The 55,244-nt window shown below is 65.3% G+C and carries 57 protein-coding genes, 1 tRNA gene and 1 pseudogene (2 of these 59 only partly in view); 29 read left to right on the forward strand and 30 right to left on the reverse strand.

The annotated features are described in order from the left end of the window. The 4 genes from nosZ to LH400_RS04915 all read right to left on the reverse strand — a co-directional run. On the reverse strand, positions 1-1,237 hold the 5' portion of the coding sequence (gene nosZ / locus LH400_RS04900) for a TAT-dependent nitrous-oxide reductase (protein WP_229151555.1). 659 nt of this gene lie to the left of the window's left edge; the window shows 1,237 of its 1,896 coding nt (coding positions 1-1,237); the start codon lies at positions 1,235-1,237; the stop codon falls past the left edge of the window. 27 nt (positions 1,238-1,264) lie between these two features. Next, entirely contained in the window at positions 1,265-3,532 is a 2,268-nt protein-coding gene (locus LH400_RS04905) for a NosR/NirI family protein (protein ID WP_229151556.1), read from the reverse strand. Positions 3,533-3,591: 59 nt separating this feature from the next. Continuing rightward, entirely contained in the window at positions 3,592-3,771 is a 180-nt protein-coding gene (locus LH400_RS04910) for a twin-arginine translocase TatA/TatE family subunit (RefSeq protein ID WP_229151557.1), read from the reverse strand. A gap of 115 nt (positions 3,772-3,886) precedes the next feature. Further along, positions 3,887-5,065, reverse strand: a complete 1,179-nt coding sequence (locus LH400_RS04915; protein ID WP_229151558.1) for an NnrS family protein — start codon at positions 5,063-5,065, stop codon at positions 3,887-3,889. Between the two features lie 143 nt (positions 5,066-5,208). Between LH400_RS04915 and LH400_RS04920 the strand changes: the two genes are divergently transcribed. Beyond that, positions 5,209-5,433 carry a DUF1858 domain-containing protein gene (locus LH400_RS04920; protein ID WP_229151559.1) on the forward strand — a complete coding sequence of 75 codons (225 nt, stop codon included), beginning with the start codon at positions 5,209-5,211 and terminating at the stop codon, positions 5,431-5,433. A 19-nt stretch (positions 5,434-5,452) separates the two neighbouring features. After that, positions 5,453-5,743, forward strand: a complete 291-nt coding sequence (locus tag LH400_RS04925) for a DUF6522 family protein (RefSeq protein WP_229151560.1) — start codon at positions 5,453-5,455, stop codon at positions 5,741-5,743. Between the two features lie 3 nt (positions 5,744-5,746). Here LH400_RS04925 and LH400_RS04930 read toward each other — a convergent pair whose 3' ends face one another. After that, positions 5,747-6,457 carry a Crp/Fnr family transcriptional regulator gene (locus LH400_RS04930; RefSeq protein ID WP_229151561.1) on the reverse strand — a complete coding sequence of 237 codons (711 nt, stop codon included), beginning with the start codon at positions 6,455-6,457 and terminating at the stop codon, positions 5,747-5,749. Positions 6,458-6,685: 228 nt separating this feature from the next. Between LH400_RS04930 and LH400_RS04935 the strand changes: the two genes are divergently transcribed. From LH400_RS04935 to LH400_RS26270, 13 genes and pseudogenes are all read left to right on the forward strand, one after another. Further along, entirely contained in the window at positions 6,686-6,928 is a 243-nt protein-coding gene (locus tag LH400_RS04935; protein ID WP_229151562.1) for a DUF2249 domain-containing protein, read from the forward strand. A gap of 3 nt (positions 6,929-6,931) precedes the next feature. Then, on the forward strand, positions 6,932-7,294 hold the full coding sequence (locus tag LH400_RS04940; protein ID WP_229151563.1) for a metal-sulfur cluster assembly factor: 363 nt from the start codon (positions 6,932-6,934) through the stop codon (positions 7,292-7,294). Continuing rightward, positions 7,291-8,457 (forward strand): DUF8744 domain-containing protein, encoded by a 1,167-nt coding sequence (locus LH400_RS04945; protein ID WP_229151564.1) that lies wholly within the window; start codon positions 7,291-7,293, stop codon positions 8,455-8,457. The genes LH400_RS04940 and LH400_RS04945 overlap by 4 nt, the downstream gene beginning before the upstream one ends. Continuing rightward, complete coding sequence (locus LH400_RS04950) at positions 8,454-9,638, forward strand: NnrS family protein (RefSeq protein WP_229151565.1); 1,185 nt, start codon at positions 8,454-8,456, stop codon at positions 9,636-9,638. Before LH400_RS04945 ends, LH400_RS04950 begins: the two co-directional genes overlap by 4 nt. A 275-nt stretch (positions 9,639-9,913) precedes the next feature. Then, entirely contained in the window at positions 9,914-11,575 is a 1,662-nt protein-coding gene (gene ccoN / locus LH400_RS04955) for a cytochrome-c oxidase, cbb3-type subunit I (protein ID WP_229151618.1), read from the forward strand. Positions 11,576-11,579: 4 nt separating this feature from the next. Next, positions 11,580-12,368 carry a cytochrome-c oxidase, cbb3-type subunit II gene (gene ccoO / locus LH400_RS04960; RefSeq protein WP_229151566.1) on the forward strand — a complete coding sequence of 263 codons (789 nt, stop codon included), beginning with the start codon at positions 11,580-11,582 and terminating at the stop codon, positions 12,366-12,368. A 2-nt stretch (positions 12,369-12,370) separates the two neighbouring features. Continuing rightward, entirely contained in the window at positions 12,371-12,535 is a 165-nt protein-coding gene (locus LH400_RS04965; protein WP_229151567.1) for a cbb3-type cytochrome c oxidase subunit 3, read from the forward strand. Further along, the gene (gene ccoP, locus LH400_RS04970) at positions 12,532-13,413 is read left to right on the forward strand and encodes a cytochrome-c oxidase, cbb3-type subunit III (RefSeq protein WP_229151568.1); all 882 of its coding nucleotides are present in this window, start codon (positions 12,532-12,534) and stop codon (positions 13,411-13,413) included. Before LH400_RS04965 ends, ccoP begins: the two co-directional genes overlap by 4 nt. Before the next feature lie 19 nt (positions 13,414-13,432). Then, a complete protein-coding gene (locus tag LH400_RS04975; protein ID WP_229151621.1) occupies positions 13,433-13,618 on the forward strand; it encodes a hypothetical protein in 186 nt (61 codons plus the stop codon). 41 nt (positions 13,619-13,659) lie between these two features. Beyond that, the gene (locus LH400_RS04980) at positions 13,660-14,553 is read left to right on the forward strand and encodes a DUF2189 domain-containing protein (protein ID WP_229151569.1); all 894 of its coding nucleotides are present in this window, start codon (positions 13,660-13,662) and stop codon (positions 14,551-14,553) included. Positions 14,554-14,568: 15 nt separating this feature from the next. Further along, positions 14,569-14,835 (forward strand): hypothetical protein, encoded by a 267-nt coding sequence (locus tag LH400_RS04985; RefSeq protein WP_229151570.1) that lies wholly within the window; start codon positions 14,569-14,571, stop codon positions 14,833-14,835. Beyond that, a pseudogene (gene ccoS, locus LH400_RS04990) lies at positions 14,832-14,981 on the forward strand (cbb3-type cytochrome oxidase assembly protein CcoS); the annotation flags it as partial. The gene LH400_RS04985 and the pseudogene ccoS, both read left to right, overlap by 4 nt. Before the next feature lie 303 nt (positions 14,982-15,284). Then, entirely contained in the window at positions 15,285-15,491 is a 207-nt protein-coding gene (locus LH400_RS26270; protein ID WP_370638335.1) for a GntR family transcriptional regulator, read from the forward strand. On the opposite strand, the gene LH400_RS04995 is transcribed toward LH400_RS26270, so the two are convergent. Next, positions 15,437-15,901, reverse strand: coding sequence for a MarR family winged helix-turn-helix transcriptional regulator (locus tag LH400_RS04995; protein ID WP_229151571.1), 465 nt, complete (start codon positions 15,899-15,901; stop codon positions 15,437-15,439). The genes LH400_RS26270 and LH400_RS04995 overlap by 55 nt on opposite strands. A 94-nt stretch (positions 15,902-15,995) precedes the next feature. Between LH400_RS04995 and LH400_RS05000 the strand changes: the two genes are divergently transcribed. Further along, positions 15,996-16,469, forward strand: coding sequence for a hypothetical protein (locus tag LH400_RS05000; RefSeq protein ID WP_229151572.1), 474 nt, complete (start codon positions 15,996-15,998; stop codon positions 16,467-16,469). A 1-nt stretch (position 16,470) separates the two neighbouring features. Beyond that, the gene (locus LH400_RS05005) at positions 16,471-16,839 is read left to right on the forward strand and encodes an antibiotic biosynthesis monooxygenase family protein (RefSeq protein ID WP_229151573.1); all 369 of its coding nucleotides are present in this window, start codon (positions 16,471-16,473) and stop codon (positions 16,837-16,839) included. Between the two features lie 38 nt (positions 16,840-16,877). On the opposite strand, the gene LH400_RS05010 is transcribed toward LH400_RS05005, so the two are convergent. From LH400_RS05010 to LH400_RS05050, 9 genes are all read right to left on the reverse strand, one after another. Beyond that, a complete protein-coding gene (locus LH400_RS05010) occupies positions 16,878-18,032 on the reverse strand; it encodes an AAA family ATPase (RefSeq protein ID WP_229151574.1) in 1,155 nt (384 codons plus the stop codon). A 430-nt stretch (positions 18,033-18,462) separates the two neighbouring features. Then, the gene (locus LH400_RS05015) at positions 18,463-19,785 is read right to left on the reverse strand and encodes an NAD(P)/FAD-dependent oxidoreductase (protein WP_229151575.1); all 1,323 of its coding nucleotides are present in this window, start codon (positions 19,783-19,785) and stop codon (positions 18,463-18,465) included. Between the two features lie 15 nt (positions 19,786-19,800). Beyond that, positions 19,801-20,688, reverse strand: a complete 888-nt coding sequence (locus LH400_RS05020) for an ABC transporter permease (protein WP_229151576.1) — start codon at positions 20,686-20,688, stop codon at positions 19,801-19,803. Positions 20,689-20,699: 11 nt separating this feature from the next. Further along, entirely contained in the window at positions 20,700-21,650 is a 951-nt protein-coding gene (locus LH400_RS05025) for an ABC transporter permease (protein ID WP_229151577.1), read from the reverse strand. 136 nt (positions 21,651-21,786) lie between these two features. Next, entirely contained in the window at positions 21,787-23,457 is a 1,671-nt protein-coding gene (locus LH400_RS05030; protein ID WP_229151578.1) for a peptide ABC transporter substrate-binding protein, read from the reverse strand. 41 nt (positions 23,458-23,498) lie between these two features. Next, complete coding sequence (locus tag LH400_RS05035) at positions 23,499-24,830, reverse strand: NAD(P)/FAD-dependent oxidoreductase (RefSeq protein WP_229151579.1); 1,332 nt, start codon at positions 24,828-24,830, stop codon at positions 23,499-23,501. 1 nt (position 24,831) lies between these two features. Continuing rightward, a complete protein-coding gene (locus tag LH400_RS05040; protein WP_229151580.1) occupies positions 24,832-25,548 on the reverse strand; it encodes an SDR family NAD(P)-dependent oxidoreductase in 717 nt (238 codons plus the stop codon). Next, positions 25,532-26,035: a MarR family winged helix-turn-helix transcriptional regulator gene (locus LH400_RS05045; protein WP_229151581.1), complete on the reverse strand. Its 504-nt coding sequence runs from the start codon at positions 26,033-26,035 to the stop codon at positions 25,532-25,534. The genes LH400_RS05040 and LH400_RS05045 overlap by 17 nt, the downstream gene beginning before the upstream one ends. Positions 26,036-26,304: 269 nt before the next feature. Next, a complete protein-coding gene (locus LH400_RS05050; RefSeq protein ID WP_229151582.1) occupies positions 26,305-27,936 on the reverse strand; it encodes an ABC transporter ATP-binding protein in 1,632 nt (543 codons plus the stop codon). Positions 27,937-28,492: 556 nt separating this feature from the next. Here LH400_RS05050 and LH400_RS05055 point away from each other — a divergent pair. From LH400_RS05055 to LH400_RS05070, 4 genes are all read left to right on the forward strand, one after another. Further along, on the forward strand, positions 28,493-28,843 hold the full coding sequence (locus LH400_RS05055; RefSeq protein ID WP_229151583.1) for an ArsR/SmtB family transcription factor: 351 nt from the start codon (positions 28,493-28,495) through the stop codon (positions 28,841-28,843). After that, on the forward strand, positions 28,840-29,367 hold the full coding sequence (locus tag LH400_RS05060; protein ID WP_229151584.1) for an arsenate reductase ArsC: 528 nt from the start codon (positions 28,840-28,842) through the stop codon (positions 29,365-29,367). Before LH400_RS05055 ends, LH400_RS05060 begins: the two co-directional genes overlap by 4 nt. Before the next feature lie 10 nt (positions 29,368-29,377). Continuing rightward, complete coding sequence (gene arsC, locus LH400_RS05065; protein WP_229151585.1) at positions 29,378-29,791, forward strand: arsenate reductase (glutaredoxin); 414 nt, start codon at positions 29,378-29,380, stop codon at positions 29,789-29,791. 265 nt (positions 29,792-30,056) lie between these two features. Beyond that, a complete protein-coding gene (locus LH400_RS05070; protein ID WP_229151586.1) occupies positions 30,057-31,364 on the forward strand; it encodes an arsenic transporter in 1,308 nt (435 codons plus the stop codon). 201 nt (positions 31,365-31,565) lie between these two features. Here the strand turns inward: LH400_RS05070 and LH400_RS05075 are convergent, their stop codons facing one another. Continuing rightward, positions 31,566-32,555 carry an AI-2E family transporter gene (locus tag LH400_RS05075; protein WP_229151587.1) on the reverse strand — a complete coding sequence of 330 codons (990 nt, stop codon included), beginning with the start codon at positions 32,553-32,555 and terminating at the stop codon, positions 31,566-31,568. Between the two features lie 487 nt (positions 32,556-33,042). Between LH400_RS05075 and LH400_RS05080 the strand changes: the two genes are divergently transcribed. Then, on the forward strand, positions 33,043-34,866 hold the full coding sequence (locus LH400_RS05080) for a methyl-accepting chemotaxis protein (protein ID WP_229151588.1): 1,824 nt from the start codon (positions 33,043-33,045) through the stop codon (positions 34,864-34,866). 429 nt (positions 34,867-35,295) lie between these two features. On the opposite strand, the gene LH400_RS05085 is transcribed toward LH400_RS05080, so the two are convergent. Together LH400_RS05085 and LH400_RS05090 are read right to left on the reverse strand one after the other, a co-directional pair. Continuing rightward, on the reverse strand, positions 35,296-35,634 hold the full coding sequence (locus LH400_RS05085; RefSeq protein ID WP_229151589.1) for a YciI family protein: 339 nt from the start codon (positions 35,632-35,634) through the stop codon (positions 35,296-35,298). A 39-nt stretch (positions 35,635-35,673) separates the two neighbouring features. After that, positions 35,674-37,101 (reverse strand): diguanylate cyclase domain-containing protein, encoded by a 1,428-nt coding sequence (locus tag LH400_RS05090; RefSeq protein WP_229151590.1) that lies wholly within the window; start codon positions 37,099-37,101, stop codon positions 35,674-35,676. A 184-nt stretch (positions 37,102-37,285) separates the two neighbouring features. Between LH400_RS05090 and LH400_RS05095 the strand changes: the two genes are divergently transcribed. Then, on the forward strand, positions 37,286-37,453 hold the full coding sequence (locus tag LH400_RS05095) for a hypothetical protein (RefSeq protein ID WP_229151591.1): 168 nt from the start codon (positions 37,286-37,288) through the stop codon (positions 37,451-37,453). Here the strand turns inward: LH400_RS05095 and LH400_RS05100 are convergent. From LH400_RS05100 to LH400_RS05110, 3 genes are all read right to left on the reverse strand, one after another. Continuing rightward, positions 37,448-37,524: transfer RNA gene (locus tag LH400_RS05100), tRNA-Arg, on the reverse strand. The two genes, LH400_RS05095 and LH400_RS05100, sit on opposite strands and share 6 nt — an antisense overlap. Positions 37,525-37,687: 163 nt before the next feature. After that, on the reverse strand, positions 37,688-38,569 hold the full coding sequence (locus tag LH400_RS05105; RefSeq protein WP_229151592.1) for a C40 family peptidase: 882 nt from the start codon (positions 38,567-38,569) through the stop codon (positions 37,688-37,690). 86 nt (positions 38,570-38,655) lie between these two features. After that, positions 38,656-40,059, reverse strand: a complete 1,404-nt coding sequence (locus LH400_RS05110; RefSeq protein ID WP_229151593.1) for a leucyl aminopeptidase family protein — start codon at positions 40,057-40,059, stop codon at positions 38,656-38,658. Between the two features lie 167 nt (positions 40,060-40,226). Between LH400_RS05110 and LH400_RS05115 the strand changes: the two genes are divergently transcribed. Further along, on the forward strand, positions 40,227-41,012 hold the full coding sequence (locus tag LH400_RS05115; protein WP_229151594.1) for a tetratricopeptide repeat protein: 786 nt from the start codon (positions 40,227-40,229) through the stop codon (positions 41,010-41,012). 809 nt (positions 41,013-41,821) lie between these two features. On the opposite strand, the gene LH400_RS05120 is transcribed toward LH400_RS05115, so the two are convergent. From LH400_RS05120 to LH400_RS05160, 9 genes are all read right to left on the reverse strand, one after another. Then, positions 41,822-42,814 (reverse strand): type II secretion system F family protein, encoded by a 993-nt coding sequence (locus LH400_RS05120; protein ID WP_370638333.1) that lies wholly within the window; start codon positions 42,812-42,814, stop codon positions 41,822-41,824. 81 nt (positions 42,815-42,895) lie between these two features. Next, on the reverse strand, positions 42,896-43,903 hold the full coding sequence (locus LH400_RS05125) for a type II secretion system F family protein (protein ID WP_229151595.1): 1,008 nt from the start codon (positions 43,901-43,903) through the stop codon (positions 42,896-42,898). Beyond that, the gene (locus LH400_RS05130; protein WP_229151596.1) at positions 43,903-45,387 is read right to left on the reverse strand and encodes a TadA family conjugal transfer-associated ATPase; all 1,485 of its coding nucleotides are present in this window, start codon (positions 45,385-45,387) and stop codon (positions 43,903-43,905) included. Before LH400_RS05130 ends, LH400_RS05125 begins: the two co-directional genes overlap by 1 nt. A gap of 37 nt (positions 45,388-45,424) precedes the next feature. Next, positions 45,425-46,690, reverse strand: a complete 1,266-nt coding sequence (locus LH400_RS05135) for a CpaE/TadZ family protein (protein ID WP_229151597.1) — start codon at positions 46,688-46,690, stop codon at positions 45,425-45,427. Between the two features lie 2 nt (positions 46,691-46,692). Then, on the reverse strand, positions 46,693-47,430 hold the full coding sequence (locus tag LH400_RS05140) for a CpaD family pilus assembly protein (RefSeq protein WP_229151598.1): 738 nt from the start codon (positions 47,428-47,430) through the stop codon (positions 46,693-46,695). Positions 47,431-47,450: 20 nt separating this feature from the next. Then, positions 47,451-49,058: a type II and III secretion system protein family protein gene (locus LH400_RS05145; RefSeq protein ID WP_229151599.1), complete on the reverse strand. Its 1,608-nt coding sequence runs from the start codon at positions 49,056-49,058 to the stop codon at positions 47,451-47,453. Between the two features lie 11 nt (positions 49,059-49,069). Next, positions 49,070-49,894 carry a Flp pilus assembly protein CpaB gene (gene cpaB, locus LH400_RS05150; protein WP_229151600.1) on the reverse strand — a complete coding sequence of 275 codons (825 nt, stop codon included), beginning with the start codon at positions 49,892-49,894 and terminating at the stop codon, positions 49,070-49,072. A 150-nt stretch (positions 49,895-50,044) separates the two neighbouring features. Continuing rightward, entirely contained in the window at positions 50,045-50,569 is a 525-nt protein-coding gene (locus LH400_RS05155) for an A24 family peptidase (RefSeq protein ID WP_229151601.1), read from the reverse strand. 227 nt (positions 50,570-50,796) lie between these two features. Then, a complete protein-coding gene (locus LH400_RS05160) occupies positions 50,797-50,967 on the reverse strand; it encodes a Flp family type IVb pilin (RefSeq protein WP_229151602.1) in 171 nt (56 codons plus the stop codon). 239 nt (positions 50,968-51,206) lie between these two features. On the opposite strand from LH400_RS05160, the gene LH400_RS05165 reads away from it, so the two are divergent. From LH400_RS05165 to LH400_RS05185, 5 genes are all read left to right on the forward strand, one after another. Then, entirely contained in the window at positions 51,207-51,674 is a 468-nt protein-coding gene (locus LH400_RS05165) for a pilus assembly protein N-terminal domain-containing protein (RefSeq protein ID WP_229151603.1), read from the forward strand. Between the two features lie 270 nt (positions 51,675-51,944). Then, positions 51,945-52,499: a TadE/TadG family type IV pilus assembly protein gene (locus LH400_RS05170; RefSeq protein ID WP_229151604.1), complete on the forward strand. Its 555-nt coding sequence runs from the start codon at positions 51,945-51,947 to the stop codon at positions 52,497-52,499. Continuing rightward, positions 52,499-53,074: a TadE/TadG family type IV pilus assembly protein gene (locus LH400_RS05175; protein WP_229151605.1), complete on the forward strand. Its 576-nt coding sequence runs from the start codon at positions 52,499-52,501 to the stop codon at positions 53,072-53,074. Before LH400_RS05170 ends, LH400_RS05175 begins: the two co-directional genes overlap by 1 nt. 41 nt (positions 53,075-53,115) lie before the next feature. Then, entirely contained in the window at positions 53,116-54,309 is a 1,194-nt protein-coding gene (locus LH400_RS05180; RefSeq protein WP_229151606.1) for a phosphopentomutase, read from the forward strand. Positions 54,310-54,365: 56 nt separating this feature from the next. Then, a protein-coding gene (locus LH400_RS05185; protein ID WP_229151620.1) for an adenosine deaminase crosses the window boundary here: on the forward strand, positions 54,366-55,244 show its 5' portion. The gene runs 111 nt beyond the window's last position; 879 of the gene's 990 nt are visible here — the first part of the coding sequence; the start codon lies at positions 54,366-54,368; its stop codon lies off the right edge, out of view.

Here is a 55,244-nt window from a genome sequence, read left to right on the forward strand (position 1 = left end):
GGATCGGATCGACGTCCTCGCCCTTGAACTTCTGGACGGCCTTGTCGATGTTCCACATCGCCACCTGGCTGTCGAGGAACAGCGTGGTGAAGGCGTTGCCCTTGCCGTCGAAGGCGGTGTGGAGCGGCCCGAGGCCCAGTTCCGGCTCGGCGACCACGGCCGAACGCGGCTCGGCGCCGTCGAACACGGCGTCGAGCAGATCGACGTCGATCACCGTCACCGTCGGCGACAGTTTGCCGTTGATGCAAAGGTGCTTCTTGTCCGGCGCCATGTTGCAGCCATGCGGGCTGTTGGAGACCGGGATGTAGGCCGTGTAAGGCGAGCCGTGACGGCCGTCGATCACCTTGACGCCCTGGTATTCCTTGTAGTCGCCTTTCTCCACCGCCTCTTCGATGCGCTTGATGTTGAAGATGACGACCCAGTCCTGCTCCTTGGCGGTCATCTCGGCGAGCGTCACGCCCTCTTCCGAATTGTAGCAGGTCGAGAAGGCGTATTTGCCCGCGTAGTCGGCATCGCAATTGTCGAGATTGCCATCGACGATCACCTGCCAGGCGATTTCCATCGTGTCGCCGTCGATAGCGGTGAAGATGGAGACGTATTTCGTCGGATCGTCGAGGATGATGCCGTCATTGGGCAGCGGGATCCGGTGCTCGCCATTGGCGAAGACGTAGCCGGTGCGCGGCCATTTCTGCGGGCGCAGACCGTGGATGTCCGACGTGTTCGGGATCTCGATGATCTTGTCGGTCTTCATGACGTCGAGGCGAATGCGCGCGACGCGGGTGTTCGCCTTGTCGTTGGCGAACAGGTAGCGCCCGTCATAGGTGCCCTCGGTGAAGGACATGTGCGGATGGTGCAGGTCGCCATTGTGGTAGGTCTGCATGCCGCGCTTGCCGAGGAATTCCTTCGTCTCCGGCAAGAGGCCTTCCGTCAGGATCTTCAGGCTCTCGTTGGTGGACCCCCAACCGGTGGCCGAACAGCGGTTGAACACCGGAATGCGAACCAGTTCGCGCATCGACGGCATGCCGATGACCCTGATCTCTCCCGACTGACCGGACGACCAGAAGCCGTAATATTCGTCGAGCTCGCCCGGCTTGACCTCGAAACTGCCCGCTTCCTGAGCGGCAGCGGGCCCGATCAGGCTCCTGCCGCCGGCCAGCACCGCCCCGGCGAGCACCGCTCCGCCGGCTGTGCCGCTGAACAGCGTGCGCCGTGAGATTTTCATCTTCTCGTCCGACATGTTCGTCTTCCCTCTCTTGCTTGAATCTCAGGATGCTGGAGCCGGCGCGTCTCGGGCCGGCGTTTGGACGGCCGGCTTCGCCGGTCCGGACGGCTTGATGCCGATCTGCTTCTCGAAGCGCTCGCGCTTCTTGATACGGGCGACGACCACCGGGCACCGCTTGGTGTGCTGGTAGAGCACCTGGCAGTGGAGGCAGGAGATGCACTCGTTGGGATTGATCTCGCCGGTGGGATGGATGGCCTGGACCGGGCATTCATGCGCGCAGGTCTGGCAGGGATTGCCGCATTCCTTGTAGCGCTTGAGCCAGCGGAACATGTGGAGGCGGGCCGGGATCGCGAGGCCGGCGCCGAGCGGGCAGACGTAGCGGCAGTAGAAGCGCTCGATGAACAGGCCCGGAGCGAGGCACGCCAGCGCGAACAGGACGTAGGGCCACGAGCGATCGAACTTGAGGATGATCGCGGTCTTGAACGGCTCGACCTCGGCATAGTGCTCGGCGGCGGACAACGAGTAGAGCGACAGGCCGAACAGGCCGAGAAAGATGATGTACTTCACCGGCCACAGGCGTTCATGCAGCCCCCAGGGCAGCGTGACCTGAGGCACCTTCAGGGCGCGGGCGATCTTGTTGGTCAGCTCCTGCAGGGCGCCGAACGGACACAGCCAGCCGCAATAGGCGCCGCGCGCCCAGAACAGAAGGGCTGCCGCCACCGCGAACCACAGGAGGAAGATCAGCGGGTCCATCAGGAACGTCTCCCAACGGAAGTCGGAAAACACCGCCGAGGCGAAGGCCAGCACATTGACCACGGAGAGCTGGGCGTTGGCGTACCAGCCGATGAAGACCAGCGTGAAGGCAAGGAAGACGGTGCGGATGATGCCGAACACCCGCTCGTTTCGGGTGGCGAGCGACTGGAAGAAGAACAACCCCGTCAGAAAGGCGAGCGCGCCGCCGAGGATGACGATCTCGGTCCGCTTGGCCTGCCAGATCCGCGTCCACAGCGCATTGCGGATATCCGCCGCGTCTTCCGGGACCATCGTCTCGGCCGGAGTGTCGCTGCTGGCGGCGGCGGTATCGGCTTGCGGCTGCGGTGCGACCGTCTTCAGGTAGCGCTCGGGCAGATCGTAGCCGACATCGTAGGTCAGGAACACTTTCTCGATCGCCCCGACCGCGCGCTGCACCAGCAGCTGGAGACGCCAGGGCTTTGCCGGATCGAACCCGGTCCCGGCCGGCACGATGAACAGATCCGCCTCCTCGAAGCCGGGGGCACCATCGGCCGCGATCCGCACCACCCGGCGGTGCTCGCGGTCGCGGAAGCGATGCGAGACGTCGTCCTGAATCATCTGGATGCGGTCGAAGATGCCGCCGCGCACATAGCCCGATCCCTTGAAGGACCAGCGGCCATTGCCGGCGATCAGGATCGCCTCGTCGCCCTCCTCCAGCAGATCTTGGAGATTGTCGTAGGCCGCATCTCCAAGGAGGCTCCGGCCGATGGAGGGCTGGCTGGCGAGGCCGACCCACAAATCGATGTAAGGGGCCGTCTCCGGCCCGGCCTCGGCGCGCTTTTCGGTGCGCTCGTCGCCGAGGGCAGCGAAATCCTGGTTGATGGCCGCGACGTCGACCACGAAGTGCCGCAGCGAGCCGTCACCGGCGAGGGTCTGCCAGTCCTGCACCGCGTCGACGCTGCGATCGACGGCCTGCTGCGGCCCCGCCGGACCGGTCTCCGGCTCGAAACTCCCGAGCGAAAGCGCCTTGGCCACCTTGATGGCGGCGCGCCGGATCGAATCGTCGATCACCATGATGGTGACGGTGGCGCCCGAGACGATATCGAGATCGTGGCCGGTGTCCTCGCCCGCCGCTTCCTTGTTGAGGTCGAGGCCGGCGTATCGTGCCGTGACCGCCTTGATCTTCGCCTCGGGAATCCCGACCAGGACGATCGGCTCGGAGTGTTTCACGAGCCGCACACCGGTCACGACCGCCTTGTCGGAGATTCCGACAAGGACATGGATGGGCTTGCCGGAATAGCCGGTCGTGGGCACGAAATCGGAGGTGAGAAACACCCAGCCGATCGTCTTGCCGCCCGAAAGCGCGGGCACAACCGGGACATCCTCGCGGATTTCACCGTAGGCGTCGGCGCCGGGCACGAGATCGGCGGCAACGACCGTCTCGAGATATTCGCCGACGAGCGGTCCGCCCGACACGGCCTGCGCCGGAACCGGCGACAAGAGCATCAGGAGCAGGAACGCGAGCGCATGGAGGCTCCATCCGGGCGCGCGTTTCGCGCCGGTGTCGTGGCGTTGCATGATTTCTTCCTTGGTTGCCCGAAACGCTTGAGCGAGCCGCGTCCAGCGGCCGTATCGTCTCAAAGCCGAGGCGAAAGGTCGTTGTCGAGGGCGGCGGGTTCGTCCTCGTTCAGCCCCGTCTTGAAGGCCTTGATGCCCTTGGCGACATCGCCCATGAGCTCCGGAATCTTGCCGCGCCCGAACAGCAGCATCACAACCGCCAGGACAATGAGCCAATGCCAGATGCTGAAACTACCCATGATCGGATTCCTCTGTGCATCGTGCTTTCGTTTTCCGGAAACGGCCTCCGGTCTTCGTGTCGTTGCTGTAGGTCGGGAGACCGGGGCCGACTTTGCGGTTGCGCAAACTCGGCACTCATTTCACGCCGAGGGGCGGCCGCAGATGGGCTAGCGGCAGAAATGCGAAGGCGAGGAGCCAGAGCACCGCGCTGATGCCGAGAAGCGGCACGTAAAACTCCGCGACCAGAGGCGCTGCCACACGCGCCAGAGCTGCCAGATTCGCGGCGATCAGGGCCAGGCGTATCGGCTGCGGCGCGGCGCGGCGTCCCTGCCCTCGCGTCGCCGACAGGCGCCCCATGACGGCGAGCGTCATCGTGCCGATGGCGCCCGCAGTCAGGGCATGGAGGGCGCTGTCGGGCGGAACCAGAAGAAACGGCCGGGCGGCCAGCCCCGCGAGCAGCGTCCCCGCCGCGAGCCATCCATAGCCCAGATGAAGCGCCGCAAGGCCCATTTCGCGGAGCAGCCATCCCCGCCAACGCAGCAGGCGAACGACATGGAGTACGCCCGCCCCCATCATCGTCGCAGCCGTCACCGGATGAGCCGGTGCGACGACAAAGGACACCAGTCCGGCGGAGGCGACAAACAGAACGGCGATGTCGAATCGGCCATAGGGTTCCGGCACCCGCTCGGCACGCGCACCGGACAGGGCATTTCGGGTGAAGCTCGGCACCAACCTGCCTCCGACTGCCGCGATCAGCAGCGCACCCACGCTGATCCCCGTGCGGGCGAGAATGGCTGCGGCTTCGGCGTCGCCGGCCGAAAGACGATGGGCGATCGAAGCGAGAGCCAGGAGCGGAAACAGCATCAGGCCATGGCGCGACTGCTGCGCCGACTTGACCCGCGCCTCGCGGGCAAGAACCAGGAACAGCGTCAGCGGAAAGATCGCATCGACGATCGTCCCCGGCCAGAACGGCAGGACGAGCGGCAGGACGCGCCCTGCGAGCCAGAGCGCGAACAGCGCGGCGAGGCGATAGCCGGAAGCCGGCAGCTTGCCCGACCAGTTCGGCGTCGCCGACAGGAGATAACCGGCAATGACGGCGGGCAGAAATCCGAACACCATCTCGTGGGCATGCCATGTGAGCGGCGACAGATGAGCGACCTCGCCAACTCCGGAAACGAACATCCACGCCCAGAGCGGCACGGCGGCGGCGGCATGAAGACAGGCGCCGAGAAAGAACGGACGAAAAGAGGCGGCGAACAGCCATCCCGCCTCCGTCCTCATCCGGGATGCGACCAGCCTCGGGGACGCGGACATGAGACAGACACCCTCTGTTGTGCTGATCATGCGCAATAGAGGCACGAATGCTCGTCAACGTTGTTCCCGAGCAAAGAAGACCGCGATGACCGGCGCTACACTCCTTTGATCAGGCCACCTGAATTCATGAACCGATGACAGCCGTGCCGCATCTTTCCGCCATCCGACCCGACCTCGCCGTCGACGACCTTCTCAGACGCCACAAGGCCGCGATTCCGGTCTTCATTCGACGGCGGATGCTCTGCGTCGGGTGCCCCTTCGCCCCGATCCACACGATCGCCGACGCCTGTCTCGAGCATGGGGTCGAGCTGGAGTCGTTGCTGGCGGAGCTGGCGGACGTCCTGTCCGTCGATGGATCCCTGGCCTGATGAGGACGGAAAATTGGACATGACGCAAATCACGCCCACACCAGACGGCTTCGACATAGAAGCGGCGCTCGTCGCCGAAGGCTTCGAGCTCCCTGTCGGGGATGTTCAATTGCTGATGCGGGAAGGGAAGATCACCAGCCGGCTGGATCAGGGCGGAGGCGAGGATGCCGGGACGTTTCGGCTCGTCTTCTTCCATCGTGGCACTCGCCTGACCCTGATCGTCGACGAGAGCGGCCAGGTGCTGCGCCGCTCCTCGATCGCGTTTGCGGGAGAGGAGTTGCCCGCCGCGCTGCACCGTCCGGCACCGTGAATTTCAGTCCTGTTCGGCCTGGCCATCCGCGAGGGCGACAAGGCCGTGCGGATTGCACACGACGATCTTCTTGCGGGAGCTGGAAACCAGCCCCCGACCTTCCCAGGCGCTCAACAGACGGCTGACGGTATGCAGCGTTGCGCCGGTCATCTCCGCGATATCGAGACGCGTGATGGGGAAGTCGATCAGAATGCCCTCCTCCGTCTTTCGCCCCGCCTGGTGAACGAGGCGCAGCAGCGCGTGAGCCACTCGCCGCTCGACCCCTTCCGTCCCAAGCTCGCGGATACGCGTATGGGCTTCCTGAAGGCGCTCGCCGACCGTCGCCAGTGCATTGACGGCCAGAGCCGGGCAGCGCGCGACGAGAAAATCCCACTGGCTCATGGGCCAGACCATCGTCAGGCTTTCGACCACGGCCGTCGCCGTGCCGGGATAGTCGCTGCGGCGGATCGCCTTGGCGATGCCGTAGATATCGCCCGGATGAACGTGTCGAACGAGGATCTGCTGGCCGTCCGGAGCGGTCTGGGTCACTTTCAACCGGCCATGCAGGAGTGCGAAGAACTCGGCGGCCGGATCGCCCTGATTGAAGACGGACATACCGGTCGCCAGTCGGCGCGTGTGGGCCGATTGCAGAACCGCGTCCAGGTCCTCGTCCGCCATCGTGGCGAAGATGTCGAGCTCCTTCAGCACGGACCTGTCTATCCGCTGGGCTGTCATCCTTCGTCTCCATCGGCGCTCTCGTGATTCTCGTGCGCGCCTGCAAGCCGGCACCTCTACTCAACGATCCGCCTCGCCACAACGATCCAGGAAAGGTGGAGCGGCAAGGCCGGCCGGAACGGCCTTGCCGCTCCACCCAGAAGGTTGTGCGGCGAGTTTGCGCCCGGACAACGATGCACGCAGGCCAAGCTGGCAAAACCGGAACCTCGTCAAACAGGATTCCTGCCGATGACCACCATGTCAGACGTCCGCGCGGTACTCGACCTACGCAGCTTGCCATGCACCACCCGCCGCGCGACCATATTCGGGATGTTCGACGCTCTCGAATCCGGACAGGCGTTCGAGATCGTCAACGATCACGATCCGGCGCCGCTGCGCGGCCACTTCGACGCACGCGCCGACGGTTCCTACGACTGGACCTATGTCGAAGCCGGCCCGCGCGAATGGCGCGTCAGGATCACGCGGGGCTGAACGATGGACGTTGTTGAAAACACCGTCCGCCGCGCCCTGCGGACGGTGGACGACCCGGAACTCGGGGTGAATGTCGTCGATCTCGGGCTCGTTCGTTCGGTCGCGATCGACGAGGATCGGGTGGACATCGTGATGATGATGACGACACCGACCTGCCCGATCGGCTCGTTGATCGCCGAAACGGCGAAGGTTGCCGTGGAAAGTCGCATCGGTGGTAACTGGCGGGTGAGCGTTTCCCTCGATCGCTCGGCGGAGTGGAGTCCGGCGCTGGCCTCTCCCGAGGTCCGGGCCCATTTCGAGCCTCACCCGTCAGCGGTGGCAGGCGCATTGAAGGCCGCCTTTTCCCGCCTGTTCAAGCTGGCATGACCCCGTCTCGCATCTTGCGCCCGGCCGCGGCCGGCCTTGCCGCCGCTTCGCTCGTCATGGGCCTGACGGGCGGGCTTGCGCGTCTCGGCATTTCGCCCTCCCCCGCCTCGGCGATGGAGTTTCACGGCGCGCTGATGATCGCCGGCTTCTTCGGAACCCTGATCGGCCTGGAGCGCGCCGTCGCCGATGGTCGGAGCGCGGCATTGATGGTGCCGCTCCTTTCATTGGCAGGCGTGGTGAGCCTCGTCACCGGTTTCGAGCAGGCGGCGGCGGCCGGCTTCCTCCTCGCCGGGCTGGGCCTTACGCTACTCACGGGTCTCGCCTGCTGGCGGCAGCCGACGCTGTTTGCCGCCGTCATGACGATGGGCGCGGCCTTTTTCGTATGGGCGAACGCGCTGTGGCTCAGCGGCCGGACCATCACGGACGTCACCTATATCTGGCTCGGTTTTCTCATCCTGACGATCGCCGGCGAACGGATCGAATTGTCCAGGCTGATGGCGACCTCGGATCTGGCGAAACTCGTCATCACCGGCATCATCGCTCTCTTCACCATGGCGCTGGCCGGCGGCGAACCCTGGAGCGGCTCATGGCTCTTCGGCGCGTCACTCGCCGCTCTGGCGACCTGGCTGCTCGTTCACGACATCGCCCGCAAGACCGTCCGCACCAGGGGCCTGGCGCGCTATTCGGCCTTCTGCCTCCTCGCGGGATATGTCTGGCTCCTGGTCGCGGCGCTCGGTGTCGTCGCCGCGCCACCGGGCGTCGCCGCCTTCGGTCACGACGCGGCGGTGCACGCGATCGGCCTCGGCTTTGTCCTGTCCATGGTCTTCGCGCACGCGCCGATCATCCTTCCGGCGGTCGCCGGAGCGACGGTTCGTTACACGCCGCTGCTCTATCTGCCGACGGCCCTTATCCAGGCAGCCGTGGCGCTACGAGTGGGCGCCGACCTTTCGGGCCGCTTCGACATCCTGCCGGTTGCGGCCTGGGCGACGATCGTCGCCATTCTCCTCTACGGCGCACTCCTGGCCATGACGGCGCTGGTCGGCAAAACCGACGAGGGCCCCGACGCCGGCGCGGCCGGTGAAGCAAAACCCGGTTCCGCCCGGATCGGCCAGCCGGCTCGGGGCGCACAATCCAACGCAAGCCCCGAAAGGGGAATCAGATGACCGCGACGGCACGCTCCTTGTCCCGCCATCCCCACTGGCTTTCGGTCAGCTTTCGGCCCTTCTTCTTCCTCGGCGCCCTGGCGATGGCGGCTTCGGTGCTGGTCTGGCTTTTCGTCCTGTCGGGTGCCGAACTGCCCAGCGCGTTCATCCCGCGCGACTGGCACGTTCACACGATGCTCTTTGGCGCGATACCCGCCATCATCGCCGGCTTTTCCTTGACGGCGGTGAGCAACTGGACGGGCCGCCCGCCCGTCTCGGGCGGGCTCCTGCTCGCTCTCGTGATCTTGTGGCTGGCGGGTCGCCTCGCCACGTCGGTCTCGACCATTATCGGGTTCTGGCCGGCCGCCGCTGTCGATCTTCTGTTCCTGCCCGGTCTCGCCCTGGTGTTCGGCCGCGAGGTGATCGCCGCCGGCAACTGGCGCAACCTGCGCGTCCTCGTCCTGATCGTGCTGATCGCGCTCGCCGATTTCGGCTTTCAGATGGAAGTTGCCAGCACGGGGCTTGCGGAGACGAGCGTGCGGGCCGGCATCGCATTCGTGCTCGCCCTCGTCATGCTGATCGGCGGACGCATCGTCCCCGCCTTCACCCGCAACTGGCTCAAGGCGCGCGAGGCAACCCGGCTTCCGGCCCCGTTCAGCACTCTCGATACGGTCGCCTTGACCGTCTCGTTGGCCGCGCTGGGCGTGTGGACGGCGCTGCCGGACCATCTCTCGGCCGCGGCTCTGCTCTTTGCGGCGGCCGGCCTGAACACGGCGCGGCTGACGCGTTGGTGCGGTCTTGCGACACGCTCGGAGCCGTTGCTCTTCGTTCTTCACGTCGCCTTCGCCACGGTGCCTCTTGGCTTTGCCGCCGTCACAGCCGGGATCGTCGCCCCGGCGCTCGTCGAGCCGGCCGCGGCGCTGCATGTCTGGACGGCGGGCACATTCGGCCTGATGACGCTGGCGGTGATGATCCGCGCCGCTCGCGGCCACTCGGGACGGCCGTTGACGGCCGGTACCTTCGAGACGACCCTGTTCGTGCTGGTGCTAGTTGGCACCTTCGCCCGAATGGCCGCCCCTTATGCCGGTGGCGCCTATCTCATCCTTCTCGATGTGGCGGGACTTGCCTGGGCGGCGGCCTTCCTCGGCTTTGCTGCCGGTTATGCCGGACTTCTTCTCACGAGACGGGGAAGCGCGTCGTAGTCCCCGGAAAAAACGCGAGAAACATAGGCGGCAACTAAGTTTCGGTGCTGAAGACGGCAGCCAACGAATGGTGTCGTTCCGGCCCAAGGAGCGAAACCGATCTTGTTGAAAAGTAAGCGCCATGAATTCACTGCTTTAGGCGATCCAGCGGGGAATCGCGATTTTATCATTCCGAACACCTGCACTAGAAAGATGAGGCGGCGATTCGTGGCGGCGACAGATGACCATCCGCGGCGAGTGCTCCGCAGGGTAGCCAAATCAATGGAGACCAGATGATGGTTTCACAACTCACACGCGGCGAACGGGAAGTGGGCATCTTGATCGCAGCAGCGGTTGCGCTGTGCGGACTGGCGCTCGCGATAGCGGGACGCAACGATCCCCTCGGCGTCCACGGTGCCTTCGTGCTCGTCGGGAGCGTCGCGCTGATCGTCCTCCTGCTGTCCCGCCTCGATAGCCCGGAGCCAGATGTCAGCCGGCGTCCGTCGGAGTACTACGACGACCCGATCAAGGTCGGTGTCGCATTGTCGATGCTTTGGGCCGTCTTTGGCATGTTCGTCGGCGTCTGGGTCGCCGCGGAACTGGCCTGGCCATTTCTCAACTTCGAGACGGCATGGCTCAGCTTCGGTCGCCTCCGGCCTGCCCATACGACCGGCGTCATCTTCGGTTTCGGCGGCAATGCCCTGATCGCCACATCCTTCCATGTCGTGCAGCGGACATCGCGGGCGCGGCTTGCTGGCCAGGTGAGCCCCTGGTTCGTGCTCCTCGGCTACAACCTCTTCTGCTTTCTTGCCGTCACCGGCTACCTGATGGGTCTGACGCAGTCGAAGGAGTATGCCGAACCGGAATGGTACGCCGACCTGTGGCTGGTCGTCGTCTGGGTGACGTACTTCGTCCTCTTTCTGCGGACGATCGCCCGGCGGAAGGAACCGCACATCTACGTCGCCAACTGGTACTTCATGGCGTTCATCGTGGTCGTGGCGATCCTGCACATCGTCAATAACCTCGCGATACCGGTGTCCCTTGGTCACGCCTGGAGCTATCCGATCTGGTCGGGCGTCCAGGACGCGATGGTGCAGTGGTGGTATGGCCACAACGCCGTGGCCTTCTTCCTGACCGCCGGCTTTCTCGGCATGTTGTACTACTATCTGCCGAAGCGGGCCGAACGGCCGATCTTCTCCTACCGCCTGTCGATCCTCAGCTTCTGGGGCATCACCTTCTTCTACATGTGGGCGGGCTCTCACCACCTGCACTACACGGCCCTGCCCCACTGGGTGCAGACCCTCGGAATGACGTTTTCCGTCATGCTGCTGGTCCCCTCGTGGGCCTCGGCCGGCAACGCGATCCTGACCCTCAACGGCGCGTGGCACAAGGTCCGCGACGACGCGACGCTGCGCTTCATGTTCGTTGCGGCCGTATTCTACGGGCTATCGACGTTCGAAGGATCCTTCCTCGCCATCCGTCCCGTAAACTCGCTCTCGCATTACACGGACTGGACCGTCGGACATGTGCATGCCGGGGCGCTTGGCTGGGTTGCACTCATCACGTTCGGCTCGATCTACACGCTGGTGCCGTCGCTCTGGAAGCGGGAAAGGATGTATTCGGCGGCGCTGGTCGAGGTCCATTTCTGGCTCGCGCTGATCGGCACGCTGATCTACGTCTTCGCGATGTGGAACTCCGGGATCGTCCAGGGGCTGATGTGGCGCACCTATACGGAAAGCGGCACCCTCGCCTACTCCTTCCTCGACTCCCTTGTCGCCATGTATCCCTACTACATTGCCCGGACGATCGGAGGACTTCTGTTTCTGCTCGGCGCCATCGTCGGCTGTTACAACATCTGGATGACGGTCCGCGCCAGCCCCGCAGCCGCCGAGACGGCGCTCAAGGACCTGCCGGACGCCCGCTGGGCCGAAGGCACGGCGACCACCCCGGCGGAGTGAAGTCATGGCCGAACTGTTTCACCGAAAGATCGAGCGAACCGCCATCGGATTCGTTCTCGCGATCATCGCGGCCGCGAGCGTCGGCGGGATCATCGAGATCGCTCCTCTGTTCACGATCGACGAGACCGTCGAGGAAGCTCCCGACATGCGGCCATATACGCCACTCGAGCTGGCGGGCCGCAACGTCTACATGCGGGAGGGATGCTATGCGTGCCACTCGCAGATGATCCGCACACTGCGGGACGACGTCGATCGCTACGGTCCTTACTCCCTCGCAGTGGAGTCGCGTTATGACCATCCGATGTTGTGGGGCTCGAAGCGAACCGGGCCTGACCTGGCGCGCATCGGCGGCAAGTATTCCGACATCTGGCACGTCGCGCACCTGACGAATCCCCGCGACGTCGTGCCTCAGTCGAACATGCCGGGCTATCCGTGGCTCGCCCGCACCTCCCTGCGAACCGAGGATCTTGGCCTTCATCTCGCGGCCCAGCAGCGGATCGGTGTTCCCTACACCGATGAGATGATCGCCAACGCGGCCCGGGACGCGCTGGGACAAGCCTTGCCCGACAGCGACTACGCCGCCGGCGTGAAGGAACGGTATGGGGATAAGGCGCAGATCAGTGCCTTCGACGGGGTGACGACGGAACTGACCGAGATGGACGCTCTTGTTGCCTACCTTCAGGTTCTGGGAACCCTGACGGATGCCGCGTACCAAAACACGGCCGCGCCGGAAGAAGCACCGGACGCCGAGGACCTCGCAGCGGGATCCGCCACTTCGTCCGGAAGGCGATGAACATGGACATAGACCACGCCACGGTCGTCGCCTTCTCGAAGAGCTGGGGGTTGTTCTATCTGATCGCCCTGAGCATCGGCGTCCTGATCTACACCTTCCGGCCCTCGAACAAGAAGCGGTTCGACCGGGCCAAGAAGACGATCCTGGACAAGGAGGACAGGCCATGACCGCCAGAGAACGCGACGCCGTCAGCGGCCGCGAGACCACCGGTCACGAATGGAACGGGATCAAGGAGCTCGATACGCCCGTCCCCAAGGGCATCCTCATCTTCCTCATCGTGACTCACGTATTCGCCATCCTCTGGTGGTTCCTGATGCCGGCCTGGCCGCTGGGGTGGACCTACACCAAGGGCCTCCTGGGAACGAACCAACACGAGCGGGTCGAACAGCAACTCGCCCAGGCGGCCGTCGCAAGGTCGGCATGGGAAGAGAAGATCGCTTCGCTGAGCTTCGACGAGATTCAAGCGAACGAACAACTGATGGACATCGTCAGACAGACTGGACACAAGCTCTTCGGCGACAATTGCGCAGCCTGCCACCGGGCGGATGCAACGGGGGGCAGCAACTACCCCGATCTGACGGATGATGACTGGATCTGGGGGGGCGAACCGGAAACCATCGCGGAAACGCTGCGCGTCGGCATCAACTCGCCCCATGGCGAAAGCCGGATGGGTCAGATGCCAGCCTTCGGACGCGACCAGATGCTCGAGCGCAAGCAGGTGGTCAACGTGGCGAACTACGTCTATTCGCTCAGCCATCCCGAATATTCCACTGCCGCGAACATCGACCGGATCGAGGCAGGACACGAAGTCTTCGTGACGACTTGTGCGCCTTGCCATGGTGAAGACGCGCGAGGCTCCCAGGAAATCGGGGCACCCAACCTCACGGACACGGCATGGATATACGGCGGAGATCTTGCGACGATCATCAGCAGCGTCCACGGCGGTCGCCAGGGCCATATGCCCACCTGGGAAGAGCGGCTGACGCCCGTCGATATCAAGATCTTGGCGCTCTACGTGCATTCATTGAGCGTCGCACGGCCGTAACCCAGAACCGGACGATCAGATGCGCAGATCTTTCGCAATCCGGCCGCTCGTCATTCTTCTCGTCCTGGCGGGCATGCTGATCTTCGCCGGAGCCAATGCGCACCTGTTCTATGTTGCATTGACTTCGCAACCCGACTGCGTGGCGCATCTGAAGGAGCCCGGCAGCAAACCCGGCCAATTCCGCGCAGCAAAATCTGCCTGCTGACGGCCGCCATGTCCGGACATCATCACGCCGAGGAGGAAGACATGAACGAAAACGACGAGAGATACGGTCTCCTCACCGAAACCTCGGATGTGAGAGAAACCCTCTCGCCAGAACTGCAGCGCCATCTGCCGCCTGCCACGGCTCTGAACTGGCTGCGTGCAGGCTGGCGGGATCTCATGGCGCAGCCGGGCCCCAGCCTGGCCTATGGTCTCGCGGTATTCCTCGTTTCCGTCCTGGTCGTTTCGGGCTTGTTTTCCTACGGCTGGGGGCAGATTCTCTTTCCGGCGCTCGCAGGCTTCCTGGTCGTCGGCCCAGTCCTGGCGGTCGGCCTCTACCAGAAGAGCCGTGCGATCCGGACCGAGACTCCGGTTTCTCTCAACGACATGCTCGCCGTTCGCGCCCGTTCCGGGACTGGCCAGATCTTCTTCGTCGGGGTTCTTCTCTGCCTGGTGATGCTCCTTTGGGTGCGCGCCGCCGTGCTGATCTACGCCCTGTTCTTCGGTTATCGCCCGTTTCCGGGCTTCGACCACATGACCGCGGTCCTCCTGACGACCGGGACGGGCTGGGGAATGCTCTTGACGGGAACGATCGTCGGCGGCCTGTTCGCCTCATTCTCCTTTGCCACCGGCGCCTTCTCGATTCCCATGCTGCTGAACGAGCGGACAGACGCCGTCACGGCCATGAGCCGCAGCATGGCGCTCGTCTGGAACAACGTGCCCGTCATGCTGGCCTGGGGCGCAATCGTGCTCGGATTGTCAGCCATCGCCCTCCTGACAGGGCTCCTGGGCCTGATCGTGGTGTTCCCGCTGCTCGGCCATGCCACGTGGCACGCCTACGAAGCGATCTGCCGACCGGACCTTTCGAGAAGCGATGCTCCATTGCCTGCAGCGTCCGGCGAGCACTTTACGGGCCCGGCCGAGCTTGCGCGGGACTAAGCCGGTGAGCACGCCATGAGCTGCTGCGCCCAGAACGCCTGTGTCTTTCCGGACGAAGGTCCGCACCTGGGAAGCAGGGCGGAACAGGAAATCCTGCTCGCGCGCCGAATTGTTTCGGACGGCGTGCGGCAAGTGACGCTTTCGGCCCTCGCCATGTCCGGATCGTCCCTGCTGGTGATGGCGAACTCCCTCCGGCCGGGGCGCTACAGGTTCCGCAGTGAGTTCGTCGAAGGGGAGCGGCAGGTGCGCCGCTCGGGGCGCACGGTCCAGGCCATATCGTGAGCAGCCTGATCTATCTCGTCCCGATCGCCCTCGGCATGGGGCTTGTCGGACTCTGCGCCTTTCTCTGGTCGCTCAGGAACGGCCAATACGGGGATCTCGACGGCGCGGCCGAACGCATCCTCATCGACGAGGACAAGCCGATCACTCCTGCCAAGCGCGATCCCGCTTCACCGCGCCGGCCGTCGCGCGCCCGGCCCGATCAGTCGAGTGAAGCCAATGCCACCTCAAGGTCAGAACACCAGGCCGGCAACGGCCGTAAGGACGAAGACCAACGCAATCAGGCTGGGTACGATCACTGCGGCGCCAAAAACCATCGCCAGGATCGAGACCAAATCAGTCGGAAGCTGTGATTTCGAAATCATGACTGAAACATAATCGCGCGCTGCCGTGCGGCAAGAGGCCGGAAGCTGGTTGGTACCGAAGGCCATCGCGGGCTGGTTGCCGACCGGATCGCGGAGCGGCACGGGGTAGTTTTTGATGAGACGGTTCAGGTGATCCGGCCAACCATGTTGGATGGATCCGTGGCCGAACTGCTCGACGCCGAGCTGGGCTCGCCAGCGCTCGAAATCATCAGGCGCTACAGCTCCGCAGGAACGAGCGTTTACGGTGCGTCGCCCTCTTCCAGCTTGAGCCTCAGAGCGGAGATGACCCTATAGGTCGCCTCGACGTCTTCGGTCTGGAGGCCTTCGGATAGGGCATTCACCCACGGCGCTTGCAGCCGCATGGCGTCGTCGTAAGCCTTCATTCCTTTGTTGGTCAGAACGACGAGCTGCGCCCTCCGATGATGAGGGTTTGGCTGGAATTCGACGAGCCCATCCCTCTCCAAGTCGTTGACGATGCGCTGAATGTTCTGCCGGTTCGCGCCCATGTCACGGGCAATCCATGCCACAGGCTGCGGACGCTCCGCCGCTACGATTGTGCCGAGAATTTGCCATCGGGCGCTTGTCAGTCCGAGGCTCGCAACAAGCCTGTCACCTGCCGTAAGCAGACGGCTGTTCAGCCTCAACAGGCCGAAAATCGTCTCACTCAAGGCTGTTCCGGCTGGTGATCGCTTCATCATTTCCATATGGGTTTTAGCAGCGTCATTGACAACATCATGTCAATACCGCTAAGCCTTGCGCTGGATTGACATCATAGCACCATATTGAACCGAGGCAGCCATGATCAAGATCGTGCATCCAGTCGCGGGAGGGGTTGCCGTCCTGACCATCGCAGTCTTTTGGCTGGCCACCGCCCTCAGCGAACTGTTCGCCTCGGCGGAGACGGTTGCTGCCGTTAAAACCGCGATCCCATGGGGCTTCCTGCTGCTCATCCCGGCGCTTGCGGCCACTGGTGGCAGCGGCTTCAATTTGTCGAGGGGGCGACGGCCCCAACTGATCATCACGAAGATCAGGCGCATGGCGGTCAGCGCAGCCAACGGTCTCCTGGTCCTCGTGCCCTCGGCGCTGTTCCTCGCCTCCAGGGCGCAAGCCGGAGAGTTCGACGCTGCTTTCTATGCGGTGCAGGCGCTCGAACTGTTCGCCGGTGCCGTCAACATCACGCTGCTTGGCCTCAACATGCGCGACGGCTTCAAGATGAAGGGCCGTTTCCGACGCCCCGCCAAAACGCACCCGACCACCAGCAGAGGAGTCTGAGATGGCGAAATTCGCAGAAATGGACCCGACCGTATCGCTGGCGTCCCAACTGGCAGATGAGGGCGGTCCTGTGATCCTGATCAACACGTTCGTGGTGCCCCCAGAAGACGCCGACAGGCTGCTTGAGGCTTGGACGAACGACGCCTTCGTGATGAAGCGGCAGCCGGGATTCATCTCGACTCAGCTTCATAGGGGGATCGCAGGGAGCGGCATGTTCCTGAACTACGCGGTGTGGCAGTCTACCGCCCACTTCCGGGCGGCATTCAGCAATCGCGAATTTCAGGCGCAGCTCGGGGCTTATCCGGATAGCGCAACAGCCAGCCCGCACCTATTCCGCAAGGTGGAAGTACCCGGTATCTGCGTGGCCTGACGCCACGGATGCATAATCAAGTCTATCGACGGGCACCGTTACCGTCTGGGCCACACCCAAGTCGGCGTATCCAGATCGGGGGAAAAGGTTTCGCCGAAATTCTTCGCCAAGCGGATCTCGTTCACCGCGCCTTTGCGTTCGATCGCACGGATCAGCGTGTCGCTGTGGCTTACGAGGACAATCTGCCTTTCAGGGGACGCCGTCACCACGAGGCGGGCCAGCGCGGGCATAAGCGACTGGTGAAGGCTTGCCTCCGGCTCGTTCAGAACCATCAGTTCGGGCGGGCGTGGCGACAGAAGCGCCGCCACGAGCAGCAGGAAGCGTAGCGTTCCGTCAGACAGTTCGGCCGCCCCCAGTGGCCGCAGGAGGCCCGGCTGGTGGAACTGGATGCCGCCATGATGACCATCGGCCTCGGTGGTGAGGCTGGAGCCCGGGAAGGCGTGCTCGATCGCCGCATCAAGCGCATCGCAGTCACCAATCGCTCGGATCGTCGCGATCGCCGCGGCGAGATCCGCCCCGTCGCCTGCCAGCACTGGCGTATAGGTCATCACTTGGCGACGGCGTGCAGGTGCTGCGGGATCGGTACGCAGCGAATCATAGAAGCGCCAGTCGCGCATTCGCTCGCGCATGGCCAGCAGCTCGGCGCCGTCCACCGGATCGGCACAGTGAGTCACCATCGAGTCGAATGGCGAAAGGTCGTGCGTGACCTCGCGCCACGAGTGACTGCGGGCAGTTCGCAGCCGCACGAACGGCCCGCGACGCTCGGCGAACATCGCCGCAGGACGAAGCGTCTCTCCGGTCCACATCGCCTCGACTTTGATTGCAGGGTCGAGGGGGAAAGGGTTCCCGGGGCTGGGCATCCCGAGGTCGATCGCGTAGCCGAAATCATCGCTCCCGAAACCGAGCCTGAGGGCGACCGGCCGCTTGCGCACCGTCCCCTGAACAGGATGAACGCCTGCCCGCACCATTCGGCCTATCACCTCCGGTCCCGCCCAAAGCGTCGAGGGCAAACCTCCTTCTGAAGCAAGCGAACCGACGAGCCGACCCTGCGCGGTCTCGGCCAACAGATGAAGAGCGCGGTAGAGACTGGTCTTTCCGCTGCCATTCGCGCCGGTAATGATCGTCAGCCGCCCCAGCGGCACGATGAGGTCGCGCAACGAGCGGTAGCCCGATATGGCCAGTGTCGTAATCAACCGAGGCTCCTTCTCCCCCTCCGTCTGCCTCGAGATCGAGAGCATATCGCCTTGGCAACAATGGGGTTGAGGCGGCACGATTTCGCTCGGCCCGATCCTCTCGGATCACGTCGCGGGCATGCCGCGCGAGACCTCGCGGACAGGATGGATGACCCCGAGCCTTCAGATACGAGGGCGCCATGCAAAGGAGGCGCCGGTTCGGCGCCAGACGCCGCATCGGCAGCGTGGTGTCGGCGAGCGGCCCGGCGAGCATGAGCACGTCCCGACAGTTCGATCGGATGCCGCCCGTCGGATCGTCGAGGAGCGTCAGGCACAACTCCACTGCCGGCTGGAGCATCGGGCGACAAATCTGCATCGCTCGATGCTCTCGATCTCCTTGGTAACGCGCCGGGTGGCCGAGACACCGGTTTCCACTTTTTCGCCCGGCGCTTCAGGCATGCGGCGGGAGCGGCGCGCCCGAAGCCTTTGCTGACAGCCAGTCCCGGACCCGGTGGTAGCGCAGCGAAAGCTGCGGTCCGAACGCCATGTAGAAGGGAGCTGAGCGCCGCGGCTCCAGCCGAAGCGCCAGATCCTCCACCGGCACGTCCATCGCCCATTCCGACAGGATCCCGCCGAGCATCGAGCCGGTTGGCACGCCGCGCCCGGACAGGCCCGTCAGGCCGACCACACCCGGCGCGAGATCATAGAGGCGCGGTACCGTGCGGTATTGCATGTCGAGTTCGCCGAACCAGAGATACTCCCAGCGGATCTCCTCGCGAATGTCCGGATGCAGCCATTTCAGCCGGTCGGTCATCACCTGCCGGGTGTAGGCGAGGTCGGCGCCGCGCCGCCCCATCGGAAACATCGAGGCGACGATGCGCCCCGCGCGATCATATTTGTAGACATAGATGTCGCCCCGCCCGTCGTGCATCGTGGTATTGCTGGGCAGGACCTTGCGGCGCGTCTCTTCCGAAAGCGGCTGCGTCGCGGCCACGAAGACGCGCATGATCTTGAAGGTGCGCTCGAGACCCGGCCAGCCCTCGACCGTATAGGCGCCGGTGGCGAAGATCACCTTGTCGGCCGTCACCGAGCCCTTCGCGGTCGTCACCCGCCATTGTCCGCCCTGCCGCTCGACCGATTTCGCGGGCGATGAGGTGTAGAGCCGGCCCCCTTCAGCCATGACGGCGCGCGCGAGACCGCGGGCATAGCCGAGCGGGTTGAGATGCCCGCCCTCCTCATGCAGCCAGCCGCCCATCAGGCGCGGAGAGCCTGTGATCGCCTCCGCTTCGCCGCGGTCAAGCAGGCGGGTCCTCGCACCGACCGCATTGTATTCCGCGACCTTGTGTTCGAGCGCGCGGATCGATCCGGGCTGCAGAGCGCCCATGACATAGCCGTTCTGCTGCCATTCGCAGGTGATCTGATAGGTGCGGATCATCTCCGCGACCTTGTCGTTGGCGCGCGTCTGGCGGCGGATCAGCCGCGCGGCCCACGGTTCTCCCAGCATCCTGCGCAACTGGGCGAGGTCGTAGTGGGTAAAGGTGGGCGTGCAGTGCCCGGCATTGCGGCCGGAGCCGCCGAAGCCGGCCTCCTGGGCTTCGACAACGACGACGGACACGCCCTTTCGCGCCAGTTCGAGGGCGGTGGTGAGACCGGTATATCCCGCTCCGACCACGCAGACGTCCGCCTTGACCGTCTCGTCCAGGGCGCGCGTCGGCGGCGCCGGCTCGGCGGTGGCGAACCAGAGGGAGTCTTCGAAGGGCGAGAAGCGGTTCATCGTGCGGCCCTTCGCTCAGGTGATGTCGCTGCGCGCGTCGAGCGCGTCGCGCAGGCCGTCGCCGACGAAGTTGAAGCCGGTGACCGCCAGCGTGATCGCGACGCCGGGCACGATGGCGAGCCAGGGCGCCGAGGCAAGATATTGCTGCGCACCGTTGAGCATGTTGCCCCAGCTCGGCAGCGGCGGCTGGATGCCATAGCCGAGAAAGCTGACATAGGCTTCGAGCAGGATCGCGCGCGCCACGGTGAGCGTCGCGGCCACGATGATCGGGCCGATCGCGTTCGGCAAGAGCTCGCGGAACATGATCTGGGAGTTCGGCAGGCCGAGCGTGCGGGCCGCGAGGATGAAGTCGCGATCGCGCAGCGACTTGATCTCGGCCTCGACGATCCGCGCGATCTCCATCCAGCTCGTCGCGGCGATGATGACGGTGATCATGATCGGGCTCGGCTTGATGAAGGCGGCGAGCGCCAGGAGCAGGAAGATACTCGGAAAGGACAGCATGGCGTCGACGAAACGCATCAGTACGACGCCGATCTTGCCGCCGTAATAGCCGGCGACGATGCCGATCAGGCTGCCGAAGACGGTGCTGATCACCATGGCCGCGAAGCCGACGAGAAGCGAGATGCGGCCGGCCATGAACAGTCGCGCGGCGAGGTCGCGCCCGAGCGGATCGGTGCCGAAGATGTGGTAGCCGGTGAAGGGCGGCGAGAACCGCGCCCGCAGGTCGATGAAGAGATCGTCGAAGGGCAGGAGATAGGGCCCCAAGACGCAGGCGAGGATCAGGATCACGATGATCGCCAGTCCGAACAGAGCCATGCGGTGGCGCAGAAAGCGCCGGACGGCGCGGCGGTGCCACCAGCGCTGGGCGGCGACCGTCCCGGAGTTGAAGGTCACGTCGGACATTCCCTGCCTCCTCAGCCAAGCCGGATGCGCGGATCGATGAAGGCAACCGCCAGGTCGGCGAGGAGATTGCCGATCAGGACGAGGATCGCCGACAGCATCAAGAGCCCCATCACGACCGGGTAGTCGCTGTATCCGAGGCTATCGAGGAACAGTCGGCCCATGCCCGGCCAGGTGAAGACCGTCTCGGTGACGAGAGCGCCGCCGAGGATCGTCGGCAGCTGCAGCCCGAGCAGCGTGATCATCGGCACGAGCGAATTGCGCAGGATATGACGCGACAGGATGGCCGACCCCTTCAGCCCCTTCGCCTTCGCCGTGCGGATGAAGTCCTGGTTCATCACGTCGAGGACCGCCGTCCGCATGTAGCGGCTCCAGACCGCGACATTGACGAGGGCCAGCACCAGGCTCGGCATGATCAGATGCACGGCATAGTCGAGGAAGGACCCGTCGCCGATCGTGTACATGTTGCCGGCGGGCAGCCAGCCGAGCTTGAGCGAGAACAGGTAGATCGCGATGAGGCCGAACCAGAAGGTCGGGATCGAGAGCGCAATCATCGCTCCGACGGTGGCGGCGTAGTCGAAGAACGAGTAGCGCCGCAGGGCCCCCAAAACGCCGATCCAGGTTCCGAGCAGGATGGAGATGAGCGTCGAGGTACCCATCAGCAGCAGCGTGGCGAGAAGATGACTCCAGATCACGGCCAGGACGGGTTGGTTGTCCCGGTAGGACCGGCCCCAATCGCCTGCGAGGAGGCGGGTGAACCACTCCCAGTACTGGACCGGGAGCGGGCGATCGAGGCCCATCTGATGCGCGATCCGCGCCAGCTGCGCCTGCGTCATGCCGGGCGTCAGCGCGAATTGCGAGAGCGGGCCGCCGGGGGCGAGGTTGAGCACGGCGAAACCGATCACCGACACGATGAGAAGTAGGACGATGCTCTGCCAGAGCCGTCCGAGCAGAAAGCGCAGCATTCGCCCCTTCCCTTCCGTTCAGGATCTCGAACTGGCGAGGTCGCCGGCCGCGTTTCGCCGGCGATCCTCCTTCGCTGCGTGCGTTAGCCGCCGTGACGACCGCGGTCCGTTCGGCCGCGCGGGCGCGGACGCCGGTTCACTTGTCCCAATACCAGGTGGCGACGTCCCAGCTGTCGATGCGGACGTTCGTGTTGGGGACGACGCCCTCGAGCCCCGTCTTGTGGCCGCGCACCGTCGCGTACTGGAACAGCGGCAGGAACGGCAGGTCGTCGCGGACGACTTCCTGCAGTTCGGAATAGGCCGCCTTGCGCTCGTCCGGCTTGAAGGTCGTGCCGCCCTTCTTCAGGAGTTGGCCGACCTCCTCGTTCTTGTACTGCCAGGTGTTCTGCCCGGCGCCGCCCTGGGCGGGTATCGAATCCGGCCCCAGATAGTCCGACACATCCGGATCGGACCCGGTCAGGAAGTTGATGCCGACGACGACGGAGTCGAATTTCGACATCATCCAGTATTCGCCCCACATTACCGCCGGCGGCAGGTTCGAGATCGTCATTTCGACGCCGATCTCCTTGAAGGACTGCTGGATGAACTGCTGTGCCTGCTCGCGGATATGGTTTCCTGCGGTGGTGGAGTTGGTGAAGGCGAGCTTCACGCCATCCTTCTCGCGGATGCCGTCGCTGCCCGGCTTCCAGCCTGCCTCGTCGAGCAGGCTCTTCGCCTTCTCCGGATCGTATTCGTGCTGCGGAAGGTCCTTGTTGTAGTAGTAGGACTGCTGCGGCATGAAGGTTTCGGTCGGCGACGGCAGGCCGTAATACAGCGCGTCGATGATCGTCTTCTTGTCGAGCCCGTAGTAGAGGGCCTGGCGAACCGCCAGCTCCTTGAACTGCGGCCGCTCCATGTTGAAGGAGAGGGACTCCACCGTCGACGCGGGAACGACGGCAACCGTCTTGCCAGGCAGGTCCTTGGCCTCGTCGTAGTGGTCCGGGGTGATCCACTGCAGCCCGATCACGTCGATGTCGCCGGTCTTGAACTGGGTGTAGAGGACGGTGAGATCGGGGATGTACTTGTAGATCAGGCGTTCGAGATACGGTCCCTCGCCGAAATAGTCCTTGTTCGCATCGAGAGTGATGTGGTCGCCGGCCATCCGCTCGACCCATTTGAACGGGCCGGTGCCGACCGGGGCGTTGTTGAAGGGGGCGTTGTTCGGGTCGGTGCCCTCGAAGGCGTGCTTGGGCACGATGAAGGTCGTGGCCAGGATCGAGGGATAGGGCGCGTAAGGGCTCTTCAGATCGAAGGTCAGCTCCGTCGGGGAGACGACGGTCAGGTTTTCGACGAGTTCATGTCCCGCGCGGCGCCAGCTCTTGAAGTCCGGGTCGACCAGGAGTTCCAGCGTGAACTTCACGTCCTCGGCGGTGAAAGGCTTGCCATCGTGCCATTTGACGCCGTCGCGCAGATGGATCTTCCAGTGCAGGCCGTCCTCGGAGATGCCGCCATTGTCGACGCTCGGGACCTCCCGCGCGAGCGACGGCTGGAACTCGCCCTTCTCGTCGACGATGAAGAGCGGATCGAAAATGGAGAAGTGGATGCCCTCGTCGACCTCGATGTGCGGCATGTGCGGATTGGAGACGGTCGGCTCCTGCGAGAAGCCGACGATGACCTGGCCGGTCGGCTTTTCGGGCGGTGCGGCCAGGGCCGAAGCCCCCTTGCCGACCAGGGCGGGCATGACGAGACCCGCGGCCGACGCACCCATCAGCGTCAGCACCCGGCGCCGCGACGGGCGGATCAAAGAAGGGAAGAGATGGTCTGCCATGTCTGATATCCTTCTGTTTGGTCGATGGTCTGCACTTGGTTCTAAAAGCCGCTGATCGGGGCCACCCTCGATCCGTCGGTGAAGCGGGAGAAGCGGAACTCGGCGGGGTCGACGACCGGCGTGCGGTTCATCACGATATCGGCCATCAGCCGCCCGGCGCCGGGACCGATGCCGAAGCCGTGGCCGGAAAACCCGGTCGCGACGTGAAAGCCCGGAATCTCGTCGATCGCGGAGATCACCGGGATCGCGTCCGGCGTCACATCGATGCGACCGCCCCAATGCTGTGCGATCTCCGCATTCTTGAAGGCCGGGAAGGCGCGCGTCATCTCGCCGAGAGCACGCTCGGTCATTCGCCGGTCCGGCTTGGGGTCGAGAACGCGGCAGTATTCGAAGGGGCTCGCCGCGTCGAGCTTCCACTTTCGCGGCGTGCGGGCCTCCTCCAGGAAGCGCCAGGAGAGCCGGAAATTCAGCGAGTTCCAGTCCTCGCGAAGGGCTGGCAGGAAACGGCGCGCGTAGCGGAAGGAGTTCGGAACGATGTCGACGACGTTCTCGTGGCCGCAGGCGATCGTGTAGCCACCGTCCTGGCGCTTGCGGCACGCGAAGTCCTTCGCCCAGATGGCCTGTTCGGGTCCGCCTTCGAGCGGCTTGGTCCGCAGCACCGAGGCGAGCACCGTCAGCTGCGGCAGGTCGAGGCCGTAGAGGCCGCAGAACAGGTTCGACCAGGCGCCGCCGGCCAGAACCACCGAGGAACAGGCGATCGATCCGCGCTCGGTGACGACACCGGAGATCCGGCCGCCCGTCGTCTCGATGCCGCGCACGGCGCATTCGGTCAGGATCGACGCGCCTCTGTCGCGGGCCGCCTCCGCTATGGCAGGCGCAGCCCTCTGCGGCTCGGCACGGCCGTCGGCGGGCGTGTAGAGCGCGCCCTTCACCTCCAGGTTCGCTTCCGGGAACATCGCCTTGAACTCGCCCGGATCGAGCATCCGGGACGCGATCTGCCAGGGCTCCAGATGCCGCTGCCAATTGGTGTAGTTCTCGACGTCCTTGTCGGTCGGACAGGTGAAGACGATGCCGGAACGGGCGTAGCCGGTCGGGCGGCCGATGCGCCGGTCGAGGTCGCGCCAGATGCGCAGGGCCTCCGCCATCAGCGGCACTTCACGTGGATCGCGGCGCGAGATCCGCACCCAGCCCCAGTTCCGGCTCGACTGCTCCTGGGCGATGCCACCCTTTTCGCAGAGCGCCACGCTTACCCCACGTTCGGCAAGCTCCAGCGCCGTCGAGACGCCGACGATCCCGCCGCCGATGACGACGACATCGACGGCTTCGGGAAGATCGAGATCGCCATGGACGGGCGTGACGAACGGGCCGGGCATGTCAGTACTGCTCCTCAAGCTGGCAGTTCACGGCGAATTCGGCGACGCTCGCCGTATTCGACAGGCCGATCAGCATGGCGATGGCATCGGCGAGTTCGGCGGGGTCGGTCATGGCCTCGGGCTCGCGATCGGTGATGGATCGGGCCATCTGCGTGTCGACGAAGCCGGGGCAGATCGCGGTGGCGCGGATGCCCCTGTCATAGCCCGACTGGCGGATGCCATGCGCCAGCGCGACGGCAGCGAACTTGGTCATGGCATAGAGGCCGGATTTCGCCGACTTCACGCGCTTTCCCGACAGGGATGCGATGATGATCACGCGCCCTCGCCCGCCGGCCGCCAGCGGCTCGAACGCCGCCTTGACCAGCCGGCGCGGCGCCTTGACGTTCACCGCGAACATCCGGTCGAGGTCCTCGTCTTCCGCCTCGATGACCGTCTTCGGGATCATCACCCCGGCATTGGCGACGACCGCGTCGATCCGACCGAAGCGCGCCATCGCTTCCGCCACCCACGCGTCCTCCGCGGACGTCGTCGCGTCATAGGCGAAGAGATGAGTGCGCTCCGGATCTGCGAAGTCCGGCATCTCCGGCCGGCGCATGCCGAGCGAAAGCGCCCATCCGTCCTGCGACAGGCGGCGCGACACGGCCTCGCCGATGCCGCGATTGGCGCCCGAGATCAGTGCCACCGGCCTTGTCTCCACGTCGCTACCCCCGCCCCTCATTGCTCTTGACGATGCGCCAGTAGATGCCGCGCAGGAGGTCGATCACCTGCGCATATTCCTCGTCCGAGATGTCGTGGAAGAAATCCCGCGACTGCCGCACGATCTCCCGGACATCGTCCGACAGCTTTTCGCCCTTGTCGGTCAGGAACAGCGCCTGAACCCGGCCGTCGCTTTCATCCGCCTCGCGGCGGATCAGGCCGTGGCGCTCCATGTCGTCGAACACGCGCGCCATGGCCGAGCGATCCTTCATCGCCGCCGCCGCGACGAGGGACGGCCGGATCCCCGGATGGCGCCCGATCAGAAACAGCGCCGTCACCTTTCCGGTGCCGCGGGCGACATCCAGCCCCTCGAGCCGAGCATCGAGGTCCCGGGTCACCGCGAGGTTGAGGCTGCGGATGAAGAAACTCAGCGTCTCGTCGAGAATGCCGAGGTCCACGTCTTCGACGCGCGTCACCGTGGATCTGGACTGGCTGCGATCAACCGTCATCGCCGGCTCCCCAAAAGAGGTGGCGTCTCGCCTGGCGGGAGTCTGCACCGTTCCTCACGCTGCACCCCCTCTTCACGAAGGACTTTCGGAAAAGTGATGGACGATGTCAACTACTTTTGCCGAAGAATTCCTCTCTCACGAAGGCTGCAAAGAAGTTAGGCATCTTCGCGCAAAAGAGGGTGCATCCAGCAGCTGGCAGCCGCCGGATCGGTGGGGTGGGTAAGAAAAGCACACACGCCACGGCGGGGCCGTGTCGTGTGCGGAAACTGTCAGGCCGCCAGTTCCCAGCGGCGACCCGGGATCGCGGCCACGAGCTTGCGCGTATAGTCGTGGCGGGGGGCCTGAAAGACCTGCGCCGGCGGCCCTGCTTCCACGACGCGGCCGTTCTGCATCACGATGATCTCGTCGCAGATGCGGCTGGCGATCCGCAGGTCATGCGTGATGAAGATCATCGCCAATTTCATCTCGTCCCGGATCTCGCCGAGGAGATCGAGGATCTGGGCCTGGACCGAGACGTCCAGAGCCGAGACCGCCTCGTCCGCGATGATGAGTTCGGGATCGAACATCAGCGCCCGCGCGATTCCGACGCGCTGACGCTGGCCGCCGGAGAATTCGTGCGGGTAGCGGTCGAAGGCCGAGGGATCCAGTCCGACCCTCGACAGGAGGCGAAGTGCCCGCGTCTTGGCCTCTGCCGAGGAGACGCCATGAGCCTTCGGGCCGCAGGTCAGGATCCGGCCGACGGTGTGTCGCGGATTCAGCGAGGCGAACGGATCCTGGAAGATCATCTGGATCAGCGGGCGATGATGTCGGAACTCCGCCTCCGACAAGCCTGCGACGTCCCGGCCGTTGAAGGAGATCGACCCGCCATCCGTGGCGAGGATCTTCATCAGGAGACGGCCGAGCGTCGACTTGCCCGATCCTGACTCGCCGACGATGCCGACGGTCTGGCCCTTGCGCACGAGGAGGCTGACATCGTCGACCGCCCTGACGATACGTGGCGCCTTGAACAGCGAGCCTGGGAGGTGGAATGTCTTCTTCAGCCCCTGCGCATCGAGAACGACGGGCGCCTGATCCGCAACCGCCACCTCCACCTCGTTCATGCGCGGGACCGCCGCGATCAGACGCTGGGTGTAAGGATGAGCCGGATGGCCGAGAACGCTTGCGGCCCGCCCCTCTTCGACCAGCAGCCCCTTCTCCATGACGATCACCCGGTCGGCGATCTCGGCGACGACGCCGAAGTCGTGGGTGATGAACATCACGCCCATGCCTTCCCTGCGCTGGATGTCCCGGATGAGGTCGAGGATCTGAGCCTGCGTCGTCACATCCAGAGCCGTCGTGGGCTCGTCGGCGATCAGCACCGCCGGTTCGAGCGCGAGCGCCATCGCGATCATCACGCGCTGGCGCTGCCCGCCCGAAAGCCGGAACGGGTACTGCTTGCTTATCACCTCGGGGGTGGGCAGGCCGACCTTCTCCAGAAGCTCGATGACGCGTGCCCTGCGGTCCAATTTCACGTGCTGGCGGTGGGCATCGATCACCTCCGCGACCTGATCACCGATCGTCATCAGCGGATTGAGCGCAGACAGCGGGTCCTGGAAGACGATCGAGACGATCCGGCCCCGCAAGCCGCGCAGTTCCGATGGCGAGGCCGTGAGCAGATCTTGCCCGCGCAGCCGGATCGAGCCGCTCTCGACCGTCAGCGCGTCCGGCAGGAGACCCATGATCGCGTTGGCGGTGACCGATTTGCCCGAACCGGATTCACCCACGATGCACAAGATCTCGCCAGCAGCGAGATCGAAGGAGACGTCCTTCACGGCAAAGCCGCGATCCATGCCCGAAGGCAGCGACACGGTCAGGCCGGCGACCTGCAGCAAGGATTCGGGGCCATCAAGCGTGTCGGGCATGTCGCATTCCTCAGAATTCGCTTCGGACCACATTCAGGCTCGCAAGTTGGACGAGCAATGTCCATGCCATCCGGCCACGACGCCGCCGGCAGGGCCCTCCGCCCGAATTCGATCTCGACAGCGAGAGGCGTAAGGGCCCACGCTGACGGCAATGCATGTCCTTCGCCATTCCCAATGCCGGCCCTTGTCTCGAGTTTTCATCGAGAGGCCCTACAGCCAGGGCTGAGCCAAGGGGCTGTTCCTGCAACACGCCTTCACGGTAGCCGATGGCCGTGTCGAAGTCGGCGGCGCGCCGGGCTGGGGCGTGACAGTCAACTCGGCCCTCCGCGACAAGGCGGCTCACGAAGCCAGTCTTCGCACATCATACGCCGTCCGGGGCCGATGCGGGTGGAAGGTTGTCGGGCGCCGGCCCATCGCCAAGCGGCGATCATCGCGCTCGCCGGCATCCGAAAACCTGCACCCTCGTGGACTTTCGACACGGCTGAAGCTGTCAGCCCAGAGCGGACATGCGCGCCAAACACTTGAACATTACAAACATGTATGCAATGTTGCAGGAATGAACGACGACTCGGCCGTTGCCGCCCTTTCCGCCCTCGCTCACGCCGATCGCCTTGCGGCCTTCCGGATGCTCGTCCGTGCCGGGCCGAACGGCATGCCGTCCGGTGAGATCGCCGAGGCGCTTGCCATCGCGCCAACGCGGATGAGCTTCCACCTTGCGACCTTGGAACGTGCGAAGCTGCTGCACTCCTGGCGTGACGGGCGGCGCATCCTCTATGCGGCGAGCTACGACGACATGCGCCAGCTCCTCGCCTTCCTCACCGAAGACTGCTGTTCCGGCAATCCCGAGATCTGCGGGAACCTGCATGACACCTTCACCTCCACCTGCGCCCCGAAGACCTGCCTATGAGTATTCAGCCCTTCAGCGTCCTGTTTCTCTGCACGGGCAACTCCGCCCGTTCGATCCTTGCCGAAAGCATCCTGCGCAAGGATGGTGCCGGGCGCTTCAACGCCTTCTCCGCCGGAAGCCGGCCGAAAGGCGAGGTGAACCCGATGGCGCTGGAGGTGCTGGCCGAGTTCGGCTACCCGACGGACGGGATGCGGTCGAAGTCCTGGGACGAGTTCGCCGCGCCCGACGCCCCCGTCATGGACTTCGTCTTCACGGTCTGCGACCAGGCTGCGGGTGAGGCCTGCCCCATCTGGCCGGGTCAACCGATCTCAGCCCATTGGGGCATTGAGGATCCAAGTCACGAGGTCCGTGACGACATCTGGAAGCGGGCCGCCTTCACGCAGGCATTCCGCTACATGAAGAACCGCATTTCTGCCTTCATCGCCTTGCCCGTCGAAAGCCTGGAGCGGATCCGTCTGGCCGCCAAGGTGAAGGAAATCGGCCATCTCGAGGGCGCCTCCTTCCGCACGCCCGACCGCGCCTGAGGCATTCGCCATGACCGTCACGATATACCACAACCCCGCCTGTGGAACGTCGCGCAACACGCTGGAGATGATCCGCCGGTCGGGCGAAGAGCCTGAGGTCATCGAGTACCTGAAGACCCCGCCGAGCCGGGAGCGGCTGGTGGAACTGATAGGCCTTATGGGCGTACGACCGCGAGACCTCTTGAGAGAGAAGGGCACGCCCTACGCCGAGCTCGGCCTCGGCGACGAATCCCTCTCGGACGATGCCCTTCTCGACGCGATGATGGCGCACCCGATCCTGATCAACCGGCCGGTCGTCGTGACGGAAAAGGGTGTTGCGCTCTGCCGCCCATCGGAGAAAGTGCTGGCGCTCCTCCGGAGCCCTGTCGCTTCCTTCACGAAAGAGGACGGCGAGACCGTCACAGCGCCCGGCATAGCGACATGACTCCTCCTGCCTCCCTCAACCTGCCGAGCGTCGACCCGTCCAATCTCGCTGGACTGACGTAGACGCGCCGGTTGCTCCAACGCGTTGTCAGCGTCTGCGAGGAATTGGTGAAGTTCACCTGTCTCGTGAGCGGTCGATCTGCCTCTTTGACGAACCGCTACTCCGAACGCGCATCGAAAGTGCTCAGAAGCTGTCCGAGCGCGCGAACCGGCGCACCCTCACAGGTCCCTCCGGCATCCTGCTTCCTGCAACCGCGGACGTATCCATGCTCGCTCTCGCGATCTTCATCGCCACACTCGTTTTCGTAATCTGGCAGCCTCGGGGCCTCGGCATCGGGTGGTCCGCACTGGCTGGCGCTGCCGTTGCGCTTGCGACCGGGGTCGTAGGTTGGAGCGATGTGGGGACAGTCTGGGAGATCGTCTGGGACGCGACCTTCACCTTCGTTGCCTTGATCATCATCTCCCTCGTCCTCGACGAGGCTGGGTTTTTCGCCTGGGCGGCTCTCCACGTCGCCCGCTGGGGCGGGGGGAACGGGCGGCGTCTGTTCCCTCTCGTCGTTGTCCTCGGCGCTGCAATCGCGGCCTTCTTCGCCAATGACGGCGCGGCGCTGCTCCTCACCCCGATCGTCCTTGCCATTCTTCTGCGGCTTCGGTTCCCTGCCGCCGGCGCATTGGCATTCACGGTTGCCTGCGGCTTCGTCGCGGACACGACCAGCCTTCCATTCGTGGTGTCGAACCTCGTGAACATCGTCACGGCGAACTTCTTCAATATCTCCTTCGATCGCTATGCCGCAGTCATGGTTCCCGTGAACCTCGTCTCGCTTATGGCAACGCTTCTCGTCCTATGGATTTGGTTCCGCCGGGATATCCCGGTTACCTATCGCGTCGACGAATTGGATGAACCGCGCCACGCGATCCGCGACCACGCCGTCTTCCGGACGGCGTTCCCCCTCCTGGGGCTTCTCCTTGTCGCCTACTTCGTGACGGGGCCGCTGGGCGTTCCGATCGCCTTCGTCACTGGCGCTGCAGCCCTCGCCCTTCTGGCCGTCGCTGGCCGCTGGCTTTGGGGTGGACGCGCGGTAGTGGACATTTACGGGGTTCTTCGCGGCGCGCCCTGGCAGATCGTCCTGTTCTCGGTAGGCATGTATCTCGTCGTCTATGGTCTCGGGAATGCCGGGCTCACGGACATTGCCGCAGACATCCTGCGGTGGCTTGCCCTTCAGGGTACGTTCGTCGCCACCATCGGCACGGGCTTTGTCGTGGCAGCCCTGGCTTCGATCATGAACAACATGCCTGCAACCCTCGTCGGGGCCCTCGCAATCGACCAGGCGGACGTGGCGCCTATGACGCGCGAACTCATGATCTATGCCAATGTCGTCGGGAACGACCTCGGGCCGAAATTTACACCCATCGGGTCCCTCGCGACCCTTCTTTGGCTTCATGTCCTCGTCGGCAAGGGGCAGCGGATCACTTGGGGGCAGTACATGAAGGTCGGCCTTGTTCTGACACCTCCGGTCCTCCTCGCAGCCCTCGTCGCGCTATGGGTCTGGCTTCCTTTCGTGTCGTCCCAATGAGGACGCCGCGCCATGGCCGGAATACCTCCTTCCGCCGAGAGGCGGGGTTTCGAACGTGAGGGCACGCGTCATGCCGCACATTTGCGCCGAGCCTGTCACCGTCGACACAGGCAGCGCCGACGAGACGGCAATGCAGGGGCCGTTGCTGATGCTCGCCGCCGATTCCAGAAGACCGATAAAGCCCCGATCGAAAGACGCCCGTCACGATTCTTGGTCGAGATAACTCCGCACGTAGAACTTCTCTCCGACCCGCAGAAGGACAGCGGCGATCGGAGTGGCGAGCGCCAGGCCCAGGACTCCGAAGAGAACGCCGAAAAGCAGCTGGACCGAAATCGTCAGCGCTGGCGGGAGCGAGACCGCCTCCTCCTGGACCCGAGGCGTAATGACGTAGCTCTCGACGGTCTGGATGGCGACATAGAGCGCGACGATCCACAGCGCGGTAGACACACCTTCCGACAGTCCGAGCAGGACCGCAGGAACCGCCGCCAAGACGGGTCCGATGTTTGGGACGAAGGTGAGGATCGCCGCGATGACGGCAAGAACCAGAGCCAATGGAACGTCGAGCGCCCACAGGCCAAGTCCGGTGAGCACGCCGACCACGGTCATCGACACGAATTGGGCCTTCAGCCAGCCTCGCAGGGCAACACCCGCCTCGCTTAGAATCTTGGCAGCCTTGGGCCGCAAAGTGGGGGCAAGGAGGCGCGTGGCGCCCCTGACGTAGATGCCGGGGCTGATGGCGCCATAGAGCCCGACGAACACGATGACGACCGCATTTCCGAGCGCGCCGAACGTGGCGGAAAAGGCGGTGGTGGCACCGCTCCCGGATGGGAGCAACTTGCCGGCATCAACCAGATCCAGCAGACGTCGGAGCCAGCCGTGCTCGTCCACATAGCCGCGGGCCCCCTGGAGTGCCTCGGGGAAACTGTCGATCAGCTTCTGGACCTGATCTGCGAGAGCGGCTCCCGCAATAGCCAGGAAGGCGACGATCGCGGTGAGGAGCACGACTGAAAAGACCGTTAGCCCGATATTTCTCCCCGCTCCGACGTGCTTCGCTGTCCAGTCCCCTCCGCCCCTCAGAAAGACGGCCAGCAAGACGCCCGCGAAGACGGCCAACAGCACGTCGGGAGCAAGCCAGAGAACGAGGATGGCGACTGAGGTCAGGACCAGGACGGAGACGATGCGGCGGGACATTTGGACCTTGGCGGAGAGAGTTCTGGACAAGGATAGTGCAGTGGCTCGCGGTATCCGCCCGAGCGATAGAACGGCAGGAGCCGCGGCTGGCGTCGCGGGCCATGGACCGAAACCGGCGGGATCTTGGTACCACTCGAGAGAATGACTTGCCCACGTCGTCGTATCGCCCCTCTGGCCTCAAACGTGAATACAAGCTTCCCTTACGTTCTACAATTGGCCTATAACACCTTGGATTGCACCATTCCCTCTTGTAGTTGCTTTGTGTGAACATTCGACTGCTTAAAGAATAGGGAATTGTTAGGTATTTTATTATTACCTCTAAGACAGATATTGGTGTGTTGGGTAGATCGTCCAGAATGAACAAGTGGCATGCCGATCGCTGCAATTGCTGCTCCTCATTCTCGCGTCATCCAATGGTCAACATCATCAGCTGTGCCGCGAACCTCCTTGGCCGCTGCGTCATCGAACCACAATTGAGGACTTTGAAATGGCACTGATGCAGATTGGATCCGGCTCGACTGCCAACGCGGTGCTCGCGGCGCTGTCTCGCTCGCTCGGAATCATCGAGTTCAAGCCGGACGGGACGATCCTGACGGCAAACGAGAATTTCTGCCGGGCAATCGGCTACAGCGTTCCAGAGATGGCCGGCCGCCATCACTCGATGTTCGTCGAGCCCGCCTTTGTAAAGAGCGCCGACTATCGCGAGTTCTGGGCCAAGCTCGGCCGCGGCGAGTTCGACGCCCGCCAGTACAAGCGCATCGCCAAGGGCGGCCGCGAGATCTGGATCGAGGCGTCTTACAATCCGGTCATCAAGGGCGGCAAGGTCGTCAAGGTGGTCAAGGTCGCCACCGACATCACCGCCGCCAAGACGACCGCGGCGGAAAATGCCGGCAAGCTCGACGCGATCTCCCGGGCCCAGGCGGTGATCGAGTTCTCGCTCGACGGCACGATCCTCACCGCCAACGAGAATTTCTGCAGCGCGCTCGGCTACTCGCTCGACGAGATCAAGGGCCGCAAGCACGCGATGTTCGTCGAAGCCGACTATGCCCAGAGCGCCGACTATCGCGAATTCTGGGCCAAGCTCGGCCGCGGCGAGTTCGTCAGCGACGAGTTCAAGCGGATCGGCAAGGGCAGCAGGGCCGTCTATATCCAGGCCTCCTACAACCCGATCTTCGATGCCGACGGCAAGGTCATGAAGGTGGTGAAGTTCGCCAGTGACGTCACCGGCCGCGTCGATGCGGTCAACGCGCTGGCCAAGGGCCTCGGCAGGCTCGCCGAAGGGGACCTCGCACAGCGCATCGCCGAGCCGTTCATACCCAGCCTCGACAAGCTACGCCTCGACTTCAACGCCTCCCTGGGCGTTCTCCATGAGACCCTCGGCCATGTCGGCGAGACCGCGGAGACCATCAAGATGGCGACCGACGAGATTCGGATTGCCTCCGACGATCTCGCCCGCCGCACCGAGCAACAGGCCGCTTCGGTCGAAGAGACGTCTGCCGCGCTCGGCGAACTGACCGATACGGTCCGCGCCTCCGCGGCTCGCGCCGAAGACGCCGGCTCGCTCGTCGCTCGCACCAAGGCCGGCGCGGAGAAGTCGGGCATCGTCGTCGGGCGAGCTGTCGCCGCCATGGGGGAGATCGAAACCTCGTCGAACCAGATCAACCAGATCATCGGAGTGATCGACGAGATCGCCTTCCAGACCAACCTCCTCGCCCTGAATGCCGGCGTCGAGGCGGCCCGCGCCGGCGAGGCCGGCAAGGGCTTCGCCGTCGTCGCCCAGGAAGTGCGCGGGCTTGCCCAGCGCTCGGCCGAGGCGGCCAAGGAGATCAAGGGATTGATCCAGAAGTCGACCTCCCAAGTGACGGAAGGCGTCGCGCTGGTTGGCGAGACAGGCAAGGCGCTTCAGGCAATCGTCGCGGAGGTTCAGGCGATCGACGAGAACGTCAGGGCGATCGTCGAGTCGGCGCGCAGCCAGGCGGTCGGTCTCGCTGAGATCAACAAGGCGGTCAGTTCGATCGATGAAGGCACGCAGCAAAACGCCACCATGGTCGAGGAATCGACGGCGGCTTGCCATAGCCTCGCGCGGCAGACGGAGGAACTGAACGCCCTTCTCGGCAAGTTCGACCTCTCCGGCGAAGCCGGTTCGGTCCAGAGGCCAACGTCTCTTCCGGCCATCACGCCGAAACCGGCGACCGGCGGGCGCCCTAGGCCTGCAACTGCACCGGCGCGCATGCTCCAGAGTGGTCTACGCAAGGCCTTCGCCACCAATGGCAACGCTGCAGTGAAACAGGACAGCTGGGAGGAGTTTTGATTTCTCTCGCTCCTCTCAAAGGAGGGGAGCGGCTAGACCGCTCCCAACTTTCTCAAGAAGCGTCCCTCTTCTGGCCTAAGGCATTCCCATCGCCGAAAGCTGTGGCTTTGCACGCTGTCATGGCGATCGACATCAACATGTCCGGATCAGCGGACGGCCTCGACTGGCGCAGCACGCTCATGCCATTCCGCCAGAAATCGGCATCGCGGCCGCGTCCAGACGCCTTTCCGACCACGATAGCTCCCAGCGGGGCTGTCTTCCAACATTCCCAGAGAAGCCGTTCAGCATGGAGCGCCTGGTCATCAAGCTCTGCATGGCGATCTCCGTGCACTCCCGGCTGACCAATCCCTCCCGCGCAGCCTGCAGGTCTCCGGCATGGGAAATGCCTATGGAAAGATCCGAGTGGTAGCCTGCGGCCATGCAGGAAGTTCAGACATCAAAACCCTCTTCGAGAGGCCACACTTCGACGACGCCGCGAGCAACGGCGCATGGGCTTTTCGAAACTTGCTCAACAGCTTCGGCGAGATCGGCAGCGTCGATGAGCGCGAATCCCGCAACTGGCAAGGCGGACGACGAATAGGCGCCGGGCTCGATCGTGACACCGCGGTCATCATGATTTCGGACTTGTACAGGCTGTCCAGCGATGCCCATCAGGGCGCCATCCCGGACGAGCCCGGCGTCATGAGCATGAGCGGCGTCCCGGACCTTCAGGCTCGTTTGGTCATAGCCTGCTTCGTCACCGTATCCGATCGTCACAAATTTCGGCATCAGGTTTTCCTCAAGGATGACGCCAAGCGGCGGGTTCTCCTATGCACGCACCAGCTTACGCGACGTCGGTCGCTCCATACGTTCTTCAAAGATCGCATAGCCGCCGCGGCCGGAATTCTTGACCCGGTAAAGCGCCACGTCTGCCCGGCGGACAAGGTCCATCTGCGTCAGCGTGTCCCGGAAGGCGATGGCGACACCGATCGAGATGCCGATAATCACCTGCTGTTTGGCCATTTCGAAGGGATTCTGGATGGCGTCGACGATACGACGTGAGAGGATCTCGATCTCGGCGCGATCCGCGACGGAGTCCCGCAGGACTGCAAACTCATCGCCGCCCAGGCGCGCGACCATATCTTCCTGCCGAACCAGCGAAGCCAGCCTCCCGGCCACCTGTCGGATAAGCTCGTCACCCGCCTGATGACCGAGGGTGTCGTTGACGTCCTTGAACCGGTCGAGGTCGAGATAGAGCACCGCGAAGCTCCGCCTCGTCTGCTCGAATTCCCGAATGCGATCTCCCAGGCGGGTCTCGAAGGCGAAGCGGTTGGCAAGCCCGGTCAGCGGGTCGTGGTGCGCCATGTACTCGATCTGCCTTTGCGAGCTGATGAGCTTGCTTGTGGTGCGGTAGAGCCGGAATAGGAGAAGCCCGGCAAGCAGCAGGATCACCATCCCGGCCGCGACCAGGATCGGCATCATCCGGTCGAAGACTTTCGTGCCAGGCTGCTGAACCGTCCAGACGAGATAGCCGAGATCGGCGCCATTCGCAGCCAGAGGGAACGCCGCCTCATGGTCGCCAATCCGGCCCGTCCAGGAGAACCGCGGCTTTTGGATCAGGAAGTCTGCTGCCAGCTTTGCCAGGAAGGGACCATCCAGGAACTCGACGGCCAGATGAACCGGCTCCTCCCCTGCCACCTGCGAGATATTTCCTGTGTCCGAGAGGATCGCCGCGGCACTCACAACGGCCGGCCGATTTTCGAGGAGGACGTACCGCCTGACGAATGTCGGCGCTTCATCGAGAGAAGCTGCAGCCGTCCTTAGTTGCCGAAGCTGCGTCGCGATCGGCTCCAGCAAGCCTGCATGCGAGAAATAGGAATCTGGCCGTGACCGGCTGCCGCCGATCATGGCGTAAATCGAATGGTCCTCACCATCCAGGATGAAGACCCGGTCGATGCCGAAATAGACGTGCATCCAGATGCCGAGGTTTGCGTCGAGCCAATCCGGATCTTGTGCGTCGATCACCACATTGACGGCATCGTCCCATGTGGTGGAGGTCTGCTGGTTCCTGGTTACGTCGGCAATGCGCTGATCGAGCAGCCTCCGGACCAGAGTGGTCTCCCGCTGTATGGACTCGGCATCGGTCTCCCCCGCTGACCAATGGGCCGTGAAGGCGACAAAGGCTCCGATCAGCATCAGAAGGCCGAGGACCGGCAGAAAAAATGCGGCTGTCAGCCGCGTGACCCGGATATCCATCCCGCCTCACCTTGAGCATCGATCAAGATGTACAGGGAATTGGATGCCAAAGGGTTAGCGGCGCGTGCCCGGATACAGCATTATTTATTCAGATTCCCGATGGTCAGAAAAATGCAAGTTACATTCACTATAACCGCAAAGTAGTGACGACTGGCCCGCACTCTCCGCAGAGCGGGCCCCAGGCGTGACCCGCGAGTACCTACCGCAAGGCATACGTCAGATCGTCGTGGATCGCATCATCGTCGAGGACGAACGGATCATGATCAAAGGCAGGACCGACGTTCTACAGGACCTCATCTCGAAGTTCCCGGCCGGCGGCACAGGAGTGCCCACTGCTATTCCGGATTGGTGATCCCGACTGGATTCGAACCAGTGACCCTCAGATTAGGAATCTGATGCTCTATCCTGCTGAGCTACGGGACCACGCGGGGCGCACCATAGTCGAAAAGCCCCTCTGAGGCCAAGCCGCAATCGGGGCGAAAATCGTCGGCTTCCGGCCGCTTCGGGCCCCGGCCCGCGGGCCGGAAGGTCCCGATCCCGGGACCCCGGCCGCTATCAGCCAGCCCTCAGTCGCCCGCGCCACCCCTCAGCCGGCCGTGCCAGCGCCGAGCCGGCGCACGCCGGTGACATCGAGCCCCTTTGCCGAAATCCGGGCGATCGCCGTCTCCAGCGGCTCGATCGCCGTCATCATGTGGAAGGCGTTGGCGTGGAGGAGATTTCGGCCGTCCAGCATGATGCCGACATGGCCCTTCCAGAAGACGAGGTCGCCGCGCCTGAGCGCCTCGATCCCGGCAAGGCGCGTGCCGAGCGCGCGCTCCTGCATGTCGCTGTCGCGCGGGGTCGCAATTCCGGCCATCATGAGGGCGAGCTGGGTGAGACCGGTGCAGTCGATCCCGTTCGCCGTGCGCCCGCCCCACAGATAAGGCACGCCGAGAAAGCGCTCGGCCACCGCCACGAAGTCCTCTGCCTTGGCCGTGACCGGCTCCAGATGCTGCTCGACGATGTAGCCGGCGGGGGCGATCTGCGAATAGCGGGCGTTGTGGTCCTCGGCCGAACCGGTCACCGTGACCAGCGCGCCCATCGGCAGGTCGAAGAGCGGCGGCCGCTTGATGTCGGGCGCCGGGAAGACCAGCGTTCGCGGAACGGGGACGCGGTGCGTCGGCGGGACCTCACCGACCGGCTGCAGCGCGGCAGACGGCACATAGCCGACATAGGTGTCGAGATCCGCCTGGACCCAGGACCAGCCGTCCTCGCGCGTCTCGAACAGCCGGACCGTCTCGCCGAAGAGGAGCTCGGTGTCGAGCGGGGCGTCGTCCGCCGGCCGGCGGCGGAGCGGCGCCGCCGGGCGCGTCACCCGGTACGGCGCGCCTTCGACATGGCGCGCGGCGCTCACCCGGCCTTCCAGCCTGATATCGGCAAGGTCGTCGCGAAACGCGTTGATCCGGGGGTCGAGCCTGTCGTCCGTCATCTGATGCCGCTCATCGTCTTGTCGCATTCCTCTTGGCGGGCATGTCCTCGCCGCCACACAAATCCGCGCCGGCCGGCGCCGGCGCGTCAGCCGGGATAGCGCGCCTTCAGGACGGAGTAGAGCGCGCGGATGGCCTGCGCCTCGCCGCCCACCGGGCCGATCGGCGAGGGCTTCGGGCGCCAGCCATAGATGTCGAAATGCACCCAGATCTTCGCCTTCTCGACGAAGCCCTGGAGGAACAGCGCTGCGGTGATCGAGCCGGCGAAGCCGTCCGACGTGACATTGTTGATGTCGGCGATCTTGGAGGAAAGGTTCGCCTGATAGGGCTGCCAGAGCGGCAGCCGCCAGACCGGGTCGGCGACGGCAAGGCTCGCGGCGGAAAGTTCGCCGGCAAAGCTGCCGTCCCCTGTGTAGAAGGGCGGCAGGTCCGGCCCGAGCGCGACGCGGGCGGCGCCCGTCAGCGTCGCCATGTCGACGATCATCTGCGGCGCCTCCTCGTCGGCGAGCGCCAGCGCGTCGGCCAGCACCAGCCGGCCCTCGGCGTCGGTGTTGCCGATCTCGACGGTCTTGCCCTTGCGGCTGGTCAGGACGTCGCCGGGGCGGAAGGCGGCGCCGGAGATCGAATTCTCGACGGCCGGGATCAGGACGCGCAGCCGGAGCCTCAGCCCCGCCGCCATGACGAGGCGGGCGAGGCCGAGCACATTGGCAGCGCCGCCCATGTCCTTCTTCATCAACAGCATGCCGGACGAGGGCTTGATGTCGAGCCCGCCGGTGTCGAAGCAGACGCCCTTGCCGACCAGCGTCACCTTCGGCGCGTCTTCGGGCCCCCAGCGCATGTCGAGAAGCCGCGGCGCCGAGGCGCTGGCGCGCCCCACCGCGTGGATCATCGGGAAGTTCTCTTCGAGCAGCGCATCGCCGGTGACGACGGAGAATTCCGCGCCGAACTCTCCGGCCAGCGCCCGCGCCGCCGCCTCGAGGTCCGCCGGGCCCATGTCGTTGGTCGGCGTGTTGATCAGGTCGCGCGCCAGGAACACGCCGGCGGCCAGCCGCTCGGCCTCCGCGACGTCGGCGCCCGCGGCGGAAAGCGAGACAGCGCTGTCGTTCTCCCGCGCCGCCGCTCCCTTGCGATAGCGGGTGAAGCGGTAGCCGCCGAGCCGGGCCGAGAGGAGCGCCAGCGTCGGCGAGAGATCGTCCGTCTCGAGCCGCCAGGCGCCGGCCGGCAGCTTCTCGGCGAGCGCGCCCGCGGCAAGCGACCGGCGCTCCGCCTCGCCGTCCCCGTCCTCATGCCCTGGCCGGCCGAGACCGAGAACCGCCGCCGCCGGCTCGCCCCCCTCGCCCGGGACGACCAGGACCGCCCCCGCCTCGCCGGAAAAGCGCATCGCCTTCGCCCAGCTCTGCGCGGCCGGGGGCAGCGCACCGAGCGCGCCGTCGAAGGCGGTGTGGACCGGACGGGCGGACGCGTCGGGGGCGTTTGTCAGGCTGACGATCATCGGGGATCCTCGGGTTTCGATCGGTCCTCGTTAACCGACCATTAGGGTTAACAAAATACTGTCATTCTCAGCGTGCCGGGGCCGGCCGAACAGGCCTTGGCATCCATGTCGGACGGAAATGGGGATGCCAGTCCATGCTCGGGCGCGAAACTAGACCGATTCGCAGGATGCGACAGGGCCTTCTCGCGGCGGCCGCCGCCGGGCTTCTTCTGTCGGCGGGTTGCGCCTCGGTATCGAACGAGACGACCGGCTCGATCAACCGCTCGCAGAGCCAGCGCCCGCTGTCGCAGATGAGCGCCGGCGAACTCCAGACCGCGCTGCGCTCCTACGACGCCGCCTATGAGCGTTCGCCCAAGGACAAGCGGATCGGCATGAGCTATGCCGCGGCCCTGCAGATGGCCGGCCGCAACGACCAGTCGCTCGCCGTCATGCGGCAGGTGGCGATCACCAACCCGACCGATCGCGACGTCCTGTCGGCCTATGGCAAGGCGCTCGCCGCCGCGGGCGATCTGCCCAAGGCGCTCGAGACCATCCGCCGGGCCCAGACGCCGGATTCGCCGGATTGGCGGCTTCTGTCGGCCGAAGGCGCGATCCTCGATCAGTTGGGCAAGCCCGACGAGGCGCGCACCCTCTACCGCAAGGCGCTCGACATTGAGCCCAACGAGCCGACGATCCTGTCCAATCTCGGCATGTCCTACCTTCTCGCAAACGATTTGAAATCGGCCGAGAGCTACCTCAGGGCCGCCGCGGCGCGGCCCGGGGCCGACATCCGCGTGCGCCAGAACCTCGCCCTCGTCGTCGGCCTCCAGGGCCGCTTCGACGAGGCCCAGACGATCGCCTCGGCGGCCCTGTCGCCGCAGGAGGCCGAAGCCAATGTCACCTATCTGAAGCAGATGCTCTCGCAGCAGAACACCTGGTCCATGCTGAAGGACAAGGACAAGAAGGGCGGCTGATCCCGGCCGCGCCGCGGTCACGGGTTCGCTCCCGGTTCGGCCGATCCGGCCATCCGTGTGATGGGCGGGCGGCAAAGCCCCCGGCCCTTCGATCCGCCGCCGACACCCGCGTCACGAACGGGGTTCGCCCGCCGGGACCGAGGCGGCGAGATCATGCCGCCGCTTCGAACGCGCGATGTCGACCCCGGATGCCTCTCGGGATCGACGCCGCGCCGCGCCCTCAGCCATCCGAGTACGGCGCCCTGCCGGCCAAGCGTGAGCATCGCGCAGGACCGAGCAGTCGGAACGGCCCGCGACGTCGCGGCCGGGACGGAACACGCGCACACGCCGTCGTCTTATCCGGCACGGCGGGCAGCCAGGGGACGGCATCCTCGCAACGCGGCTCCCAGAAACGACGCTGACCAACCGGCGGTCCCGCATCGCCCATTGTTGGAAACAGGCGCCAGAGCACCATCCTTTCCGTCGGCATCAGGACCGTGATCAGGCGAGGCGCTTGTGCCGGCCGCCGGCCCCCGGCCGCAGCGCGCCCTTTCCCTTCATGCGCGACGATCTCGCCGATCCCTTTCCGGCATTGATGAAAACGCTCGCTGCCAAAGCGGGATTTTCATCATGCCTCCAGCCTGGCGCCCTCAAATCCCGATGTGTTTCCCGGGCCGGCGCGTTGGCGCCTGCGAACGCTGGTAGAGGCAAGCGAGCTCGACCCGGCGGCAGGATTGATCCGTCTTCGAGGACGGCTCCGCTGCCGCTCCGCGCAAGCCGCTTCTGGAACCGCGCGGCGATCGCCGCACCCTTCCCGCGCGGCGGCAGGCTCAGTGATAGCCCATGACCCGGATGATCGCCGGGCCGATGATCACCACGAACAGCACCGGCAGGAAGAACACGATCAGCGGCACGGTAAGCTTCGGCGGCAGGGCGGCGGCCTTCTTCTCGGCCATGTTCATCCGCAGGTCGCGGTTTTCCTGCGCCATCACTCGCAGCGCGTTGCCGAGCGGCGTGCCGTAGCGCTCCGCCTGGACGAGCGCGGTACAGACCGCCTTGACCCCGTCGAGGCCGGTGCGGATGGCCAGATTGTCGTAGGCCGCCTTGCGGTCCGGCAGGTAGGAGAGCTCGGCGCAGACGAGGATCAGCTCCTCGGCGAGCGGAATCGACTGGATGCCGATCTCGTCGGCGACCCGGCGGAACGCATATTCGATCGAGGAGCCGGATTCGACGCAGATCAGCATCAGGTCGAGCGCGTCCGGCCAGGCCCGCGTGATCGATTGCCGGCGCTTCTGCGCCTTGTTGCTGACGTAGAGGACCGGAAGGTAGAAGCCGATCGAGACCGCGCCAAGCAGGACCATCACCCGGACGACGCCCGGCCGGTTCTGCAGGACGCCGAGGCCGAAGAGATAGAAGGCGGCGACCGACACCAGCACGAGCGGCAGCGCGACGCGCGCGAAGAGGAACAGGGTCAGCGGCCGCTGGCCGCGATAGCCGGCGCCGCGCAGGGTCGACACCGTCTTGTCGTCGACCAGCGCCTTGCGCAGGTTCAGCCGGTCGACGACGACGCTGGCGATGCCCTTGTTGTCCTGCTGGCGCAGCCCCATGCCGCGGCCGCGCTCCTTCTCGATGGCGAGCCGCGCGCGCTCGCGGGCCCGCACCTGGTCGCGTTCGAGCGCCACCGCCTTCATGCGGTTCTTCAGCTCGTTGCCGGACAGGATGGGCAGGGCGACCGAGAGAAAGGTGGCGAATACGGCCGCGGCGACGAGCAGGCTGATGACCATCTGCGTCGACAGGCCGATCACGGCGAACATCGAATCCATGGCGGCGATCGCCCTTTTCTGTTCGCCCGGAATCCGCGCGTGGTGTTCCCGCGCGGCCCGGGCGGCCGTTTCTGTTGCCGATCAGAAGTCGAAGCTGATCATCTGCTTCATCACGAAGATGCCCATCCCCATCCAGATCGCGCCGCCGAGCATCATGATCTTGCCGATATTGGTCGTGTAGAGCGCTACCATGTAGTCCGGCGTCGTCACGCAGATGATCAGGAAGACGAGGAAGGGCAGCGCGCCGATGATCGCGCCGGAGGCCTTGGCCTCCATCGACATCGCCTGGATCTTGCCCTTCATCTTCTTGCGCTCGCGCAGAACCTTGGACAGATTGCCGAGCGCCTCCGAGAGGTTGCCGCCGGCCTGGGCCTGAATGCCGATGACGATCGAGAAGAAGTTGGCTTCCGAGGTCGGAATGTTGCGGTAGAGCCGGGCGACGGCGTCGCCGATCGGCATGCCCATCTGCTGGGACTCCACGATCTTGCGGAACTCGCTCGCCACCGGCTCGGGGGATTCGCTCGCCACCATGCGCAGCGTGTCGTTGAGCGGCAGTCCCGACTTGATGCCGCGCACGATCAGATCGACCGAGTTCGGGAATTCGTCAGTGAACTTCTGCAGCCGCTTCTTGCGCGCCCGCGACAGGAAGAAGCGCGGCAGCCCGAAGCCGGCCACGAAGGCGATGCCCACCGCCGCGAAGACCTGCAGCTTGAACATCAGCGCGAGGACGAGGGCGACGAGGCCCAAGACCGCGCTCAGCCAGATGAACTGCTTCGGCGTCATCGCCGTGCCGGCCTGTTCCAGCCGCCGGGCGAGGCTCAGCTTGCTGGTATGCTTGTCGCGCTCCTTGTTGCGCACCTCCAGCTCCTTCAGCGAGGACTGGATGGTCCTGCGCCGCTTCACCTGTTCCTGGAGCCGGTCGCGCGCCGCCTTGGAGGCCGCGCGGTCGCTTTCGTCACGGATGAACTGGGAGCGCCGCTGTTCGACCTTCTTCTCGCGGGCGAGCAGCGGCTGCAGCAACGCGAAGGCGAGACCGCCCCCCGCGATCGTCGACAGGATGACGAAGAGGATTGCCGCCGGGCCGGACATCAGATCTTCACTCCCTCGTCGGAGACGGCGCTGGCGTCGATCGCCGCGGCGAGGCGTTGCTCTTCGTTGTAATAGCGGGCCCGCTCCCAGAAGTGCGGGCGGCCGACCCCGGTCGAGCGGTGCCGCCCGATGATCCGCCCCTGCGCGTCCTCGCCGAGGATCTCGTAAACGAGCAGGTCCTGCGTGGTGATGACATCGCCCTCCATGCCGAGCACCTCGGTGATGTGGGTGATCCGGCGCGAGCCGTCGCGCAGGCGCGCCGCCTGGATGATGACGTCGATCGAGCCGGTGACGATCTCCTTCACCGTCCGCGAGGGCAGCGAGAAGCCGCCCATGGCGATCATCGATTCGATACGGTTCAGGCACTCGCGCGGCGAGTTGGAATGGATCGTGCCCATCGAGCCGTCATGGCCGGTATTCATCGCCTGCAGGAGGTCGAAGACCTCCGGTCCGCGCACCTCGCCGACGATGATCCGCTCGGGCCGCATGCGCAGGCAGTTCTTGACGAGGTCGCGCATGGTGATCTCGCCCTCGCCCTCGATATTGGGCGGGCGGGTTTCCAGGCGCACCACATGCGGCTGCTGCAGCTGCAGCTCGGCCGAGTCCTCGCAGGTGATGATCCGCTCGTCGGCGTCGATATAGCGGGTCAGGCAGTTCAAGAGCGTCGTCTTGCCCGAGCCGGTACCGCCGGAGATGACGACGTTGCAGCGCACCCGGCCGATGATCTGCAGGATCGTCGCGCCCTCCGGCGTGATCGCGCCGAACTTGACAAGCTGGTCGAGGGTGAGCTTGTCCTTCTTGAACTTTCGGATGGTGAGCGCGGTGCCGTCGATCGACAGCGGCGGCGCGATGACGTTGACGCGGCTGCCGTCGGGAAGGCGGGCGTCGCAGATCGGCGAGGTCTCGTCGACGCGGCGGCCGACCTGGCTGACGATGCGCTGGCAGATGTTGAGGAGCTGCTGGTTGTCGCGGAAGCGGACACCGGTCTGCTGCACCTTGCCGCCGACTTCGATGAAGGTCTGGTTGGCGCCGTTCACCATGATGTCGGCGATGTCGTCGCGCGCCAGCAGCGGCTCCAGCGGGCCGTAGCCGAGCACGTCGTTGCAGATGTCCGAGAGCAGTTCCTCCTGCTCGGCGATCGACATGGCGAAGTTCTTGATCGCGACGATGTCGTTGACGATGTCGCGGATCTCCTCACGCGCGCTCTCATGGTCCATGGAGGCGAGCTGCGACAGGTCGATCGTGTCGATCAGCGCGGCGAAGACCTGGCTCTTGCGCTGATAGTATTCGTCCGAGAGAACCGGCGCCGGGCGCGGCGCATCGACCTGCGGCTCCGGCCGCATCGCGGCGGCGACCGGCCGGACCGGTTCGGGCGCCGGCCGCGAGGGAGCTGGCGACGATGCCGCCGCAGCGGGCCGCGGCTTTTGCTGCAGCGTCGACAGGTCGCCGGTCGATGAGGTGTCGCTTCCGCGCTTTCCGAACATGTCGCGCAGTCTCCTGAGAGTGATGCTGGGTGCGCGCCTATTTCAGGCGCAGGCGACCCAAGAGGCCCGGCCGCTTCGGCTTCTTCACCTCGCCGCGCCCGGTGAGGACGTGGGCGACGTGGTGAAAGGCCTCGATCGCCGGGTGCTTCTGGTCGGTCTCGGCGATCATCCGCCCGCTATTGGCGGCGTTGCCGAAGGCGGCCGGATCGAAGACGATCTCGGCAACCGGCGTCAGGCCGAGCGGCTCGCAGAATTCCGAAGCCGAGATCTCCGGTCGCTTCGGGATCTGGATCTGGTTGAGCACGAGATGCGGCGGAGCATCGTTCGGCCTGAGCTTCTTCAGCGTGTCGACGAGGTTCTTGGCGTTGCGCAGATTGGCAAGATCGGGCGTCGCCGTCAGCACGATCTGGTCGGCCTGTGCCAGGACGTTCTTCGTCCAGTCGCTCCAGGCATGGGGAACGTCGAGCACGACGGCGGGCGCGCCGCGCTGGGCGGTCTCGATCAGCGACTGGAAGGCGTCGGGCGTGAAGTCGTAGGTGCGGTCGAGGACCGAGGGCGCGGCGAGCAGCGACAGATGGTCGGCGCAGCGCGCCAACAGGCGGTCGAGCAGGACGTCGTCCATGCGGTCGGCGGAGAAGATCGCTTCCGCGATGCCCTGCGCCGGATCCTGATCGAAATTGATGTTGGCCGTGCCGAAGGGCAGGTCGAGATCGGCCAGGACGACGTCGCTCTTGAAGAGGTTGGCGATCGACCAGGAGACGTTGTGCGCCAGCGTCGAGGAGCCGACGCCGCCCTTGGCGCCGACAAAGGCGACGGTGCGGCCGAGCGGCTCGCTGTCCTCGGCGACGAACAGCGCGCCGATCACGCCCATCACGTCGGAGATCGAGATCGGCGCGACGAGATATTCGGAGATGCCGCGCTTGATCAGGTCGCGATAGAGCTGGACGTCGTTGTAGTGGCCGATGACGACGACCCGCGAGCCGGGGTCGCAGACCTCGGCCAGCGATTCGAGTTCGGCGACGAGTTCCTCGGGCGGCTGGCGCGATTCCAGGATCACGAGGTTGGGCGTCGGGGCCGAGCCGAAATGCTCGACCGCAGCGCGGATCCCGCCGAGATGAACCTTCAGATGGGCCTTGACCATCCGCCGGTCGCGGCCAGCCTTCTCGATCGGCCCAGCGACCCCTTCGGATTCGCAGAACGCCTGGATCGAGATCCGCGGGATCGGGCGGACACGGTCGAGGCGGCCGCGCTCTTCGGCGTCCTCGGCGGCCTCGCCGGCGGAGTGAGCCCTGTCGATGCTCATGGTCAGCGGCTCCACGTGTAGTCCGATTCGGTTTCGGTGGGCTCGGACACGGTCTTCTTGCCGTTGCGATAGTTGTCGAGCACGGTGTTGCGGCGGCCGGCATCGATCGTGTCCATCCCCCGCGGTCCGAGGAGGTCGCGCGGATCGGCGATCTGGGCCGCCAGGTTCTGCTGGCTGGCGCAGCCGAAGTTGTAATATTCCTTGTTCTCGGACGTATCGCCGAGATCGTCCGGCCAGCGGCCGCAGGGACCGGTCTTGGCGACGAGCGTGTCGAAGGCGAGGCGGATCGGCGTCGCACCCTGATCGCCGATCGCCTGGTACGGCACGACGATGATACGGCTGCGCTCGACGCCGTTCCTGTGCAGGATGGCGACGACGTCATTCGAGACCGCCTGCGCCGCGCCCTGATTGACCGAGCCATAGGGCAGCATCACCCGCATCGTGTCGGCGCCCGAGCCCTTGAAACGGGCGGCGAACTCCTCGACCCGGCTGCGGGCGGACAGCGTCAGCCTGGCCTCCGAGGCAGTGATCGGCAGGTCGATGGCGGTCTCGGCCTGCGAGACCACGATCGGATGGCGGGTCCGGTAGTCGTCGGGGATCGCGCCGACCTCGACATTGTGGACGTTCGCGCAGCCGGCGAAGGCCGACAGGAGCGCGAGGGGCAGGATCGCTCCGAACCGCTCGAGGTGCCGGCGACGCCGGTTCGAGCGGCCGGCGGAACTGACAGGAGGTGTCGTCACGGGCGTGGTCCTCGCAGCGGTCATTTGTAGATGTAGCCGACGACGCCGTGGTACCGGCCGGGCGGCAGATCGGTTTCCATGTGGCCGTAGACGCGGTTGAGGCGGCCGAGGAAATTGGCGGAGCCGTCGCTGGAGAAATTCAGGCCGTCATCCGGCCGGGCCAGCGCCTGACGCGCGACGGGGCGCACCAGATAGGGCGTCACGATGACCACGAGTTCGGTCTCGTAGTGCTGGAAGTCGCGGCTTCTGAACAGCGAGCCGAGGACCGGGATCTTGGACAGGCCGGGATAGCCGGACAGGACCTGCCGGGTCTCGTTGCGCACCAGGCCTGCGATCACCAGCGATCCGCCGGAGGGAAGCTCGACGGTGGTGTCGGCGAGGCGCTTGCGAATGCCGACGGCTCCGACGCCGCCGTCCGCGCCGCCCGACACGTGGTAGGGATTTTCGAATGTCGGCTCCGATACGGACGTCCGGATCTTCAGGCTGATGCGACCGGCGGACAGGACGACGGGGCTGAAGTCGAGCCCGATCCCGTATTCGATCCGCGTGTTGTCCAACTGACGTGTCGCGGGAACCGCGGGCACCGTCTCGTAGATCGGCTGGCCGGATCCGTCATAGCCCTTGAACTGCTGATATGCGGGCGTGCCGGGCGAATATTCCTGCCCCTGCGGTATGGTGAACTCGCCGCCGACCTTGAAGCTCGCCTTCTCTCCGGAGATGGCGGTCAGGCTCGGCTCGGCGAGCGTCTTCATCACCCCGGCCTGCTCCAGCGCGTTGAGCTGCGCGGTGACGTCGTAGTCGCCGAAGGACTTGCTCAAGCCGAGATAGCTGTTGGACAGCGCCTTTCCGAAGGCGAAGGGGTTGTCCATGTTGGCATAGCTGATGCCGTCGTTCACCGAACCGTTGAGGCCGAGCTGCTTGACGACCGAGCGCTGCACCTCCGCCACCGTCACCTTCAGCGTCACCTGATCCTCGCCGGCGATCTGCAGAAGGTTGATGATCTGGCTCTGGCGCCGGTCCTCGGAGGCGAAGGCGACGTCGCCATTGCCGCCCTGCGAGCCGCCCGGGGCCGTGGCCGACTGGATGTACTGGCCGGTGGTCCCCTCGCCGCCGGTCACGAACACCCTGGCGAGGCGCTCGACCTTCGATGCGTCTTGCGGCGTCTGGACGCTGCCGGTCAGAACGACGTTGTCGTTCAGCATCTCGACCGAAACGTTCGAATTGGGGACGTATTTGCGGATCGTCGCCTCGAGCCCCGAGATGTCGCGCTCGATCTTCAGGTCGATCGAGGCGATCTGGCGGTTCTGGGCGTCGAAGACGACGATGTTGGTCTGGCCGATCTGCTTGCCGAAGATGTAGATCCGGCGGGCGTCGCGGGTGACCGCGTCGGCGACGGCGGGATTGGCGACGAGGATGTCGTGGGCGTCGGCCGACAGGACGATGACCTTCGACTTGTTCAGCCCCAGATTGATCGTCTGCTGACCCGCCCGGGCATTGACCACCGCCTGTTCGGCCAGGGCCGGCACGGGCATGGCGAAGGGCACGAGCGCCGTGGAAAGCGCGGCAAGGCCCAGGACCGACTGGCGCAGAGCCGCCGCGATCCTCTGTGTCGGCATGGAAGCGGTCATGGATCTGCCCGTCATTTGGCGTTCGTGGTGACGTCGGAGGACTCGCCGTAGCGGACCACCCGGATCGTGTTGCGCTTGTGGCTCTCCTGGGCGAGCAGGAAGGCAGCGTAGCCGGGGGTTCCGGGGATCGAGTCGGACAGGGAGCGCAGCGAGAGCACCAGCCGGTCGGCCATCTGCTGGGCCGCGGTCAGGGCCTCCGCCTGCTCGGGGTCGACCTCGAGCGTCGCCGTCGATCCGACGACGACCTTGGCGCCGTCCTTCTCCTCGACGGTCTGGTCGATCGCCAGGACGCGCAGATTGCGCAGCACCGTCTCGGTGTTCATGCGCTCCTTCTGCCCGTCGGCATCGGCGACGCGCCGGGTCATGATGACGTCGACATGGTCGTTGGGCAGGATGAAGCCGCCGGCAGCGGTGTCGACCGCGATGCGCACCGAGATCGCGCGCTTGCCGGCCGGCAGGATCGCCGACATGAAGCCGTGGTCGGGGCGGATCAGCTTGGCTTCGCGCACCGGCTCGCCGGCGAAGAAGGACTGCCGGGCGATCGACCCCTTGAGGTCCTCGACCGCGGTCGGCCGGTCCTTCTTCAGAATCAGGGTTGGGCCGATGCCGTCTTCCGGCCATTTCTGCCAGCCGAGCGCGCCATTGGTCGGCTGGCCCATTTCCAGCGCCGTCGTGGTGACCAGGACATCCTCGAGCTTCACAGGCGGCTCGGCCGGGGCCGCGGTGATGATCACCTGGTCCCTGGGCTTGGAACTGGAAAGACTGAGGGCGAGTAGTCCGGCGCCCAAAGCCGCAAGCAATGCGACTCCGATTACCGCGACACGAGCCAGGCTCATCCGATCACTCCCGCAACGTCGCCGCACGTTTGCGGCTGCTCCGGCAGTTATCGGCCCAAAACCCTCAATGTATGGTTAACAAACTCTGTCGAAGACGGGCCGCTCGCGAGCATGGGCGGCCGTCCGCCCGGGGATCGGCGGGCGAAGAGGTTACATCGACGCGCCGAGGAGGCCGGCGGCGATCTTGTCGACCCAGGCGCTCTGCGAGAACACGAAGAGCCCGGCCCCGCCGAGCGCGATACCATAGGGCACGCCGGTCTCGGCGCTGAGGAGGCGGTCGACGAAGCCGATGCCGGTGGCCGGAGCGATCTGCGACCGCGAAAGCAGTAGGAGGATGGTCAGGACGGCGCCGAACACCGAAGCCAGCATGACATAGGAGAACAGGGCCGGGGTAAGGCCGAACCAGACCGCCGTCGCGGCGAAGAGCTTGGCGTCGCCCCCGCCGATCCATCCGGCGGCGAAGGCCGCGAAGCCGAATGAGAGGCAAGCCACACCGGCCACCAGATGCATGCCGATCTCCCCTGCGGGCATTCCGGTCAGCCAGGCGAGAAGCGGGAAGGAAAGGGCCAGCACGGCCGACACCCGGTTGGCGATCGTCATCGACACGAGGTCGGACAGGGCCGCGTAGATCATCGCGAACGGAAACACCAGGAGGCCAAGGGAAACGATCATCATGGGTTCGCTCCGTCGCGGGAAGGACCGCGGCAAACGGTCCGAAATGGCAGCCTGGTAGGCCGCAATCGCCATTCGATGCGCGGCGGACATCGGGCGGGAGTGAAGTATCCCGTTCGCTCCGCAAAGCCGCTGGAATCATGATGGGCCGCCCCGGGCGTCTAGCCCGAGCCGGCCCCTGATCTCCCGCCGGCGCGCCCCGACAGGGAAAGCGCCGCCGGCGGCTAGGATCAGCTCGGCTGCATCGAGGCGCCGATGGACGTGAAGGCGGTGCCGATGTCGCCGCCGAGCGCGGTGAAGGCGGCGATGATGGCGGTCGCCATGATGCCGGCGATCAGACCGTATTCGATGGCGGTGGCGCCGGATTCGTCCTTGAGGAAACGAACGAAGATCTTGGACATGGGAACTCCTTACAACCGTTTGTAACACTCCCGTCGACTGTTCTTCGTCGATCGGATGGAGCGACACTAGGTATGCCGAGCTTGCCATCGACTTAAGGGAACTGGTTGATTTTTCCTTTTCCCGGCGGTCGGTGAAGGAAAGGTGGAATTTTCGGCTGATGGAACAGGCCTTAATCCTTCGTTCACGCTATCGGGAGAAGTTGAGGCGGTCGACAACGAACGCCCTGCCGGATGCACCGATGACCCGTTTCCTCAGCCTTGCGATTGCCGGTCTCATCATGGCCCTGTGCCTGCCCGCTCCGCAGGCCGTCGCCGCCGGTTCGTCCGTTCTCGGCGTCGCCGTCGATCATGCACGCATTCTCAAGATCGACCGGCCGGCCGCCACCGTGATCATCGGCAATCCCGCGATCGTCGACATAGAGGTCCTGAGCAGCGACCGCCTGGTCCTCACCGGCAAGAGCTACGGGATCACCAATGTCGTCATCCTCGACAGCGACGGCAACGCGATCCTCGACCAGCAGGTCGCTGTCCAGACCTTCGAGGACAGCACCGTGCGCGTCTACCGCCAGGCGAGCCGCACGACCTTCGCCTGCGCACCCAAATGCGAGCCGACGATCACCATCGGCGACGATCCGGAGGCCTTCGCCAAGGCGCTGACGCAGTATCAGCAGCGCCAGCAGATGGCGACGGAGGCCGCAAAGCACTGATTCCCGGCGGCCGGTTCGATCACCACATTTGAGCCGGCCAGCGGGCAGGACTCCGACATAGCGCTCGCACCCCAGACCGCCCAGCCGGCAAATAACCGGGCATTCCCGGGCGTCAGCGCCGCCGGCGACGGCCCAAATTCCCGCTTCCCATGACCGATTGCGGCCTTCGCACGGCCAGCACACGCGATTGCGCGGAGATTGCTAAGGGTTTGCTTACGTCCCTTGCTTAAACTCCGCGATCGGCGAACCCTTTTGCCGAGGAGCGAGGCGATGCAGGCGGGCAAAGGCGCGACGGACGCGAAGGCAAACGGACCTTTCAGGGCATTTTGCAGATTCCTGAGGGATCGGCAGGCGGCGACGGCGGTCGAGTTCACTCTGCTCGCCGCGCCCTTCTTCCTGCTCCTGATGGTGCTCGCGGAGACGTCGACCGTGTTCATCGGGGAACTGGTCCTCGATCACGCCGTCGCGCGGGTCGGCCGCGAGGTGCGCACGGGCCAGGTGACGAACGCCAATCTCAGCAAGGCCCAGTTCGAGCAGATGATCTGCGACCGGGTCAACTTCCTGATGGATTGCTCCAAGCTCAATGTCGACCTCAGATCCTACGGCAGCTTCGCCTCGATCCCGACCAACATCCCGGTGAAGAACGGCGACATCGACACCGCCGCCCTCGGCTTCAGCCTGCCCGCCACGCAGACCATCACCGCGCTGCGCGTCTATTACAAATGGCCGCTCTACACCGACGTCATGCGCGAGATCTCCACCAAGATGGACGACCGCTCCTTCGTGATCGTCTCCAGCGCCGCCTTTCGCACGGAGCCGTTCTGATGCGCGCCTTCCGTCGGCTCTCCCGCCGCCTTCCCCTGATCGCCGCGCTCGCCAGGGACCGCCGCGGCGTGAGCGCGGTGGAGTTCGCGCTCGTGCTGCCCTTCCTCGCCATGCTCTACATGGCGGGCTCGGACACCTCGATCGCGGTTTCGGTCAACCGCAAGATCCACAATGCCTCCGCCACGATCGACGATCTGGTCACGCAGTCGGAGGGCATGACGTCCGGCGAGCTCGACGCGCTGATGAACGTCACCGCCTCGCTCGTCGAGCCCTACGACCAGGACGAAGTCTTCATCCGCGTCACCCAGGTGAAGATCGACGCGAACGGCAGGCAGACCGTCGACTGGACCCGTTCGCGCAATCCCAAGAGCGGCTTCACCATCTACAAGAAGGGCGACACCTACAGCCTGCCCACGGACTTCAAGGCCGAGCGCAGCCTCTACGTCATCGTGACCGAGGCCTATTTCGACTTCCATCCGGTCGGCGGCTATGGCCTGACCGGGCCTATCAGAATGGGCGAAACGAGCTATCTCTACCCGCGGATCGGGACGAGCATCACCTGCAGCGGCTGCTGACGCCGCCTTGGGGCTGCGTCCCGCAAGCGCAGGAGGGATGATTGGCCCGGGCAGTTCTGATGGTCCTCGATTCCGTCGGCATCGGCAGCGCGCCGGATGCGGCGGCCTATGGCGACGACGGCGCCGACACGCTCGGCCACATCATCGATGCCGGCCGGCAGGGCTCGGCCGATCGCAAGGGTCTTCGCAAAGGCCCTTTGCGTCTTCCCAACCTCCAGCGCCTCGGCCTCCTCCACGCCGCCGGCCGCGAGAGCGAGAATGATCCCGAAGCGCGCTGGGGCACGGCGGCCGAGGTCTCGCACGGCAAGGACACGCCGTCCGGCCATTGGGAGATCGCCGGCGTTCCCGTCACCTTCGACTGGGGCTATTTTCCTGAGACCGTGCCGACCTTCCCGGCCTCGCTGATCCAGCAGATCGTCGACGACAGCGCCATTCCCGGCATTCTCGGCGACCGCCACGCCTCGGGCACCGAGATCATCGCCGAACTCGGCGAGGAGAGCATCCGCACCGGCAAGCCGATCTTCTACACCTCCTCCGACAGCGTCCTGCAGATCGCGGCGCATGAGACGCATTTCGGTCTCGACCGGCTCTACGAACTGTGCGCCACCGCGCGCCGGCACGTCGATCCCCTGAATATCGGCCGCGTCATCGCCCGGCCCTTCGTCGGCGAGACTGCCGGCGACTTCCGCCGCACCGCCAACCGGCGCGACTATTCCGTGCCGCCGCCCGAGCCCACCCTCCTCGACCGCGCCCTCGAGAAGGGCAGGCAGGTGATCGGCATCGGCAAGATCGGCGACATCTTCGCCCATCGCGGCGTGTCGAAAGTCTTGAAGGGCGACGGCAACATGGCGCTGTTCGACCGCATGCTCGAAGCCGTCGACGCGGCGGGCGACGGCGACCTCGTCTTCGCCAATTTCGTCGATTTCGACATGCAGTACGGCCATCGCCGCGACGTCCCCGGCTATGCCGCCGCGCTCGAAGCCTTCGACACGCGCATTCCCGAGCTCGAAGCCCGGCTGAAGCCCGGCGATATCGCCATCGTCACCGCCGACCACGGCTGCGATCCGACCTGGACCGGCAGCGACCACACCCGCGAGCGCGTGCCGGTCCTCGTCTTCGGCCCCGGCCTCGCCCCGGGGCCGCTCGGCGATCTCAACACCTTCGCCGATATCGGCGAGAGCGTCGCCGCCCATCTCGGCCTGCCGCCCGGCCCGCACGGCAAGAGCTTCCTGTGAGCCGGGAGCAGGCCAGCGCACCGGCCCGGCGAGCGACGCCGGCCGGCTGCGTTCCGATGGCCGAACTCCACTGCCATATCGAGGGCGCCGCCGATCCCGGCCTCGTCTGCATGCTGGCGCGGCGCTACGGCATCGACCTCGGCGACATCGTCCGCGACGACTTCTATGTCTGGCACGATTTTTCGAGCTTCCTCGCCGCCTATGACCGGGCTTCGACCGTGTTCCGCAGCGAGGAGGACTTCGCCGAGCTCGCCACCGACCATCTGACCCGGCTCGCCAGCGCCGGCACGCTCTATGCCGAATTCTTCATCTCGCCCGATCACGCAAAACTCTCCGGTGTCGCGCCCGAGGCCTATGCCGCTGGCCTTGCCACCGGCATCGCCCGGGCAAGGGAGGCGACCGGCATCGAGGCGCGGATGATCGTCGTCGGCGTGCGCCATCTGGGTGTCGAGGCGGTGGAACGCGCCGCAAGATTCGCCGCCGGGCCCGGCCGCCGGGATATCACCGGCTTCGGGCTGGCCGGCGACGAGCGGATCGGCGCGCATGCCGATTTCCGGAAGGCGTTCGACATCGCGCGCGATGCCGGCCTCGGCCTGACGATCCATGCCGGCGAGGTCTGCGGGGCGGAGAGCGTCCGTGCCGCGATCGACGCCGTCGCGCCGCACCGGATCGGCCATGGCGTCCGGGCGATCGAGGACGCAGCGCTCATCGCCGAGATCGCCCGGCGCGGCATCGTTCTCGAAGTCTGCCCCGGCTCCAATCTCGCGCTCGGCCTTTATCCGGACATCGCCTCCCATCCGCTGAAGCGCCTCGTTGCGGCCGGCGTGAAGGTGACGCTCGGGGCCGACGATCCGCCCTTCTTCCGCACCAGCCTGGCTGCCGAATACCGGCTCGCCGCCGAGGCCGGCATCGACGCGCCCGGCCGCCTCGCCTTC

The organism is Jiella soli (assembly GCF_020615385.1).
GTDB lineage: Bacteria > Pseudomonadota > Alphaproteobacteria > Rhizobiales > Rhizobiaceae > VKMB-3413.

What these genes read in the sequence shown, in the direction of transcription:
- LH400_RS04905 (WP_229151556.1), bottom strand. Translation starts at nt 3,532, where the DNA reads ATGCAACGCCACGACACCGGCGCGAAACGCGCGCCCGGATGGAGCCTC.
- LH400_RS04910 (WP_229151557.1), bottom strand. Translation starts at nt 3,771, where the DNA reads ATGGGTAGTTTCAGCATCTGGCATTGGCTCATTGTCCTGGCGGTTGTG.
- LH400_RS04915 (WP_229151558.1), bottom strand. Translation starts at nt 5,065, where the DNA reads ATGTCCGCGTCCCCGAGGCTGGTCGCATCCCGGATGAGGACGGAGGCG.
- LH400_RS04925 (WP_229151560.1), top strand. Translation starts at nt 5,453, where the DNA reads ATGACGCAAATCACGCCCACACCAGACGGCTTCGACATAGAAGCGGCG.
- LH400_RS04930 (WP_229151561.1), bottom strand. Translation starts at nt 6,457, where the DNA reads ATGACAGCCCAGCGGATAGACAGGTCCGTGCTGAAGGAGCTCGACATC.
- LH400_RS04935 (WP_229151562.1), top strand. Translation starts at nt 6,686, where the DNA reads ATGACCACCATGTCAGACGTCCGCGCGGTACTCGACCTACGCAGCTTG.
- LH400_RS04940 (WP_229151563.1), top strand. Translation starts at nt 6,932, where the DNA reads ATGGACGTTGTTGAAAACACCGTCCGCCGCGCCCTGCGGACGGTGGAC.
- LH400_RS04945 (WP_229151564.1), top strand. Translation starts at nt 7,291, where the DNA reads ATGACCCCGTCTCGCATCTTGCGCCCGGCCGCGGCCGGCCTTGCCGCC.
- LH400_RS04950 (WP_229151565.1), top strand. Translation starts at nt 8,454, where the DNA reads ATGACCGCGACGGCACGCTCCTTGTCCCGCCATCCCCACTGGCTTTCG.
- ccoN (WP_229151618.1), top strand. Translation starts at nt 9,914, where the DNA reads ATGGTTTCACAACTCACACGCGGCGAACGGGAAGTGGGCATCTTGATC.
- ccoO (WP_229151566.1), top strand. Translation starts at nt 11,580, where the DNA reads ATGGCCGAACTGTTTCACCGAAAGATCGAGCGAACCGCCATCGGATTC.
- LH400_RS04965 (WP_229151567.1), top strand. Translation starts at nt 12,371, where the DNA reads ATGGACATAGACCACGCCACGGTCGTCGCCTTCTCGAAGAGCTGGGGG.
- ccoP (WP_229151568.1), top strand. Translation starts at nt 12,532, where the DNA reads ATGACCGCCAGAGAACGCGACGCCGTCAGCGGCCGCGAGACCACCGGT.
- LH400_RS04975 (WP_229151621.1), top strand. Translation starts at nt 13,433, where the DNA reads ATGCGCAGATCTTTCGCAATCCGGCCGCTCGTCATTCTTCTCGTCCTG.
- LH400_RS04980 (WP_229151569.1), top strand. Translation starts at nt 13,660, where the DNA reads ATGAACGAAAACGACGAGAGATACGGTCTCCTCACCGAAACCTCGGAT.
- LH400_RS04985 (WP_229151570.1), top strand. Translation starts at nt 14,569, where the DNA reads ATGAGCTGCTGCGCCCAGAACGCCTGTGTCTTTCCGGACGAAGGTCCG.
- LH400_RS04995 (WP_229151571.1), bottom strand. Translation starts at nt 15,901, where the DNA reads ATGGAAATGATGAAGCGATCACCAGCCGGAACAGCCTTGAGTGAGACG.
- LH400_RS05000 (WP_229151572.1), top strand. Translation starts at nt 15,996, where the DNA reads ATGATCAAGATCGTGCATCCAGTCGCGGGAGGGGTTGCCGTCCTGACC.
- LH400_RS05005 (WP_229151573.1), top strand. Translation starts at nt 16,471, where the DNA reads ATGGCGAAATTCGCAGAAATGGACCCGACCGTATCGCTGGCGTCCCAA.
- LH400_RS05015 (WP_229151575.1), bottom strand. Translation starts at nt 19,785, where the DNA reads ATGAACCGCTTCTCGCCCTTCGAAGACTCCCTCTGGTTCGCCACCGCC.
- LH400_RS05020 (WP_229151576.1), bottom strand. Translation starts at nt 20,688, where the DNA reads ATGTCCGACGTGACCTTCAACTCCGGGACGGTCGCCGCCCAGCGCTGG.
- LH400_RS05025 (WP_229151577.1), bottom strand. Translation starts at nt 21,650, where the DNA reads ATGCTGCGCTTTCTGCTCGGACGGCTCTGGCAGAGCATCGTCCTACTT.
- LH400_RS05030 (WP_229151578.1), bottom strand. Translation starts at nt 23,457, where the DNA reads ATGGCAGACCATCTCTTCCCTTCTTTGATCCGCCCGTCGCGGCGCCGG.
- LH400_RS05035 (WP_229151579.1), bottom strand. Translation starts at nt 24,830, where the DNA reads ATGCCCGGCCCGTTCGTCACGCCCGTCCATGGCGATCTCGATCTTCCC.
- LH400_RS05040 (WP_229151580.1), bottom strand. Translation starts at nt 25,548, where the DNA reads ATGAGGGGCGGGGGTAGCGACGTGGAGACAAGGCCGGTGGCACTGATC.
- LH400_RS05045 (WP_229151581.1), bottom strand. Translation starts at nt 26,035, where the DNA reads ATGACGGTTGATCGCAGCCAGTCCAGATCCACGGTGACGCGCGTCGAA.
- LH400_RS05050 (WP_229151582.1), bottom strand. Translation starts at nt 27,936, where the DNA reads ATGCCCGACACGCTTGATGGCCCCGAATCCTTGCTGCAGGTCGCCGGC.
- LH400_RS05055 (WP_229151583.1), top strand. Translation starts at nt 28,493, where the DNA reads ATGAACGACGACTCGGCCGTTGCCGCCCTTTCCGCCCTCGCTCACGCC.
- LH400_RS05060 (WP_229151584.1), top strand. Translation starts at nt 28,840, where the DNA reads ATGAGTATTCAGCCCTTCAGCGTCCTGTTTCTCTGCACGGGCAACTCC.
- arsC (WP_229151585.1), top strand. Translation starts at nt 29,378, where the DNA reads ATGACCGTCACGATATACCACAACCCCGCCTGTGGAACGTCGCGCAAC.
- LH400_RS05070 (WP_229151586.1), top strand. Translation starts at nt 30,057, where the DNA reads ATGCTCGCTCTCGCGATCTTCATCGCCACACTCGTTTTCGTAATCTGG.
- LH400_RS05075 (WP_229151587.1), bottom strand. Translation starts at nt 32,555, where the DNA reads ATGTCCCGCCGCATCGTCTCCGTCCTGGTCCTGACCTCAGTCGCCATC.
- LH400_RS05080 (WP_229151588.1), top strand. Translation starts at nt 33,043, where the DNA reads ATGGCACTGATGCAGATTGGATCCGGCTCGACTGCCAACGCGGTGCTC.
- LH400_RS05085 (WP_229151589.1), bottom strand. Translation starts at nt 35,634, where the DNA reads ATGCCGAAATTTGTGACGATCGGATACGGTGACGAAGCAGGCTATGAC.
- LH400_RS05090 (WP_229151590.1), bottom strand. Translation starts at nt 37,101, where the DNA reads ATGGATATCCGGGTCACGCGGCTGACAGCCGCATTTTTTCTGCCGGTC.
- LH400_RS05105 (WP_229151592.1), bottom strand. Translation starts at nt 38,569, where the DNA reads ATGACGGACGACAGGCTCGACCCCCGGATCAACGCGTTTCGCGACGAC.
- LH400_RS05110 (WP_229151593.1), bottom strand. Translation starts at nt 40,059, where the DNA reads ATGATCGTCAGCCTGACAAACGCCCCCGACGCGTCCGCCCGTCCGGTC.
- LH400_RS05115 (WP_229151594.1), top strand. Translation starts at nt 40,227, where the DNA reads ATGCGACAGGGCCTTCTCGCGGCGGCCGCCGCCGGGCTTCTTCTGTCG.
- LH400_RS05120 (WP_370638333.1), bottom strand. Translation starts at nt 42,814, where the DNA reads ATGGATTCGATGTTCGCCGTGATCGGCCTGTCGACGCAGATGGTCATC.
- LH400_RS05125 (WP_229151595.1), bottom strand. Translation starts at nt 43,903, where the DNA reads ATGTCCGGCCCGGCGGCAATCCTCTTCGTCATCCTGTCGACGATCGCG.
- LH400_RS05130 (WP_229151596.1), bottom strand. Translation starts at nt 45,387, where the DNA reads ATGTTCGGAAAGCGCGGAAGCGACACCTCATCGACCGGCGACCTGTCG.
- LH400_RS05135 (WP_229151597.1), bottom strand. Translation starts at nt 46,690, where the DNA reads ATGAGCATCGACAGGGCTCACTCCGCCGGCGAGGCCGCCGAGGACGCC.
- LH400_RS05145 (WP_229151599.1), bottom strand. Translation starts at nt 49,058, where the DNA reads ATGACCGCTTCCATGCCGACACAGAGGATCGCGGCGGCTCTGCGCCAG.
- cpaB (WP_229151600.1), bottom strand. Translation starts at nt 49,894, where the DNA reads ATGAGCCTGGCTCGTGTCGCGGTAATCGGAGTCGCATTGCTTGCGGCT.
- LH400_RS05155 (WP_229151601.1), bottom strand. Translation starts at nt 50,569, where the DNA reads ATGATGATCGTTTCCCTTGGCCTCCTGGTGTTTCCGTTCGCGATGATC.
- LH400_RS05160 (WP_229151602.1), bottom strand. Translation starts at nt 50,967, where the DNA reads ATGTCCAAGATCTTCGTTCGTTTCCTCAAGGACGAATCCGGCGCCACC.
- LH400_RS05165 (WP_229151603.1), top strand. Translation starts at nt 51,207, where the DNA reads ATGACCCGTTTCCTCAGCCTTGCGATTGCCGGTCTCATCATGGCCCTG.
- LH400_RS05170 (WP_229151604.1), top strand. Translation starts at nt 51,945, where the DNA reads ATGCAGGCGGGCAAAGGCGCGACGGACGCGAAGGCAAACGGACCTTTC.
- LH400_RS05175 (WP_229151605.1), top strand. Translation starts at nt 52,499, where the DNA reads ATGCGCGCCTTCCGTCGGCTCTCCCGCCGCCTTCCCCTGATCGCCGCG.